The organism is Microbulbifer regidiadema (SeqCode), from assembly GCF_052467605.1.
This window is the reverse complement of sequence record NZ_CP174316.1, coordinates 3,104,143-3,161,398: the sequence shown is the minus strand read 5'-3', so window position 1 is coordinate 3,161,398 and position 57,256 is coordinate 3,104,143. Positions and strand designations below refer to the sequence as shown.

56 protein-coding genes and 1 pseudogene (2 of these 57 running past the window's edge) are annotated in these 57,256 nt (G+C 55.4%); 37 read left to right on the top strand and 20 right to left on the bottom strand.

Going from position 1 to position 57,256, the window contains the following annotated elements; all coding sequences use genetic code 11:
• Positions 1-741, bottom strand: partial view of a phosphomannomutase/phosphoglucomutase gene (locus ACJJIF_RS14495; RefSeq protein ID WP_444929045.1) — the beginning only. It extends 1,635 nt beyond the left edge of the window; only the first 741 of its 2,376 coding nucleotides appear in the window; it begins with the start codon at positions 739-741; the stop codon falls past the left edge of the window.
• Positions 742-806: 65 nt separating this feature from the next.
• Positions 807-2,012: a bifunctional phosphopantothenoylcysteine decarboxylase/phosphopantothenate--cysteine ligase CoaBC gene (gene coaBC, locus ACJJIF_RS14490; RefSeq protein WP_444929044.1), complete on the bottom strand. Its 1,206-nt coding sequence runs from the start codon at positions 2,010-2,012 to the stop codon at positions 807-809.
• Between the two features lie 148 nt (positions 2,013-2,160).
• On the opposite strand from coaBC, the gene radC reads away from it, so the two are divergent.
• From radC to ACJJIF_RS14460, 6 genes are all read left to right on the top strand, one after another.
• The gene (radC, locus tag ACJJIF_RS14485) at positions 2,161-2,835 is read left to right on the top strand and encodes a RadC family protein (protein ID WP_444929043.1); all 675 of its coding nucleotides are present in this window, start codon (positions 2,161-2,163) and stop codon (positions 2,833-2,835) included.
• Positions 2,836-3,050: 215 nt separating this feature from the next.
• The gene (gene rpmB / locus ACJJIF_RS14480) at positions 3,051-3,287 is read left to right on the top strand and encodes a 50S ribosomal protein L28 (protein ID WP_020413982.1); all 237 of its coding nucleotides are present in this window, start codon (positions 3,051-3,053) and stop codon (positions 3,285-3,287) included.
• Between the two features lie 36 nt (positions 3,288-3,323).
• Complete coding sequence (gene rpmG, locus ACJJIF_RS14475; RefSeq protein WP_020413983.1) at positions 3,324-3,479, top strand: 50S ribosomal protein L33; 156 nt, start codon at positions 3,324-3,326, stop codon at positions 3,477-3,479.
• Positions 3,480-3,577: 98 nt separating this feature from the next.
• Positions 3,578-4,393 (top strand): bifunctional DNA-formamidopyrimidine glycosylase/DNA-(apurinic or apyrimidinic site) lyase, encoded by an 816-nt coding sequence (gene mutM / locus ACJJIF_RS14470; RefSeq protein WP_444929042.1) that lies wholly within the window; start codon positions 3,578-3,580, stop codon positions 4,391-4,393.
• A 71-nt stretch (positions 4,394-4,464) separates the two neighbouring features.
• Entirely contained in the window at positions 4,465-4,617 is a 153-nt protein-coding gene (locus ACJJIF_RS14465; RefSeq protein ID WP_444932358.1) for a DUF5993 family protein, read from the top strand.
• Between the two features lie 16 nt (positions 4,618-4,633).
• The gene (locus ACJJIF_RS14460) at positions 4,634-5,158 is read left to right on the top strand and encodes a disulfide bond formation protein B (RefSeq protein ID WP_444929041.1); all 525 of its coding nucleotides are present in this window, start codon (positions 4,634-4,636) and stop codon (positions 5,156-5,158) included.
• Positions 5,159-5,247: 89 nt separating this feature from the next.
• Here the strand turns inward: ACJJIF_RS14460 and ggt are convergent, their stop codons facing one another.
• The 3 genes from ggt to rsmD form a co-directional block, all read right to left on the bottom strand.
• A complete protein-coding gene (ggt, locus tag ACJJIF_RS14455) occupies positions 5,248-6,972 on the bottom strand; it encodes a gamma-glutamyltransferase (RefSeq protein ID WP_444929040.1) in 1,725 nt (574 codons plus the stop codon).
• Between the two features lie 62 nt (positions 6,973-7,034).
• A complete protein-coding gene (coaD, locus tag ACJJIF_RS14450) occupies positions 7,035-7,511 on the bottom strand; it encodes a pantetheine-phosphate adenylyltransferase (RefSeq protein WP_444929039.1) in 477 nt (158 codons plus the stop codon).
• A gap of 76 nt (positions 7,512-7,587) precedes the next feature.
• On the bottom strand, positions 7,588-8,187 hold the full coding sequence (gene rsmD / locus ACJJIF_RS14445) for a 16S rRNA (guanine(966)-N(2))-methyltransferase RsmD (RefSeq protein WP_444929038.1): 600 nt from the start codon (positions 8,185-8,187) through the stop codon (positions 7,588-7,590).
• A gap of 286 nt (positions 8,188-8,473) precedes the next feature.
• Between rsmD and ftsY the strand changes: the two genes are divergently transcribed.
• The 6 genes from ftsY (at position 8,474) to trmB (ending at position 13,788) form a co-directional block, all read left to right on the top strand.
• Positions 8,474-9,634 (top strand): signal recognition particle-docking protein FtsY, encoded by a 1,161-nt coding sequence (gene ftsY / locus ACJJIF_RS14440; RefSeq protein WP_444932357.1) that lies wholly within the window; start codon positions 8,474-8,476, stop codon positions 9,632-9,634.
• A gap of 36 nt (positions 9,635-9,670) precedes the next feature.
• The gene (gene ftsE / locus ACJJIF_RS14435; RefSeq protein ID WP_444929037.1) at positions 9,671-10,357 is read left to right on the top strand and encodes a cell division ATP-binding protein FtsE; all 687 of its coding nucleotides are present in this window, start codon (positions 9,671-9,673) and stop codon (positions 10,355-10,357) included.
• Positions 10,338-11,354 (top strand): permease-like cell division protein FtsX, encoded by a 1,017-nt coding sequence (gene ftsX, locus ACJJIF_RS14430; protein ID WP_444929036.1) that lies wholly within the window; start codon positions 10,338-10,340, stop codon positions 11,352-11,354. Before ftsE ends, ftsX begins: the two co-directional genes overlap by 20 nt.
• A gap of 222 nt (positions 11,355-11,576) precedes the next feature.
• Positions 11,577-12,431: an RNA polymerase sigma factor RpoH gene (gene rpoH, locus ACJJIF_RS14425; RefSeq protein WP_444929035.1), complete on the top strand. Its 855-nt coding sequence runs from the start codon at positions 11,577-11,579 to the stop codon at positions 12,429-12,431.
• 108 nt (positions 12,432-12,539) lie between these two features.
• Complete coding sequence (locus tag ACJJIF_RS14420) at positions 12,540-12,917, top strand: DUF423 domain-containing protein (protein ID WP_444929034.1); 378 nt, start codon at positions 12,540-12,542, stop codon at positions 12,915-12,917.
• Between the two features lie 85 nt (positions 12,918-13,002).
• Complete coding sequence (gene trmB, locus ACJJIF_RS14415; RefSeq protein WP_444929033.1) at positions 13,003-13,788, top strand: tRNA (guanosine(46)-N7)-methyltransferase TrmB; 786 nt, start codon at positions 13,003-13,005, stop codon at positions 13,786-13,788.
• Between the two features lie 98 nt (positions 13,789-13,886).
• Here the strand turns inward: trmB and ACJJIF_RS14410 are convergent, their stop codons facing one another.
• The gene (locus tag ACJJIF_RS14410; RefSeq protein ID WP_444929032.1) at positions 13,887-14,396 is read right to left on the bottom strand and encodes a hypothetical protein; all 510 of its coding nucleotides are present in this window, start codon (positions 14,394-14,396) and stop codon (positions 13,887-13,889) included.
• Positions 14,397-15,368: 972 nt separating this feature from the next.
• Between ACJJIF_RS14410 and ACJJIF_RS14405 the strand changes: the two genes are divergently transcribed.
• The gene (locus tag ACJJIF_RS14405; RefSeq protein ID WP_444929031.1) at positions 15,369-16,268 is read left to right on the top strand and encodes an outer membrane beta-barrel protein; all 900 of its coding nucleotides are present in this window, start codon (positions 15,369-15,371) and stop codon (positions 16,266-16,268) included.
• A gap of 71 nt (positions 16,269-16,339) precedes the next feature.
• On the opposite strand, the gene ACJJIF_RS14400 is transcribed toward ACJJIF_RS14405, so the two are convergent.
• Complete coding sequence (locus tag ACJJIF_RS14400; RefSeq protein ID WP_444929030.1) at positions 16,340-18,259, bottom strand: ATP-binding cassette domain-containing protein; 1,920 nt, start codon at positions 18,257-18,259, stop codon at positions 16,340-16,342.
• A 109-nt stretch (positions 18,260-18,368) separates the two neighbouring features.
• On the opposite strand from ACJJIF_RS14400, the gene ACJJIF_RS14395 reads away from it, so the two are divergent.
• Complete coding sequence (locus tag ACJJIF_RS14395; RefSeq protein WP_444929029.1) at positions 18,369-18,869, top strand: TIGR02444 family protein; 501 nt, start codon at positions 18,369-18,371, stop codon at positions 18,867-18,869.
• 133 nt (positions 18,870-19,002) lie between these two features.
• On the opposite strand, the gene ACJJIF_RS14390 is transcribed toward ACJJIF_RS14395, so the two are convergent.
• A complete protein-coding gene (locus ACJJIF_RS14390) occupies positions 19,003-19,938 on the bottom strand; it encodes a histidine kinase (protein ID WP_444929028.1) in 936 nt (311 codons plus the stop codon).
• Positions 19,939-20,393: 455 nt separating this feature from the next.
• Between ACJJIF_RS14390 and bamJ the strand changes: the two genes are divergently transcribed.
• Positions 20,394-21,182, top strand: coding sequence for an FKBP-type peptidyl-prolyl cis-trans isomerase (bamJ, locus tag ACJJIF_RS14385; RefSeq protein WP_444929027.1), 789 nt, complete (start codon positions 20,394-20,396; stop codon positions 21,180-21,182).
• 110 nt (positions 21,183-21,292) lie between these two features.
• On the opposite strand, the gene rsd is transcribed toward bamJ, so the two are convergent.
• The 9 genes from rsd to rpmE form a co-directional block, all read right to left on the bottom strand.
• On the bottom strand, positions 21,293-21,760 hold the full coding sequence (gene rsd, locus ACJJIF_RS14380; RefSeq protein WP_444929026.1) for a sigma D regulator: 468 nt from the start codon (positions 21,758-21,760) through the stop codon (positions 21,293-21,295).
• A 167-nt stretch (positions 21,761-21,927) separates the two neighbouring features.
• The gene (locus ACJJIF_RS14375; protein ID WP_444929025.1) at positions 21,928-22,614 is read right to left on the bottom strand and encodes an LrgB family protein; all 687 of its coding nucleotides are present in this window, start codon (positions 22,612-22,614) and stop codon (positions 21,928-21,930) included.
• Entirely contained in the window at positions 22,607-22,996 is a 390-nt protein-coding gene (locus tag ACJJIF_RS14370; RefSeq protein ID WP_444929024.1) for a CidA/LrgA family protein, read from the bottom strand. Before ACJJIF_RS14370 ends, ACJJIF_RS14375 begins: the two co-directional genes overlap by 8 nt.
• A gap of 35 nt (positions 22,997-23,031) precedes the next feature.
• Entirely contained in the window at positions 23,032-23,523 is a 492-nt protein-coding gene (locus tag ACJJIF_RS14365) for a disulfide bond formation protein B (RefSeq protein ID WP_444929023.1), read from the bottom strand.
• A 2-nt stretch (positions 23,524-23,525) separates the two neighbouring features.
• Positions 23,526-24,122, bottom strand: coding sequence for an acyl carrier protein phosphodiesterase (locus tag ACJJIF_RS14360; protein ID WP_444929022.1), 597 nt, complete (start codon positions 24,120-24,122; stop codon positions 23,526-23,528).
• Between the two features lie 43 nt (positions 24,123-24,165).
• On the bottom strand, positions 24,166-25,785 hold the full coding sequence (gene gshA, locus ACJJIF_RS14355; protein ID WP_444932356.1) for a glutamate--cysteine ligase: 1,620 nt from the start codon (positions 25,783-25,785) through the stop codon (positions 24,166-24,168).
• Positions 25,786-25,834: 49 nt separating this feature from the next.
• On the bottom strand, positions 25,835-26,260 hold the full coding sequence (locus ACJJIF_RS14350) for a hypothetical protein (RefSeq protein WP_444929021.1): 426 nt from the start codon (positions 26,258-26,260) through the stop codon (positions 25,835-25,837).
• Positions 26,261-26,390: 130 nt separating this feature from the next.
• A complete protein-coding gene (locus ACJJIF_RS14345; protein ID WP_444929020.1) occupies positions 26,391-27,644 on the bottom strand; it encodes a malic enzyme-like NAD(P)-binding protein in 1,254 nt (417 codons plus the stop codon).
• 377 nt (positions 27,645-28,021) lie between these two features.
• Positions 28,022-28,234, bottom strand: coding sequence for a 50S ribosomal protein L31 (gene rpmE / locus ACJJIF_RS14340; protein ID WP_108734996.1), 213 nt, complete (start codon positions 28,232-28,234; stop codon positions 28,022-28,024).
• Positions 28,235-28,554: 320 nt separating this feature from the next.
• Here rpmE and ACJJIF_RS14335 point away from each other — a divergent pair, with 320 nt between their 5' ends.
• The 15 genes from ACJJIF_RS14335 to tatC all read left to right on the top strand — a co-directional run bounded on the left by ACJJIF_RS14335 (position 28,555) and on the right by tatC (position 43,245).
• The gene (locus tag ACJJIF_RS14335) at positions 28,555-30,768 is read left to right on the top strand and encodes a primosomal protein N' (protein WP_444929019.1); all 2,214 of its coding nucleotides are present in this window, start codon (positions 28,555-28,557) and stop codon (positions 30,766-30,768) included.
• 81 nt (positions 30,769-30,849) lie between these two features.
• On the top strand, positions 30,850-31,428 hold the full coding sequence (locus tag ACJJIF_RS14330) for an SPOR domain-containing protein (protein ID WP_444929018.1): 579 nt from the start codon (positions 30,850-30,852) through the stop codon (positions 31,426-31,428).
• Positions 31,429-31,593: 165 nt separating this feature from the next.
• Positions 31,594-32,133: an ATP-dependent protease subunit HslV gene (hslV, locus tag ACJJIF_RS14325; protein WP_108734993.1), complete on the top strand. Its 540-nt coding sequence runs from the start codon at positions 31,594-31,596 to the stop codon at positions 32,131-32,133.
• 76 nt (positions 32,134-32,209) lie between these two features.
• The gene (gene hslU / locus ACJJIF_RS14320) at positions 32,210-33,526 is read left to right on the top strand and encodes an ATP-dependent protease ATPase subunit HslU (protein ID WP_444929017.1); all 1,317 of its coding nucleotides are present in this window, start codon (positions 32,210-32,212) and stop codon (positions 33,524-33,526) included.
• A 4-nt stretch (positions 33,527-33,530) separates the two neighbouring features.
• Positions 33,531-33,905, top strand: a complete 375-nt coding sequence (locus ACJJIF_RS14315) for a gamma-butyrobetaine hydroxylase family protein (protein ID WP_444929016.1) — start codon at positions 33,531-33,533, stop codon at positions 33,903-33,905.
• Positions 33,906-34,164: 259 nt separating this feature from the next.
• Positions 34,165-35,700 (top strand): alkaline phosphatase, encoded by a 1,536-nt coding sequence (locus tag ACJJIF_RS14310; protein WP_444929015.1) that lies wholly within the window; start codon positions 34,165-34,167, stop codon positions 35,698-35,700.
• Positions 35,701-35,716: 16 nt separating this feature from the next.
• The gene (locus ACJJIF_RS14305) at positions 35,717-37,279 is read left to right on the top strand and encodes an alkaline phosphatase (protein ID WP_444929014.1); all 1,563 of its coding nucleotides are present in this window, start codon (positions 35,717-35,719) and stop codon (positions 37,277-37,279) included.
• Between the two features lie 418 nt (positions 37,280-37,697).
• Positions 37,698-38,447, top strand: a complete 750-nt coding sequence (gene ubiE / locus ACJJIF_RS14300; RefSeq protein WP_444929013.1) for a bifunctional demethylmenaquinone methyltransferase/2-methoxy-6-polyprenyl-1,4-benzoquinol methylase UbiE — start codon at positions 37,698-37,700, stop codon at positions 38,445-38,447.
• Positions 38,448-38,502: 55 nt separating this feature from the next.
• On the top strand, positions 38,503-39,132 hold the full coding sequence (locus tag ACJJIF_RS14295; protein ID WP_444929012.1) for a ubiquinone biosynthesis accessory factor UbiJ: 630 nt from the start codon (positions 38,503-38,505) through the stop codon (positions 39,130-39,132).
• A gap of 2 nt (positions 39,133-39,134) precedes the next feature.
• Complete coding sequence (gene ubiB / locus ACJJIF_RS14290) at positions 39,135-40,745, top strand: ubiquinone biosynthesis regulatory protein kinase UbiB (RefSeq protein ID WP_444929011.1); 1,611 nt, start codon at positions 39,135-39,137, stop codon at positions 40,743-40,745.
• 51 nt (positions 40,746-40,796) lie between these two features.
• A complete protein-coding gene (gene hisI / locus ACJJIF_RS14285) occupies positions 40,797-41,189 on the top strand; it encodes a phosphoribosyl-AMP cyclohydrolase (RefSeq protein WP_444932355.1) in 393 nt (130 codons plus the stop codon).
• Between the two features lie 7 nt (positions 41,190-41,196).
• Entirely contained in the window at positions 41,197-41,529 is a 333-nt protein-coding gene (locus tag ACJJIF_RS14280) for a phosphoribosyl-ATP diphosphatase (protein WP_444929010.1), read from the top strand.
• A gap of 89 nt (positions 41,530-41,618) precedes the next feature.
• Positions 41,619-41,882: a twin-arginine translocase TatA/TatE family subunit gene (gene tatA / locus ACJJIF_RS14275; RefSeq protein WP_444929009.1), complete on the top strand. Its 264-nt coding sequence runs from the start codon at positions 41,619-41,621 to the stop codon at positions 41,880-41,882.
• A gap of 29 nt (positions 41,883-41,911) precedes the next feature.
• The gene (gene tatB / locus ACJJIF_RS14270) at positions 41,912-42,499 is read left to right on the top strand and encodes a Sec-independent protein translocase protein TatB (RefSeq protein WP_444929008.1); all 588 of its coding nucleotides are present in this window, start codon (positions 41,912-41,914) and stop codon (positions 42,497-42,499) included.
• Positions 42,496-43,245 (top strand): twin-arginine translocase subunit TatC, encoded by a 750-nt coding sequence (gene tatC / locus ACJJIF_RS14265; protein ID WP_444929007.1) that lies wholly within the window; start codon positions 42,496-42,498, stop codon positions 43,243-43,245. The genes tatB and tatC overlap by 4 nt, the downstream gene beginning before the upstream one ends.
• 274 nt (positions 43,246-43,519) lie before the next feature.
• Here the strand turns inward: tatC and ACJJIF_RS14260 are convergent, their stop codons facing one another.
• Positions 43,520-43,696 carry a DUF3149 domain-containing protein gene (locus ACJJIF_RS14260; RefSeq protein WP_444929006.1) on the bottom strand — a complete coding sequence of 59 codons (177 nt, stop codon included), beginning with the start codon at positions 43,694-43,696 and terminating at the stop codon, positions 43,520-43,522.
• A gap of 489 nt (positions 43,697-44,185) precedes the next feature.
• Here ACJJIF_RS14260 and ACJJIF_RS14255 point away from each other — a divergent pair, with 489 nt between their 5' ends.
• The 4 genes and pseudogenes from ACJJIF_RS14255 (at position 44,186) to ACJJIF_RS14240 (ending at position 50,768) form a co-directional block, all read left to right on the top strand.
• Positions 44,186-45,325 carry an aminopeptidase gene (locus ACJJIF_RS14255; protein WP_444929005.1) on the top strand — a complete coding sequence of 380 codons (1,140 nt, stop codon included), beginning with the start codon at positions 44,186-44,188 and terminating at the stop codon, positions 45,323-45,325.
• 361 nt (positions 45,326-45,686) lie between these two features.
• On the top strand, positions 45,687-47,534 hold the full coding sequence (locus ACJJIF_RS14250) for a hypothetical protein (protein ID WP_444929004.1): 1,848 nt from the start codon (positions 45,687-45,689) through the stop codon (positions 47,532-47,534).
• Positions 47,535-47,660: 126 nt separating this feature from the next.
• Positions 47,661-48,463: pseudogene (locus tag ACJJIF_RS14245) on the top strand (transposase).
• Between the two features lie 250 nt (positions 48,464-48,713).
• Positions 48,714-50,768 carry a hypothetical protein gene (locus ACJJIF_RS14240; protein WP_444929003.1) on the top strand — a complete coding sequence of 685 codons (2,055 nt, stop codon included), beginning with the start codon at positions 48,714-48,716 and terminating at the stop codon, positions 50,766-50,768.
• 121 nt (positions 50,769-50,889) lie between these two features.
• Here ACJJIF_RS14240 and gap read toward each other — a convergent pair whose 3' ends face one another.
• Complete coding sequence (gene gap, locus ACJJIF_RS14235; protein WP_444929002.1) at positions 50,890-51,900, bottom strand: type I glyceraldehyde-3-phosphate dehydrogenase; 1,011 nt, start codon at positions 51,898-51,900, stop codon at positions 50,890-50,892.
• Between the two features lie 85 nt (positions 51,901-51,985).
• Positions 51,986-53,986 carry a transketolase gene (gene tkt, locus ACJJIF_RS14230; protein ID WP_444929001.1) on the bottom strand — a complete coding sequence of 667 codons (2,001 nt, stop codon included), beginning with the start codon at positions 53,984-53,986 and terminating at the stop codon, positions 51,986-51,988.
• A 259-nt stretch (positions 53,987-54,245) separates the two neighbouring features.
• Between tkt and ACJJIF_RS14225 the strand changes: the two genes are divergently transcribed.
• The 3 genes from ACJJIF_RS14225 to ahcY all read left to right on the top strand — a co-directional run.
• Positions 54,246-55,202, top strand: a complete 957-nt coding sequence (locus tag ACJJIF_RS14225; RefSeq protein ID WP_444929000.1) for a metalloregulator ArsR/SmtB family transcription factor — start codon at positions 54,246-54,248, stop codon at positions 55,200-55,202.
• Between the two features lie 71 nt (positions 55,203-55,273).
• Positions 55,274-56,494: a methionine adenosyltransferase gene (metK, locus tag ACJJIF_RS14220; protein WP_444928999.1), complete on the top strand. Its 1,221-nt coding sequence runs from the start codon at positions 55,274-55,276 to the stop codon at positions 56,492-56,494.
• Between the two features lie 109 nt (positions 56,495-56,603).
• Positions 56,604-57,256, top strand: partial view of an adenosylhomocysteinase gene (gene ahcY, locus ACJJIF_RS14215; RefSeq protein ID WP_444928998.1) — the 5' end (the start) only. 724 nt of this gene lie beyond the right edge of the window; the window shows 653 of its 1,377 coding nt (coding positions 1-653); it begins with the start codon at positions 56,604-56,606; its stop codon lies beyond the right edge, outside the window.

The following is a 57,256-nucleotide window of genomic DNA, read 5'->3' as shown; positions in this document are numbered from 1 at the left end:
GCGGGGCTGGAGTTTGAGCAGTACCAGCAGGCTTATCAGTATCCCAATACCGGCGCCGATATAGGCCCAGGAGGTGGGCAGGCTGTGCTGTTCGATAAAGCTGCTGGAGGGGCTGAAGTGCAGGCTTAGATAGCTGCCCGCAAGGCTCTCTACCGCGTTGTGGCCGCTGCCCTGGCCCGCGCGCCAAAGTGTTTGCCGATGCGCGTCGGGAAACTTCTGCATCAGCTGAATTTGCCCGCTACTGCTGCCCAGTTTTTTTAAGGTATTTTCCAGCACGGTAAAGGGCTGGGTAGCCAGTAGCTGCTCATTTTCCCGGTTGATAACACTGTGTAATTGCCAGGCATTCTCCGCACCTGTGCGCAGTATTTCCACCGGCTGCCCCGGTGTTGCACGGCCGCGTTTTAACAGGTCGACCAGGGCATAATTCAGGGATGGGCTTCGCCCTGAGCCGACGTGAACCTGCTCGGAGGAAAAAGCTTGCAGGGATACCTGCTCGGCCAGTTTAGCCGTTTTAATCAGGGTTGTTGTGGGGAGCCTGCGCGATTCCAGGGCCTGTAGGCGGGCTGAATAGTCTGCGAGGTAGGATTGCACTACCTGGGCGAGTTCAGCCGTTTTTTGCTGGGAGGCCAGTTCAATCTGCGTGTGATTATGCGGTATCACAAAGTGCTGAACGAATAGGTAGGCACAGCCCAGCCAGGCGACAAGAATTAATAGCGATGGTAAAAGTAACCTTTTTTGCATGGTACTGCCCGGTTTCTTTTTGTTGTTGGAGGCCACAGGTATCCCTATTTTGCGCGTAAAGATTGTTACACAGCCTTAGAGGCGATGAGCTCGATAAGTTGCCGGGCCAGCTCGGTCTTTAGTGCGGGAGCCAATCGGCTCTGGCCATCGGCATCTATCGCGGTGACCGCGTTGTGGTCGCTGTTAAACCCCGAATCCGGCTGACTTACATCATTGGCAATAATCATATCGAGGTTCTTGCGCTGGAGCTTGCTTTGGGCGTGGGCGAGAACCTGTTCAGTTTCAGCGGCAAAGCCCACGGTAAATGGCCGCAGCTCAGTTCGCGCGGCAATAGCGGCAACGATATCGGGGTTTTTGACCAGGGCAATGGCGGCATCATCTTGCCCGTCTTTCTTTTTGATTTTCTGTGTAGCGATTTGCGCGGGGCGGAAATCGGCAACGGCTGCGGCACTGATAAAGATATCGCACTGGTCGGCGGCACTTTGCGCGGCCTCATACATATCCTGGGCGCTGATAATATCGACACGCTTGACCTTTGGCGGTGTATCCAGAGTGACGGGGCCGGCGATCAAGGTGACTTCGGCACCGGCATTTTGCGCCGCCGCAGCGAGGGCGAAGCCCATTTTGCCGGAGCTGTGATTGCTGAGGAATCTCACTGGATCAATGGCCTCCCGGGTGGGGCCGGCAGTGATGACGACTCTGCGCCCCAGCAGTGCGCGGCTTATACCAAATAGGGCCTCGCTGTGCTCCGCCAGATTTTCCGCTTCCAACATACGGCCGGGGCCCACGTCGCCACAGGCCTGGCTGCCCGCTCCCGGGCCCCAGAATATAACGCCGCGATTTTTTAGGGTCTGTGCATTGGCGGCGGTGGCCGGGTGCCGCCACATGGCCTGGTTCATGGCCGGGGCCAGGGCCAGGGGGGCTTCACTGGCTAGGCAAAGAGTGGTCAGTAGGTCGTCCGCCATACCGGCGGCCAGCTTTGCCATTAGCTGGGCGCTGGCTGGCGCAATCAGGATAAGATCGGCCCATTTTGCCAGCTCGATATGGCCCATGGCGGCCTCTGCTGAAGGGTCTAACAAGTCTGTGTGCACCGGGTTGGCAGACAGTGCCTGAAAGGTCAGCGGCTGTATAAACTCCTGTGCCCCCGCACTCATTACCACCCGGACATCGGCACCGCGCTCTTTGAGCCGGCGAACCAGGTCGGCACTCTTATAGGCGGCAATTCCACCGCTGATACCTAAAAGTATGCGTTTGTCGGCCAGAGAGGACATAGATACAGTTTCCGATTGGGTGCGAGCCGGTAAGATTAGCATTTCTGTGTCGCTTCTTATAAGGCGGCGGCAGTGTTTCGCCGATGCAATATGGAAAAGATATTCAGTAGGGGTGCGACGGATAAGTTACTGACCAACTGGGTTGTCTATGAAAATAAAGGATTGGCCCGCAGGCGAGAGGCCTCGGGAAAAACTGTTGCAGCGAGGGGCTGAGTCCCTGTCGGATGCGGAACTTCTGGCCATTTTTCTGCGCGTGGGGCTGCCCGGCCTTTCGGCGGTGGATCTGGCCAGGGGGCTTCTCAACGACTTTGGCGGCTTGCGCCGCCTACTGGAGGCCGGGCGCGAGGACTTTTGCCGCGCCCGGGGGCTCGGCGATGCCAAGTTTGCCCAGTTGCAGGCGGCCCTGGAAATGGCCAAGCGGCACCTGGCGGAAACCCTGGAGCACGGCAGTGCCCTGTGCAGTCCCGCAGCAGTCAGGGATTACCTGGCCATCCAGCTCAGACATCGGCGCAGGGAGGTGTTCTGCTGTCTCTATCTGGACAGCCAACACCGGGTGATCGCATTTGAAGAGCTGTTTGAGGGGACACTGAATGCAGCGAATGTCTATCCGCGCGAGGTGGTACAGCAGGCGCTGCTGAAGGGGGCGGCGGCGGTTATTTTGGCGCACAACCACCCGTCTGGGGTCAGTGAGCCCAGTCAGGCGGATATCTGGATTACCGAGCGCCTGACCCAGGCGCTGGAGTTGGTGGACATCAAGGTTCTGGACCATTTGATCGTCGGCGAGGGCAAGGCGCTATCCTTTGCGGAGCGGGGTCTGATGTAAAGGCGTCGTTCTCGGCGTTGAAATGTTGTACAAAACTTGCTCCCTACGGGCTCTTTTGGTATAAAACGCCGCTCTTTGCGGCCGGGCCAGATTCTGCACAGGTTCCGCCGCCATCCAGGAACCGGATTAGAATCCCGATTTTTATGTTCCCGCACTACCTTTTCCTCTTCAGGATTGGCGCCATGCGGGCACAAGCGTTTTGAAGAGGCCAACAGATGTCCAAGGTATGTCAGGTAACCGGTAAGCGTCCGGTCACCGGAAACAATGTATCCCACGCTAAGAACCGCACCAAGCGTCGCTTTGTGCCGAACCTGCACAGCCACCGCTTCTGGGTTGAATCCGAGAAGCGTTTTGTGAAGCTGCGCGTTTCCGCGAAAGGCATGCGCGTTATCGATAAGAAAGGTATCGACGCTGTTCTGACTGAGCTGCGCGCCCGCGGCGAAAAAGTGTAACGGCTGTAGCCCAGCTAATAGATTGGAGATAGAGCAATGCGTGAGAAGATTCGTCTGAATTCCAGCGCCGGTACTGGTCACTTCTACACCACTACCAAAAACAAGCGCAACATGCCTGAGAAAATGGAGATCAAAAAGTACGATCCCGTTGTACGCAAGCATGTAATGTACAAGGAAGGCAAAATTAAGTAATTGCCGACCGCTAGTGTACAAAAAAGCCCGGTTTTTACCGGGCTTTTTTGTGCGTAGCGGAAATTGAACTGCCGCTTTACACAGGGTTATTGCAGACGATGCCAGAGCTTCCGGAAGTAGAGACCACCCTCAGAGGTCTACAGCCCCACCTGGAGGGGCATAAAATCCGCTCCGCTGAGGTGCGCCAGCATCAGCTGCGCTGGCCCGTGGAGGCAGACTTTGCCCGCCGTATTCGCAATGCCCGCATACTGAAGCTGGAGCGTCGGGCCAAGTACCTGCTGGTGCATACCGACAAAGGCTGTGCTATCTGGCACCTGGGGATGTCCGGCAGTCTGCGTATGGTTGAGGCCGCACTGGCGCCGGAAAAGCACGATCATATCGACTGGCGTCTGGATAGCGGTCTCATATTGCGCTACCGCGACCCGCGCCGCTTTGGCGCCCTGTTGTGGACGGTGGCGGACCCACTGGCCCACGACCTGCTTAGCCATCTGGGCCCCGAGCCCCTCTCGGCAGAGTTTAGCGGTGACTATTTGTTCGAGTCCTCGCGCAAGCGCAAGCAGTCGGTCAAAACCTTTATTATGGATGGCCGCATCGTTGTGGGAGTGGGGAATATTTACGCCAGTGAATCCCTATTTCTGGCGGGCATTCGCCCCGACCGGCAGGCCGGTTCTATATCTAAAGCCCGCTATCAGCGCCTGGCGGAATCCATAAAGCGGGTGCTGAGCCAGGCGATCGCCCAGGGCGGCACTACCTTGCGGGATTTTATCGGCGGCGATGGCAAGCCCGGTTATTTCGCCCAGCAGCTCAACGTCTATGGCCGTGCGGGCGAGCCCTGCCCCACTTGCGGCCGAGCGGTTCGCGATATGGTACTGGGGCAGAGAAACACCTTTTTCTGCTCCAGTTGCCAGCGTTAAACCATACTTTTTGAGTCGCTCCGGGCAATACTGATACTACCCTGTTGTCGATCAGGAGCGCTCCCGTGGTCATGATGCTGCCTTTTCTTACGATTGCCCTATCGATCTGGGCTGTTTGGAAGGGGCGCCGCCGCCCTGCCATGGGCTGGTGGCTGTCGACCCTGCTGATCTATATCGCCTGGTGTAGCTATCATATGACGCGGGAACTCCCGCTGTCTTTTTAGGGACTGAACGGTGTTGATGGTGAGAAGGTTGGACAGCCTGGCGCTGTCGGCGGTGACCATAATCCTCTGGAGCGCGCTCACTATAGAGTGGGTATTGCACCAGCAACCCTGTCCCCTCTGCCTTTTGCAGCGAGTTGCTTTTGCCATGGCTGGCGTGGGGTTGATGCTGAACCTGCGCTTCGGGGTTCGAGCCGAGCACTACGGCGTCGTGGTTCTCTCGGCGCTCGCCGGTCTGGGCGCCGCTGTCAGGCAGATACTGCTACATATTATGCCCGCCGCCCCAGGGTTTGGCAGCCCGCTATTTGGCCTGCACTTATACACCTGGTCTGCGCTGGCTTTCTTTGCTCTGTTGATCTACTGCGGTATTGCCCTGATGCTCGGCTTAAAGCGGCGAAGCTTTAGCCGCAGGGAACTCTCTTTGAGCGAAAAGTGTATTGCCCTGTTATTCTCTGTCGCAGTATTGATAAATCTGCTTGGTGCCCTTATCGAGTGCGGTTTGGGTCCCTGCACCAGCGGGTCATTTGGCTATCACTGGTTGTAGCCTTGGGGGCGGGTGATGCAGGCTTACTGTAGGGAAGAGGGGCTGATTTATAGGGGAAGCCCGGGGGGAGTCCCCCGGGTTGATTGGTGTTAACGCCCCTGGGCGCTGCCCTCGCGGCGGGTGTCGGCGCCGCCATACAATTTATTATTTTGCAGGGCAATTGCGTGAATACCACTGTTGAGGCTGCGCTCGACAATCTCGTGGCCGCGAGCCTCAAGCTTCTCGATGGTCTCGGGGCTGAAAAAGCCAGGTTCCAACTCAACTTTACTGCCAATAGCGCCAATATTTCCCGCAGCAATCGCCTCGGCAATGGGCATATTTAAGCCCAGATGGTAGAGAATTGTGCGCGCGGTGTAGTCGATAATACGAGAACCCCCGGGGGAGCCCACCAGAAGGCGCATACTGCCGTCTTTGTTGAAAACGATGGTAGGGGACATGGAGGAGCGCGGCCGTTTCCCCGGTTCAATGCGGTTGGCGACCCGCTCCCCGCTGCTGTTTTGCGGAGTAAATGAAAAATCGGTGAGCTGATTATTGAGCAGGAAGCCCTTCACCATCAGGCGCGAGCCGAAGCCTGTTTCAATACTGGTGGTCATACTGACACCATTGCCGTAGCGGTCGACAATCACTAAATGGCTGGTGTTGGGCAGCTCCGGCGATTGCGCCATCACCCGCTTGACCCCGAGTTCTGCCGGGTTGCCGGGAATTGCCGCCGTGGCGGAATCCGGGTCGATCAACTGTGCGCGACGGGCCAAGTAGTCTCTGGAAACCAGTGGCTTGCTGGGCACGCGGACAAAGTCGGCATCAGCGGAGTAGGTGTTGCGATCGGCAAAGGCCAGCTCCGAAGCCTCAATAAACAAATGGGTGAGCAGGTCGCTGCCGGGCTCCAGGCGTTGCAGAGGGAACTGCTGCAACATGCCCAGGATGCCACCGACGGTGGTGCCGCCGGACGATGGGGCATCGGCACCGCACACGCGATACTCGAGGAACTCCGAACACAGGGGCTGGCGCTCTTTGGCGCGGTAGTCAGCCATATCTGCGAGGCTGAGAAGGCCGGGGTTGGCGCTGTCGTGGCGCACGGCCTTGACGATCGCCCGGGCAATATCACCGTGATAGAAGGCATCGGCGCCGCCCTGGGCAATGGCTTCCAGGGTTTCCGCATAGGCCGGGTTCTTCAAGTTGTGACCCACCGGCAGGGGCTTGCCATCACGGTTGAAGAAATAGCGGGCAATTTCCGGGCGCGCGGCCACTTTTGGCATACGCAGCAACAGCTGGTGGAGGCGCGGCGATATGGGAAAGCCGGATTTGGCCAGCTGGATTGCCGGCTGGAATAGCTGTGCCCAGGGCAGTTTACCATCGCGCTTGTGGGCCATTTCCAGCATGCGCACAACACCGGGAACCCCTACGGAATAGCCGCCGATCACCGCCTCAATAAATGAGCGCGGCTTGTCGTCGCGGATAAAGTAGTTTTCGTCAACCTGGAACGGCGCTGTCTCGCGCCCGTCGTAGTATTTGAGCTTTTCTGCGGTGGCGTCATAGCTGAGCATAAATGCCCCGCCGCCAATGCCGGATGACTGCGGCTCTACCAGTCCCAGCACCATCTGTGCGGCAATGGCCGCGTCCACAGCGCTGCCGCCCCGGGCGAGTATCTGCTCGGCGGCCCGGCTGGCGTGGGGGTTGGCAGTGACTGCCATATAGAAGTTGGCCGTTGAGGATTTGACCGCAGTGCGACCGGTATCGAACTCCGGTTGCGGCTCATCGGCAAAGGCGAAAACAGGACTCAGAATCAGCGCAAAGGCGAAGAGAAGATGGCGCACGTAACACTCCGCAGATTGTGGATAAATCCGCTGGAGTGTATCAGAAAGAGTCCGATTCCGGCTTAACGAAATTTCTCTTGCAGGGCGCTCTGTACGGCGGTCGGAACAAACTTAGTCACATCGCCGTTGAGGGAGGCAATTTCGCGCACCAGAGAGGAGGAGATATAGGACAAGTGTTCTGCCGGTGTCAGGAACAGGCTTTCCATATTGGGTGCCAACTGGCGGTTCATATTGGCCAGCTGGAACTCGTATTCAAAGTCGGATACCGCGCGCAGGCCGCGCAGTACGCCGTAGGCATCTACCTGGCGCACCAGATCGGCGAGGAGTATATCGAATCCGATAACTTCAACATTGGGCAAGTGACCGAGAACCTGCTGGGATAGATCAACCCGCTCCTCTAGGGTGAACAGGGGGTTCTTGCGCGTGCTGGCAGCCACAGCCACGATAACGTGGTCAAACAGGCGACATGCGCGCTCCACCAAGTCCAAGTGGCCATTGGTGATGGGATCGAAGGTTCCGGGATAGACGACTTTTTTCATACGCCAGAGCTTAAATGCGGGTCGAATGGGATGCGAATGGTAAACAATTTACGGCTAAGGTCAAAACCGAATCTGCTTATTCGTTCCTAATTGGAGGCGTGGAACGGTGAAACAAGCGCATACACACCTGCCCGGCGCGCTTTTCTTTTTGTAGCTCCCAGCCGGGTAGGCCCGCGATTGCCGTGTCTCGCGGCGTTTCCACATAGACTAAAGCGTCTGGGGAGAGGTGCTCGGATAGGGCGCCCAGAGTTGCCTGCCAGAGATTGCCGGCGAAAGGGGGGTCGATAAATACCAGGTCGTATTGGTTCCCACGGTTTTCCAGGAACGCTTCCGCGCTACAGTTGTGGACCCTGGCTCTCCGGGCGTTTAACAGTTTCAATTGCTCTGTCAGGGTTCGGGCGGCGCGGCTATTCAGCTCGACAAAATCCACCGAGGCCGCGCCCCGGGACAGGGCTTCCAGGCCCAGGGCCCCGGAACCGGCAAACAGGTCCAGGCAGCGGGCATCGGGCAGGTAAAACTGTAGCCAGTTAAACAGGACCTCCCGCAATCGATCGCCGGTAGGCCTCAATCCCTCCACTGGGGCAAACTGTAATTTGCGCCCGCGCCACTGTCCGCCAATGATGCGTAACTGTGAAAGGTTTTGTGGGCTCTGCTTTTGTGATGAATTTCTGGCCAAGGTAACTCTCTACTGGGGGCTTAGCGGTGCTAAGATTAGCGTCTTTCTGCAAGCGGTACATCCGGACATACGAATGATTTTTGACTTCCTGCGCAAAAAGAAGAAGCGCAAGCCCGAACAAAGTGAGCCCCAGCAATCCCCGGCGGAGGTCACAGCTGCGCCCGAGGAGGAATCATCGGCCGAGCGCCCAGAGCCCTCAGCGGTAGAGGAAAGCCCTTCAGCGGTAGAGGAAAGCCCCTCAGCGGCAGAGGAGAAGCTCTCAGCAGTAGAGGAAAAACCCTCGGCGATAGAGACAAAGCCCTCAGCAGTAGAGGAGGAGTCTTCAGCGGATAAGGGAGAGGCTCAGGCCCCCTCTGCTGAAACCCCGCCCCCTGAGCCCGCAGGGGAAAATGCCAGCTGGGCACCGCACAGCAATGCCGCCGGTGCGGCGCCGGTCGCCGCAGAGCCCGCCCCGGTGCAGCCCCAGCCCGCGCCAAAACCCCGCGCCAAAGAGCAGCCGAAGCCGGAAGCGAAAAAGAAAGAGGGCTTCTTTGCGCGTATTCGCCGCGGTCTCAGTCGCACCAGCAACCAGTTTGTCGAGGGGATGGGCAATCTGTTCCTCGGCGCCAAGGAGATCGATGAAGATCTGCTGGAAGAACTTGAGACTCAGCTGCTGATGGCAGATGTGGGGGTTGAAGCCACCAGTGAGATCGTTGAGCGCCTGACCGAGCGCGTATCCCGGCGGGAGCTGGCCGATGGCGATGCACTTTACAAAGCGTTGCAGCAGGAACTGGCCGACTTGCTCGATAGCGTTGACGCTCCCCTGGAAATCGATATCAGCAAAAAGCCCTACGTCATTCTGGTAGTGGGCGTAAACGGTGTGGGCAAAACCACGACGATCGGCAAGTTGGCCCACCGTTTCCTCGGCGAGGGCAAGTCGGTAATGTTGGCTGCCGGTGATACATTCCGCGCTGCAGCGGTTGAACAGCTACAGGTGTGGGGGCAACGCCACGATGTCCCGGTTGTCGCACAGCATACCGGCGCCGACAGTGCATCTGTGATTTTTGATGCGGTGCAGTCTGCCCAGGCGCGCGGCGTCGATGTGGTGATTGCCGATACCGCCGGGCGCCTGCATACCAAATCCAACCTGATGGAGGAGCTGTCCAAGGTGCGCCGGGTGATGGGCAAACTGGACCCCAGTGCACCCCACGAGGTGCTGTTGGTACTGGATGCCGGCACGGGCCAAAATGCGATTAACCAGGCCTCTCAATTCCGCGAGGCAGCCGGCGTTACGGGCCTGGTACTGACCAAACTGGATGGCACCGCCAAAGGTGGGGTCATCTTTGCCCTGGCCCGCCGCTTCGGTATCCCGGTGCGCTTTATCGGCGTGGGTGAGCAGGCGGAAGATCTACAGCCGTTCCGCGCCCGCGAGTTTGTCTCCGCCCTGTTTGGCCGCGATAAGGCCTGATCATTCGTCCGGAAAATAACAAGAACCACAGAAGCCGTGATCACTTTCGATAATGTGAACAAGCGTTACGCATCGGGGCAGGACGCCCTGGTGCGAGTTAGCCTGGAAATCCCCCGTGGCGATATGGTGTTCCTTACCGGCCACTCTGGGGCGGGTAAAAGTACCTTATTGCGACTGCTAACTGCGATTGAGCGCCCCACGAAAGGCAGCATCCTCGTGGCCGGCCAGAACCTCAATCGACTGCGCAATAGCCAGGTGCCCTATTACCGCCGCAACCTGGGTATTGTCTTCCAAAATCACCAGCTGCTATTCGATCGCAGCGTTTTTGACAATATTGCCCTGCCCTTGTCTGTTGCTGGTTGCAACAAGCGCGAGGTGGGGCGCCGGGTGCGCGCGGCGCTGGATAAGGTCGGTTTACTGCACAAGGAAAACCACAACCCTATTGTGCTGTCCGGCGGTGAACAGCAGCGGGTGGGGATTGCCCGCGCGGTGGTCAACAAGCCCGCGATACTGGTGGCCGACGAGCCCACCGGCAACCTGGACCCCACACTGTCCCAGGAAATTATGCAGCTGTTCGCCGACTTTAACGCGGTGGGAGTGACCGTGTTGGTGGCGAGCCACGATTTGGAGCTGATTGCACGGATGCGCCGACGGGTATTGACCCTAGAGGCCGGCCAATTGATCTACGATGGAGTCCCGAGCCGTGAAGTACACCCAAGCTAAGGCGCAGCGCCAGGGGAATCCCGCCGCCGACAAGCGCGTGCGCAGTACCGGCGCCGTTGTCGCGCACACCGGGCTGGGGGATCGATGGAATAGCTGGCTGGGGCATCACCGGGAGATGGCGGCCGATTCGGTGAGTCGATTTTTTGCCGCCCCCATGGCCAGTGCGATGACGGCCCTGGTGATTGCCATTGCCCTGGCTCTACCGGCGGCACTGCAATTGGGATTGATAAATTTCCAGCGCGCGGTGGCCGGTTGGGATGGGCAGCCGCAAATCTCTGTGTTCTTGCACCGGGATGCCAGGCAGGCGGCGATCAATGCCCTGGCGGATAAACTGCGCAGTGACCCCGCTATCGCGGAGGTGACTTATGTCTCCCCGGAAGAGGCCCTGGCTGAGTTTGAACAGGCCTCGGGATTGGGAGATGTGCTGGTTGGCCTCAATGCCAACCCGCTGCCCTCGGTATTGCTGCTGCGGCCAAGGGATACGAAGGACGGGGATAAGTTGCAGACCCTGGTGGAAAACCTGAGAGCCCAGGCGCTGACGGATTCTGTGGTTTTGGATCTCGCCTGGGTTCAGCGTCTCGCGCAGATTACCGAGCTGGGGCAGCGCCTCTCCGCCGGTCTGGCCCTGCTGCTGGCGCTGGGGGTGGTACTGGTGGTGATCAATACCATACGACTGCATATCGAGAGCCGTCGGGAGGAGATCCTGGTGGTTAAACTGGTCGGTGCGACGAATGCCTTTGTGCGGCGACCCTTCCTCTATAGTGGTATCTGCTACGGCTTATCCGGTGGTCTGTTGGCGTGGCTGCTGCTGGTTGGGGGTGTGGCTATATTGTCTGGACCGGTCGAGAGCTTGTCGTCGAGTTATGGCAGCAGCTTCGAATTGGCGGGGCCTGGGATACGCTACTTTGTGCAATTAACCCTCGGCGCCGCCCTGCTGGGGCTCTTCGGGGCCTGGTTTGCCGTGGCCCGGCACACCCGCGAGATAGAACCTCATTGACCGGCTGGTCTAAATAAGAGGGGCAAAGTGCTCAGGCCGGGGGAACTGGAGGCGTAAAAAGCCCCTCTAATCCCGCGAAATACAACGGAATACGGCAGCGATTGGCGGGCTTTCTTATCTGCCTGCGCAAGTGCTACACTGAGTCCAGCTTGTCGCCGGATACAGTATTCGCCGACAGCGGTCGATAGGACCGGCCGACTAATAATGACAGGAGAGACCTGAATGGGAACCAGTCTACAGCCAGTGCATACACTGTCTCCGGGTGCCAACCTGGGGGCTTATATCCAGACCGTCAGCGGCTTTGAGGTGCTGACTGCGGAACAGGAAAAGCACCTGGCAGAAGACCTCTATTACCGTGAAAATCTCGATGCTGCACGCCAGCTGGTTATGTCACACCTGCGTTTTGTTGTGCATATCGCCAAATCCTATTCCGGCTACGGGCTCAATGAAGCGGACCTGATCCAGGAAGGCAATGTCGGCCTGATGAAAGCGGTCAAGCGCTTCAATCCTGAGAAAGGGGTGCGCCTGGTATCCTTTGCCGTCCACTGGATCAAGGCCGAAATCCACGAATTTATCCTGCGCAACTGGCGTATTGTTAAAATCGCCACCACTAAGGCGCAGCGCAAACTGTTCTTCAATCTGCGCGGACAGAAGAAGAAACTCGCCTGGCTCACCAATGCCGAGGCCAAGGCTGTCGCCAAAGATCTAAATGTAGATGTCACTCAGGTCCATGAGATGGAGGGCCGCCTGGCGGCGCACGACGCCGCTTTTGACGCCGGTGTCGACGACGATGACGATACCGCCTGGCAGGCGCCGGCTCACTACCTGGAAGACCGCAGTTTTGATCCGGCCGCCCAGCTTGAGCGGGACAACTGGCAGGAAACCAACCTGACCAGCCTGGCCAGTGCCATGGCTCAGCTGGATGATCGCAGCCGCGATATTATTCAGGCCCGCTGGCTCAGCGAGGAGAAATCCACACTGCACGAGCTGGCCGACAAGTACGGCGTTTCCGCCGAGCGTATTCGCCAGCTGGAAAAAAACGCTATGAAAAAAGTGCGTGCTGCTATGGAAGCCTAAATCGGCATACAGGCACACCGGTAAAAAACCGCGCAGCAGCGCGGTTTTTTTTGTCCCGCTTGTTACTGCTATGCGCACCGCAACCGGGGAAAACAATAGGGGAAGGTAATGGCAAAATTCTATCTGCTGCTGTGTGCACTGTTCGGCGCTAGCGGCGTTGCTTTGGGGGCCTTTGGCGCACACGGTCTGCGCGGCAAGGTGGCGGAGAACCTGCTAGAGGCCTATAAAACCGGAGTCCAGTACCAGATGATCCACACCCTGGCGCTATTCGCTGTGGTACTGCTGGTACAAAGCTGGGGAAATCGTTTATCACTGACCCTGAGCGGCGCTTTTTTTACTTTCGGTATTATCTTTTTCTCCGGCAGCCTCTATGCCCTGGCACTGGGGGGGCCTCGCTGGCTCGGACCGATCACCCCTGTGGGGGGAAGTCTAATGATTGCCGGCTGGATAGCGCTGTTTGTTGCCGCAGTGAATTTCTCCAAATAGTCATTTTGGCTGGGCTTGCACAGGGGCTGCCGGGCCAGACAGGAACACCAAAATACCAACCGTTTCGCATAAGAGGTCGCGAATAATGCAAGACGAATCTGCGGAAGATTTTCCCTACCGCACCGAATTTAAGAAAAAATCTATCCGCAGCTATGTGATTCGCGCCGGGCGAATGACAGAGGGGCAGCGCAAGGCTTTTGATAATTACTGGGGGCAGTACGGGCTCTCCCTTTTCGATGGGCCACTGGAGCGCCAGCAGGTCTTTGGCCGCGAAGCGCCATTGGCGCTGGAGATTGGCTTCGGTATGGGGGATTCCCTGCTGGCCATGGCTGAAGCCGAACCGGACAGGGACTTTATCGGTATTGAAGTACACCCGCCGGGGGTGGGGCGCTTGATTAACAGTGCCGGCAAGGCCGGTATTAACAACCTGCGTGTCTATATGGCCGATGCGATCGATGTTTTAAATGATTGTATTGCCGATAGCAGTTTGGATCGCTTCCAGTTGTATTTCCCTGACCCCTGGCACAAGAAGAAGCACCACAAGCGCCGGATCGTGCAGCCGGAATTTGTTCGCCTGATTTGCAGCAAGCTAAAAACCGGTGGCCTGATGCATATGGCGACAGACTGGGAAAACTATGCCGAGCATATGCTGGAAGTTTTACAGGGGGAGACCCTGCTAGAAAATACCGCCGCCGATGGCGATTATGTGCCTCGGCCGGAGTGGCGCCCGGAGACCAAATTTGAGCGTCGCGGGCAGAGATTGGGGCACGGTGTTTGGGACCTGGTATACCGCAGGCTGCCAGGTGAAGCACTGCCGCTGGCTACTCCTGAAGTGGATACGCCAACCGCTGAAGAGCGCAAAGGCGAATAATTCGCACTGCCGATTGAGATTTGCCACCGGTGCTAACATGCACCAGTGGCAAACAATAGTTCACCTCTATAGTCCGGCTCTATAGTCCACCGCTATCGTTAGAAAAACTCATTCCAATTTTTCTTGGCCGCTTCCCATCGGCGCTTGTCCTCAACCACATTCAGGTTGCGGATGGTGTTATTGTCATAAGACATCCAATCCGACAGTTCAACATTATTCTGGGTGCCGGCAAAATAACGCATACGAAAGCGGCGAATAAACTGGTTGGGAATAGCCATAAAGGCAACTTCACGTCCCTGGGTGACAGTGGAAACCTCTACGCACTGATGATTTCGTTTATCGAGCTCATAGATAAAACCGGTAGTGGCTAAATCACCATCATCGGTTCCGTGCACATAGTAATACCGCGTAGGGCAGTAGGTCTTATTGTGCCAGGCAAAGCGCGCAACAATATTTGCGTCGGTAGTGGTTGAGATGACCTGGTTAGATGCTCCGCTACCCAGGTGCGGATCAAAGCGGCCATTTTGATTCATCCAGGGAAAGAATCCCCCGGCTTGCCACAACTTCTGTGGTGGGCGGGTATCGCCACGGTACAGCAGCGTGGTCACTGAATGTAAGTTAAAACCACTGCGGCTGAATCGGTAATTAAGGAGCCTCTGAACAACTCCGTGATGCCTCTGGCTTACAGAGCGGTTCGCAATCAAGGCGCGGCTTCGCGGGAATGTCTAGACCTTTCAAGAAGTCGCAACGCGGAGTGTGAATCGCTCTGCAAGCCCCGAAGGGCGGGCCTTGAAGGCCACAGCTGCTGCGTTGCAGCTCTTGCAAAGGACTAGGGGCCATTCGCGGCGAGCTGCGCCTAACATCTGTAGCCTTCAAGACCCGCAGAGGTATTACGGAGTTGTTCAGAGGCTCCTTAAATAGTGAGAAAGGGACATCCGTATGGGATTCAATATTGGATATTGCCCTTCGCTCAGAGCCGAAAGCCTCACTGGCCTGGCGGTACCAGCAGTAAGCTCCTCCCAATAAAGCTAAAATTGCATCTTTTCGACGTGCAATTCCATCGCTATCAATTAGTTTGGTAGGCGTGGAAGGATCAAATCCTGTAAGCCAGATATAAAGATTTTCTACTAATACTTTGGCGACGCGGGTAATCCTTCCATAATCGTTTGTGTGGATTTGTGCCGCTTGGCTGACCAATTGATCGATTCTGGTTAGGCCATCATCACTGCGCTTGTGATACCACTTACTCTTGCTATTAGAATTATTTTGAAAATCTAGTGCATACTCACGGATGCTTCTGGGGACATAGCAAGTCGTTTGTATATTTTGAGGTTGAACCAAGTTCCTCACATAGCTATCAATACTCGGGGACAGCACGGGTTATCTCTCCTGTCTTTATTGCTGTTTTTCGCCACTAGCAGGCTATGCTTCTAGTGGTGTTTTGATCTTCGGATTTTATTTTGAATAAGCGCGGGATTCAGGAAGAATCACGAAAACATAATTTAATTATTTTTATTAATAGATGTTGATGTTAATAATAATTTAGGGGGGTGATCAAGAAAGGAATCTCGGTGTTTCTAATGAGAAGGCGTGACGCTCTGCTCTCAACTCTCTATAGCCTGTCATTTATCTTACTCTTTACCGTTGCTGAAGCCCGTGCTGATTTTGTTGGAACTTTAAACCTCTATGTTAATGGCGGTAAGCACTGGTTTGATAGTGACCGTTTAAACGGCACCCCGTTTCGCGGTTTCGAAATGCGGGACTCCTCAGGCGTCGGTGTGGGGTTTGGCTATAACCTGACGAATCACTGGGCGATGGAAGGCGCCGTCGATTATTTTGTAGTGAATATTACTGACACCCCGGAAAAGGTGGATGTGTATAACTACCACCTGGATTTGCTTTATCAATTTGGCGGACAGTTTTGCGGCAATTTTTGTTGGCAGCCCTATGTGGCACTGGGCCTGGGTGAAATACGCATCAATTACGACCGGCGCCACCGCTACACCGGTGGCCCAGAGTACGACACATATCCCTATCCCGGCGATTGCCGTAAGAAATTCTATATTCCCGAGAACCGCCTCAATGGCGCTCCGCACCCGCCGCCCCCCCATCACTGCGATTGGTACGACAGGCAAACCATGGTGAATTTTGGCGGCGGGATTAAATACCACCTGGGGCCCCGCTGGCAGGCCCGAGCGGATATCCGACTTTTTCAGGGGGTTGAAGAGGGCGGGGTGGACGGCTTTGCCAGTTTGGCGGTTGGCTACCAGTGGCTCGAATATCCAGATTTTTGGTATGACCAGGATGCCGATGGAGTTACCGATGCCACTGATCAATGCCCGCAAACACCGGTGGGAATCGATGTGCAATTGAATGGTTGCCCAATGGATATGGACTTCGATGGTGTTCCCAGTTACCTGGATCAATGCCCGAATACACCGATTGGGATTGCGGTGGATGAGTACGGCTGTATTCGCTAGAGGTTAAATAAAGCGCGGGGCAGATAAATTCCGTTGCCCCGCGCGTATCTGGCGGCTAGTACCAGGCAAAATTACTCGCCGCGAATCTCCTCCAGTTTTTCAGAGATCTCCAGCCACTCCATTTCCAGCGCTTCCATCAGTTCCCGCTGCTCCGACTGCTCCCGGTTGAGCCGCGCGATCTCCTCCTGTTGACCGCCGCTATACAGGGATTCATCGGCAAGCTGTTCCTGTAGTGCTTCCAGGGCCTGTTCGGCAGCGGACATCTGCCGCTCGATATTCTTGAGCTTGTTGGTCAGAGGTTTTAACTGCTCGCGCAATGCCGCAGCTGCGCGCCTTTGCGCCTTCTTGTCCTCCGGCGTTTTTTCGTCGCCGCTGGCGGCACTGGGCGCTTTCTCCTCGCTGCGTTTCTTGTCGCGGTTAAAACCGAGCAGCCACTGCTTGTAGTCATCCAGGTCGCCGCTGTAGGGCTCGGCGCGGCCATCGGCCACCAGAATAAACTCATCGGCAGTGTTGGCCAGCAGGTGGCGATCGTGGGAAACCAAGATGACGGCACCGGGAAACTCTGCCAGGGCCAGGGTGAGGGCGTGGCGCATTTCCAAATCCAGGTGGTTGGTCGGTTCGTCGAGCAGCAACAGGTTGGGTTTTTGCCAGGCCAACAGCGCCAGGGCCAGGCGGGCCTTTTCACCGCCGGAGAAGCCACCGACCGTTTCAAAAACCCGATCGCCGAGAAAGCCGTAGCCGCCGAGAAAATCCCGCAGTGATTGCTCCGAGGCATCGGGACTCAGTCTTTGCAAGTGCAGCAATGGCGAGCCGTTACTGTCCAGTGCCTCCAGCTGGTGCTGGGCGAAATAGCCGATGGCCAGATGCTCGCCGCATTGGCGCTCACCGCTGAGGGGGGCCAGTGTACCGGCCAGGGTTTTGATCAGGGAGGATTTGCCGGCCCCGTTGGGGCCGAGCAAGCCGATACGGCGGCCCGGCTGAATGCCCAGCTGGACATTCTTCACGACCACCTTGTCGGCGTAGCCGATATCCGCCTCGCGCAGGTCGATTAGCGGGTTGGAGGTTTTCTCCGAGGATGGCAGGGTAAAGTGAAACGGCGAGTCCACGTGGGCCGGTGCGATAAGCGCCATTCGGTCCAGGGCTTTCAGGCGGCTCTGCGCCTGTTTGGCCTTGCTCGCCTTGGCGCGAAAGCGCCGCACAAAATCTTCCATATGTGCGCGCTCGGCCTGCTGTTTTTCAAACTGTATTTGCTGCTGGGCCAGGCGCTCGGCGCGGGCGCGTTCGAAGGCGCTGTAGTTGCCGCTGTACAAGACCAGTTTTTGCTGTTCAAAGCTGACAATACCGTCGACCACCGCATCGAGAAAGTCGCGGTCGTGGGAAATAATCAGCAGGGTCCCGGGGAAGCGCTGCAGCCACTGTTCCAGCCACAGGGTGGCATCCAGGTCCAAGTGGTTGGTGGGCTCGTCCAACAGCATAAGATCTGCGGGGCACATCAGGGCGCGGCCCAGGTTGAGGCGAATACGCCAGCCGCCGGAGAAGCTGCGCACAGGCCGCTGCTGTTCTGCATGGGAAAAGCCCAGCCCATCGAGAAGTTGCGCGGCGCGCGCCGGGCCACTGTAGCCATCGATACTGGCCATGCGCTCGTGCAGCTCTGCCAGTTTGTGGCCGTCGGTATCACCGCAGGCCTCGGCCTGTGCCAGCTGTTTTTGCAACAGGCGCAGCTCTTGATCGCCGTCCAATACGTAGTCCAGGGCCGACTGCTCGCTGGCCTCGACTTCCTGGGCCATATGGGAGATACGCCAGGTACTGGGCAGATCCACCCGCCCAGCATCGCTCTCCAGTTGACCCAGCAACAGCTTGAACAGCGTTGACTTACCACAGCCGTTAGCGCCGATAATTCCCACTTTGTGGCCGGGGAAAATTCTGCAATCTGCGCTGTCCAGTAAGTCGCGCTCACCTCGGTGCAGGGAAACCCCTTGTAAATTGATCACTGGAAAAACCTCATATGAACAGGCCGATAAATGCTAGGCTATTCGACAGACCCGGGGGCTATAGGGCTTTGGGGTACTATGCCGATCAACAAAGGGTCGGGATTCTAACGTGACAAATACTTCACCTCCATATTCCTCCAAGGAAAACCCCCTCTGGCAGTTCAGCCTGGACTTCTATGGGTTTAGGGGCGTTGAGCAATTCTTACTCGAATGCCAGGATAACAATGGTGCCGATGTTTGCCTGATGCTGTGGGCGAGTTACACCGCCGTTTGCGGTAGGGCAGTGAGTGAAGAGGGTTGGAGAGTCGCAGATCGTGGAGTCGCTCCACGCCGGCGAATTATCAGCAGTGTGCGGGGCCTGCGCCGCTGGCTGGGACGCCTGCGCCCCCATACTCAGAGTGTCTATGCACTGTGTCAGCGCTATGAGTTAAAACTGGAGCAGTTGCAGCTGGCCGCGCTGTGGAAAATGGATGTGCAGGACTGCTCGGGGGATTGCTCCGCACTGGAGCTTGCCGCGCGGCAATATGGCTTGCCGCAAAAAGACCAGGCGCGCTGGGCGGGCCTGATCGAAAGCTACCTGGCTCATAGCGGGCTGGCCACTAGGGCATAGCCAGCGGTTCTTGAACTCGCAGCGCTTGCCTCGGGTCGCCGGCGGTACAGTGGTGAAAGCGCGGCGTTCAATAGGTGAAATTCGCACAGCAGCGCGGTAGCGGAGGTCGGATACTCCGCTCCACGGCTAGAGATTACTCGCCGCTAGGCTGTTCCGAGGAAAACAGGCTGTTGGCCGGAGTGCTGGGCGTGATTGTTGCGGTAGGGCGCGGTGTTTCCAGCGGCTTTTGTGGCTCGCTCTGAACGGGGGCTGCCGCATCGTCCTTGGGCAACTCGACGGCTTCGGGCGCGCTGGCAACTTCTACCTTCGGCATCTCTGCCTCTGGCTTTACGATTGCGGCTGCGGGCTCGACTTCAGCCGTGGGCTTACTCTCTGCCGGCGCCTTGACTACAGCGGCTTTGGCTGGAGCTTTTTTCGCCGGCGCTTTCTGTTCTGCGGCAGACGCTTTCTTTAGCGGGGCTTTCTTTGCGGCGGTTTTCTTTACCGCTTTGCTCGCTGTAGCGGTTTCGGCTTTTTTACTGCTGGCTTTCTTTTCAGCAGTTTTTTTTGCCGCTGGCTTTTTGCTGGGTTTCTCCGCCGTGGTGCTAGCGGCCTTAGCGCGCGCCTTTGTGCTGCTTGCCTTTGGAGCCGCTGCTTTTTTAGTGGTGGCTGCTTTGCGGGCTTTGGGCTTGCCTAGGAGTTTTTCCGCTTTCTCGCCGGCCTTGCGCACAGTGGCGGCCGCTCTCAGCTCGGCTTTGGCCAGGGACTCGGCACCTTTTGCTTCGCGGTGTAAAGCCTTGGCCTGCTGGAGTGCTTCGTTCAGTTTCTCTACATTGCCCTTGGCGGTTTCTACCCGTTTTTGTGTTGCAGCTGTCTTTCGTGTCTTGGCTGCAGTTCTAGCGTCCGCCAGTTTGGTTTTAGCCTTAGCTAATTTTTCCTTTGCGGAAGTCAGTGCTTTTCCGGCTTTTAAAACACTCTTGCCGGCATCGGTAACTTTCTTGTTGCGGGCTTTATCCAGCTTGACGGTTAGCTTGGAAATTTGAGCTTCCAGTTCTGCGACTGAATTGACAGCTATTTTTTTGGCGGCCATGAGTAAATGTCCTGACGTTTATTATCGATTGGAACATCCGGACAGTGTACCGATCAGATCGATATGCAATGGACATATTTAAATCGGGGACCTGAACACTGTAAATTGCCCCAAACTGAAAAGCACCTCAAACAGTCCGGAACAACAACCGGCGACGGGTCGATAATAGCGCTGTTTTTAAAAAAAATGTATGCCGCGAGCTGTGAAAAGCGTGTCGGCTTGATATTTTTTCTCGCCGCCATGTGGAACCTTAGAGGGGAATGTGGTGTCCTGCACAGTGTGCGCGTCACCGGTATGCACTTGCAGTCGCCTTGGGTTAGACTTGGGCGGACTGGCGGAAAAGGTGCGCCTGGTGGCTAAGGCCGGAATCAGGATTACTGGAACAGCCGCCGCAGGCGTTGACCCAGGGTCAAGCGCGAATCATTCAACGCAATACGGACAAAGAGACAACACCCATGAATAAATACCCTTTGGCTGCAGCAATAGCCCTTGGCCTGGCGCTGACCGGCTGTAACGAACAGGGATCTAAGCAGGAAAAAGAAGTTTCTCTGGATACCCAGGAAAAGAAGGTTAGCTACATCATTGCCGAAGATATGGCTAAGCGCCTTGAGTCTCAGGATGTAAAGCTAGATCCTCAAGTGGTGTTGATGGCTCTTAAAGATGTTTCCAGTGGCAATGAGTCGCGTTTGTCTGAGGAAGAGAAGCAGCAAACTATCGCCGCTTTCCAGGAGCAAATGCAGAAGAAGCAGCAGGAAATGCTGGCCCAGCAGGAGAAAGAGTTCAAAGAAACTGCTGATAAAAACCTGCAAGAAGGCAAAGCTTTCCTCGAAGAGAACGCCAAGAAAGACGGCGTTGTTACCACTGACTCCGGCCTTCAGTACAAAGTGATTACTGAGGGTTCCGGCAGCAAGCCCAGCGAGAACAGCACCGTTGAAGTGGACTACAAAGGCACCCTGATTAACGGTGAAACCTTTGATAGTTCCTACGATCGTGGCGAGCCGGTTCAATTCCCGGTTAATGGTGTTATCAAAGGTTGGACCGAAGCGTTACAACTGATGAAAGAGGGTTCCAAGTGGGAGCTGTACATCCCCTCTGAGCTCGCTTACGGCCCGGGTGGCGCTGGCGGTAAAATTGGCCCCAATGCGACCCTGATTTTTGAAGTGGAACTGCACAAGGCCAATGTTGGCGGCGAAGCTGGTTCCGAGAAGAAAGAAGAGAAAAAAGAAGCCGCTAAAACCGAGTAATTCAAATTAGCGCTTTGGCTGAAAAAAGGCGCCCTGCGGGCGCCTTTTTTATTTTGCTAAAACCGCTGGCGAAAACCTGTGCTGGCGGTTGCTCCCCAAGCGCTGCCCGTTTAAGCCAGCTGGTTTTTATGTGCGGTGTGCAGAAGTGCAATCATCCGGTCCTCGGAGCTAAAGCGGGTTTCCAGGGCTTCGCCCAGCTGTGATAGGTCCGGATTCAGGCTGGATAAATCGTCGGTTTCCTGATATTTGTCATTGAAGTCGACAGCGACATCCGTTGTCGCATCAATTTCCCGATAGAGTGTGCGCGCCTGTTGCAGGCCCTGCTTATCGTCAAAGGCCTGGCCTTCCAGTATCAGTTGTTCGTACACTTCAAAGTGTCCCGCAGAGACATAGTCGACTAACAATTGGCAGAGGTGGCGCACCCCGTTTTCGGTCTCGGTATCTCCCTCGTTGAAGGCTTTTTTTTCCGATAGGTGGTAGTAACTTACCAGGAGGATTTGTCGGGACTGTAGCCAACGGTCAATGATTTCACTGACGCCACCCCAGCGCTCGCGCGCAGATTTACAATTTTCCAACATCTCCAAATCCTTTAGTTACTGTTGCCGTTATAGCCAGCTTTTTTGTTGATTTCGAAGGTCCTAAGAAGATAGGAGATTCCCCCGCCGACGGCAAGGCGCAGAGCGCGATCTACGCCAGAATACCATGATATCCGCAGCGATCTGTCGCGGGGTAAATGGGGGGTGTTTTATCCACTGATAATCAGCGGTAATACCAGTGCGGTGAGGGCACCGCAGGTGCCCATCGCCAATGCGGCACAGGCGCCACACAACGCACTGATTTCCAGTGCCCGCGCCGTCCCCACCGCGTGGGCATTAATACCCAAAACAATACCAATAATGCGCTCGTCCCGAATCTTGAGGCGGTGCAGCAGCGGGGGGCCGGCAATGGCACCCACGACTCCGGTTAATACCACAATCGCGGCGGTGAGACTGAGTGACGCCTGGATTTTGTCGGCCAGGGCCAGTGCGATGGGGGTGGTAATGGACTTGCCGCTGAGCGCTAGCAATACCGCTTGCCCCGCTCCCAGGAGTAGGGCAATAAGCACCGCAATCAGCGGAGCCAGAATTGCACCGACAACAATCGCCACCAGCAGCGGCCAGCCGGCCCTGCGGATAACCACCAGGTTTTGCTTGAGGGGGACGGCGAGGGCGACAACCGCCGGCCCGAGCAGGCCGTACAACAGCGCACTGGAGTCCTGATAATCCCGGTAGGGGATCTGTAAAATGCTCAAGGCAATGGCGACCAGAATACTGGCGCTGATGATGGGGTGCAGCAGTGCGGTATTACAGCGGCGGTAAAGCGCGACGCCGATGACAAAAGCTATAGAGCTCAAGGGCAATACAAAGGCCGGGCTGGCCAGGAATTCACTCATCGCTGTTGCTTCCCGAGCGCAGCAGTATTGCCTGCAGCAACCAGGCGCAGATCGCCATACTGACCAGCGTGCCGATCACAATAGCGGCGATTAGCGCGAGCCAGTTGGAGAGGGACAGGCCCTGAAAAAAAAATACTCCGACTGCCGCCGGCAGTAGCAGCAGGGGCAGCAGATAGAGCAGCTGCGAGCTGACCTGGGACAGGCCTGCGGGTACGCCGCCATTGATCAGCAGGATAACCAGTAAAAAAAGCATCCCCACGACGGATCCCGGCACGGGCAGTGACAGGCTTGCGCTGGTGAGATTGCCCAGCCAGCCACAGGCCACCAGCGTGGCAGCCCCGCCCAGCCAGTGAAGTATTTTGTGTAGCTGATTTTTTGACATGGAGGGAATGGCGGCGCTAGCGCCGCCGCAGGTCGTTAGGCCTTGCGAAAAGCTTGCCAGCCGCCGAACAGGATCAGGCCGGCAAAACCGATAGCGGCCCAGCCGGGGATGCTCAGGCCCATCATGGTCCACTGTACTTCGGCACAGTTGCCATCGCCGCTCAGCAGCGCCTTGAGCACATCGGCCATGGGGAACACTTCAATCATATAGCTGACGCTTGGGCCGCAGGCCGGTACCTGGTCTTCCGGCAGGCTCTGTAACCACAGCTGGCGACCGGCAAAGTAGAGACCGCCCATTGCCCACAGGGATACCAGCAGGCCGTATACCCGCCGGCCAATGGTGGCGGGGTTGTGCAGGAATGCGATCAGCGAAACCACGCCCACGCCCAACAGCATTACCCGCTGGGTAATACACAGTTTGCAGGGCTCCAGGCCCTGCACATACTCGAGATAAAAGGCGGAGCCGAGTAGAAAGGCCACCATTAGGAAGACCAACAGAAAAGTGATGCGCGGGTTGGGTAAGGTCATGATTATGCGGGTCCTGAATAGTGCTGTCGAAAGCGGTTCGCTTCGAGATTCAAGTCGGTTAATAGTTTATTGAAATTGCTTTCCAGTGTGTTCCGCCCGGCAATAAGCTCGGGCAGCAGTTCCTGTAGCGCTACCGGGCGGCGCAGGCGCTGCCCGACCCGCTCCAGGGTCAGCTCGATTACCCGCTCCTCGCGGTAACTTTGCAGCAGTTTAATTTGCTCGGCGCGCTCAATAAATGCCTTTGCGCGAGGCGGAATATACCGGCTGTCGGAGTGAAAGTCTCTCCAACAGGTCCGGCAGAAATCATCCAGGGGCTCGGGGTGCCACTGCGGCCAGTTCTGTGCCAGTAGGTGGTCGAACCAAATATCCAGGGCAATGCCGGCGTAGCGGCGCCACTGGGAATCCAGCTGTGCCAGGGCCTCCCGGTAGGCGGGATGGGCATCAGTGATCGCATCGATGCGGCGGTGCAGGCGGATACCGCGCTCAATATCCGCCGGCCAACTGTCGTCCAGGGGGCCTTTGACAAAGTCTCCCAGCAGCCCGCCCAGGCGCCAGCGCGGATGGGGCCCGGACAGTAGCAGGTGTGCCAGATAGTTCATAAACCTCGCTTGCAGGGTTCTTTGCGCGGCAAGGTCTCAGCCGCTAGTCCTGACAGCAGTTGTATTGGGCGTAGTAGCGACTCAGGAAGGCCTCAAAGGTACCGCTGTCCTGTGCTTCGATTTCTTTCTGCCTGAGCAGTGAAATCTCCGCCTGGTGCTGGAAGTTCTGTAGTGACTCGCTATCCAGGGGGCGATCGAGGAAGTAGTGGCGGTGCTGTTCGGCTTTATCCATGGCCCACTGGGAAAAGGTAATCTCTTGCTCGCGCATCTCCGCCAGTATCTGCTGTGCCGGCGTGAGGATATCCCCCTTCACCTTGGCTTTCTGTACGCCCACAGCGCTGCGGTACTCCGAGCCGCCCCAGGCGTTATCCAGCAACTCTGCCACCGAGTCGACCTCTTCCAGTAGCTGAGTGGCCCAGTCGCTCAGTTTGCGCTCGACGCCGTTGTCCAGCAGTGTCAGTTCCGGCTCGTGGCCCCGGTAGACGATACGCTGTTGGTTCTCCTGGGTGCTGCGGTAATCGGTATCACTGGTTTTGGGACTGTCGGTGAGCAGGCAGTGCAGCAGGAAGCTATCGATAAAACGCATCTGCTGGGCGTCGATGCCCAGGGGCGCGAAGGGGTTCAGGTCGAGACAGCGCACCTCGACATACTCGACGCCGCGATTGTCCAGGGCGGACAGTGCCGTTTCGCCGCGCTTGGCCGGGTTCTTGGGGCGGATGGGCGAGTAAAACTCGTTCTCTATTTGCAGTATGCCGGTGGACAACTGCTGGTAGTCGCCGCCTTCATTTTTAACCCCCATTTCCTGGTAGGGGCCGTAAGCGCTGCTGATCGCCGAACAGAGCGTGGATAAATAGCTGCGCAGGTCGTTGTAGCAAACCACCAGTGACTGCTGCACGTTGCTGTTGTAGCCCAGATCACCCATACGCAGGGAAGTGGCGTGGGGCACGTGCAGTGTGTGACCGTCGCCGTTAAAGGGTTGCAGCTTGTGCTCGCGCCCCTCAATAAAAGAGGCACACACCGCTGGCGCGGCGCCAAACAGGTAAATCAGCAGCCAGTAATTGCGGCGGAAGTTGCGAATCAGGTCGAAGTAGCGCCGGGTTTTAAAGCTCTTTAAATCCTCGCTGCTGCCTTCGATTTCATGCAGCCACAGCCAGAATTCCTCCGGCAGCGAAAAGTTGTAGTGGATACCGGCAATGGTCTGCATGGCGCGGCCGTAGCGCAGTCCCAGACCCAGGCGGTAAATGGTCTTCATGGTACCGCTGTGGGAGCTGCCGTAGCGGGCGACGGGAATATCTTTATCTTCGCCAATCGCACAGGGCATGCTGTTAACCCACAGGCGCTCATCACCGATTTGATTGTAGGTGTAGCGGTGGATGCGATCCAAGACCTGTAGGGCCTCTTCCGGGGTGGCTACCGGAGGCGTAATAAATTCCAGCAGGGCTTCGGAGAAGTCGGTGGTGATACTCTCGTGTGTCAGTGCCGAGCCCAGCGCCGTTGTATGCGGGGTTTGCGCAAGGGTGCCATCGGGGGCGACCCGCAGGCTCTCCTTTTCGACCCCGCGAAGGATACCTTTGAGCAGTTGGGTGGGTTTGGCTTGCGACAGTGCGGCCAGGTGGGCAATAGGCACTCGAATCTCCTTGGTACTACCGGAACGCTGTTTCATCGCTGTCATTTGGGGCGACTCTCGCTGCCGGTGCTGAATGGTCAGGCGCTCAGGCGGCGGATTCCGATTTGTTTTCGTCGGGCTGTGCGGGCGTTTCAGCGGGCGCTTGTTCCGGGGCAACCTCCGGCGCTGGCTGTGGCGCTACCTCAGGTGCCGGCTGGGGCTCCAGCTCCGGGTTTGACTGTTCCGGCAGCTCTTCGGGGGTTGAGGGGGCAATTTCAGTATCGCCCTCTTGCGCTGAAAGCGGGGCGAGAGCTTCCACGGGGATCTGGGGGTGTCCCTTGGGATTGAGTTCGCACGACAGCAGTTCAATGCGCAGATTCACATCGCGAGTATTGGCCTCGAACATCTGGTTGATCGCGACATCTTTGTGCTCGCTGCGAAACAGTTTGTTCGGTTCGCGGCCATCGGTCCATTCGCCGCTTTTGCTCAGGAACTGCTGGTGCTGATTGGTCAGCACGTACACATGACTCATTATGTTGGGCAACTTTGATGCTGTGACAGAAAGGCAGTTTAGCGACGGGGGCTTTGTGGCTCAAGAATTCCGTTAGGGCGAAAGCGGTAAATGCCCGCCCTAACGGGTTAAGTGAGAAAAAATGTGCCCGCTAAAGGGTTTCTAGGGGGTAGTTTTCCGGGTAGGGCAGGCGTGCACAGCCGCTGTCTACGGCGGCGCGGGCTACCGCTGAAGCGACTTCCGGCAGCAGGCGCGGGTCGGTGGGCTTGGGCAGGATATAGTTGGGCCCGAAGCTGAATTCGATACCGCCGTAACCCTGGCGCACTGAATCCGGCACCGGCAGGTGGGCGATTTTGCGGATCGCCTCGATCGCGGCCAGTTTCATCTCTTCATTGATACGCGCCGCACGCACATCCAGGGCGCCCCGGAAAATAAATGGGAAGCAGAGCACGTTGTTAACCTGGTTCGGGTAGTCGGAGCGACCGGTGGCCATAATCAGGTCGTCGCGCACGCTGTGAGCCAGCTCCGGTTTGATCTCCGGGTTGGGGTTGGAGCAGGCGAAGACCACCGGCTTGGGGGCCATGCGCTGCAACTGCTCGGCGGAGAGCAGGTCCGGGCCGGACACTCCGAGGAATACGTCCGCACCGGCAATGGCATCGTCGAGGGTGCGCATATCGGTATCCCGCGCCCACTCGCCTTTGTAGGCGTTGATATCCGTTCGGCCCGAGTGGATAACCCCGCGACTGTCGAGCATGGTGATCTGTTCTTTGCGCGCGCCGGCGGCCAGCAGCAGCTTGCAGCAGGCGGTGGCGGCGGCACCTGCGCCCAGGCACACCATGCGCACATCGCTGATTTTCTTGCCCTGGATTTCCAGCGCGTTGAGCATACCGGCAACGGTCACAATAGCGGTGCCGTGCTGGTCGTCGTGAAAAATGGGTACTGGGCAGCGCTCGATCAGGGCCTCTTCGATATGGAAGCATTCGGGCGCTTTAATATCTTCGAGGTTGATACCGCCGAAGGTGTTAGCGATAGAGGCCACGGTCTGAATAAACTGTTCCGGGCTGTTGGCATCCACTTCGATATCTACCGAGTTGATATCGGCAAAGCGCTTAAACAGCAGTGACTTGCCTTCCATTACCGGCTTCGAGGCCAGCGGGCCCAGGTTGCCGAGGCCGAGAATGGCGCTGCCATTGGAAATGACTGCCACCAGATTGCCCTTGCCGGTATAGCGATAGGCCGCTTCCGGGTCCTTGGCGATTTCTCGCACCGGCTCGGCGACGCCGGGGCTGTAAGCCAGGGACAGGTCTTCCTGGGTTTCGGCAGGGGTCGTCAGTTCTACTGAAAGTTTGCCGGGACTGGGGAGCGCGTGGTAATCGAGCGCTGCCTGGCGCAATGAATCCGTCATTTGGGGGCTTTTCTCTCGAATACTGTGGGCAACACCTAAGTGTTATGCCGGTTACTGCGGGGATCAGAGAATAACCGAGAGAAGCTTGACGCTACAAGCGGGAAGGCCCGCAATATATGGTAAAGAATCCTATGTCCGTCGTGTAAATCGACGTTTTTTGGGATGTATTTCCGATTTTTTATGTTTTTTAAAGATGAATATGTCGCTATTGGTGGGAAGCTTAAGCGATTCAAGTCGATTTTACATCGGCCTACAGAGGCCTGCTGCGATTGGGCACTGCGCCTCACAAGTACATACAAAAAAGGCACCGCCGCTGTGGGAGGTGCCTTTTTGGAGTGAGCTGCCGCGAGGCCGCCCACTCGAGCGAAACGCTCGGATTATTTGCCGATACGGCTGCCGAAACGCTTCTTGAAGCGGTCAACACGACCACCAGTGGTAGCCTGCTTCTGCTTGCCAGTGTAGAAGGGGTGGCACTGGGAGCAAACGTCGATTTGCAGGTCTTTACCCAGGGTGGAGCGGGTTTTTACAACATTGCCGCAGGAGCAGGTAGCGGAGATGTCGGTGTAGTTAGGATGGATATCTGCTTTCATGATTGCCTCTTTTCGAAACCGCCACTCGATCTTTTGCCGGGCACGGTATCGTCATTGGTGCAGGAACCGGTATGGTTCCAGGCTGTTTAAAAAGTCGGCGCATACTATCAGAATAGTGTCGCGGTTCAAGCACAATTCAATTGCGCTGGCAGCGGTGCCGCGCCATTCAATAGCGGCGCAGCGGCAGTGAATTTTATCAATTGTCCCGTGACGCTTTAGTCGCCAAATTGACGCCCAAACTCATTTCCCCCGGCCAGGCCCTGCAACTTGCCACATCTGCCATTACACTAGCGCCTTTTGCTTGAGTGAGTGGGGGCCAAGTGCAGGAGTCAGTCCAACAGAGAGTCATTTTAAGGCTGGCCGTGCCCGTGCCCCTGAGGCGCCTATTTGACTATTTGCCGCCGGAGGGGCTTTCGCCGGAGTCACTGCGGCCCGGTCAGCGCCTGTGGGTGCCCTTTGCCGGGCGCAAGCTAGTGGCGGTACTGCTGGAGATCGTATCGGAATCACCGCACAGCAACTTGAAACCCGCACTGGAACTGGTGGACTCGGAGGTTTTGTTTGGCGATGGCAGCCGCAAGCTGCTGGCCTGGATCGCCGACTATTACCAGGCGCCCCTCGGTGAGGTCTACGCCGCAGCGCTACCTGTGGCGCTGCGCAAAGGCAAGCCGGCAGATCACTGGGCGGAGCAGTGGCTCCAGCTCACTACCGAGGGAAAGGGCTTGCCGGAAACCGCACTGGCGCGCGCGCCCAAGCAGCAGGCCCTGTTGCAGCTGCTATTGAGTGATGGCAAACAGAGCCGCACTCACCTCAAAACTCTTGGCCACAGCACCCCCGTGATCCGCGCCCTACAGGAGCGCGGCCTGGTGGAGTGGATGCCAGGCCCTACCGTACCGGCGCCACTGCCCGCTGCAGAGAGCACAGCGGCCCCGGAGCTGAATAGCGAGCAGCAACAGGTGCTCGACAGTGTCGATTGCAGCGGTTTTTCTGCCTCACTACTGGAAGGCACCACCGGCAGCGGCAAGACCGAGGTCTACCTGCGCCTGATGCAGCGGGTTCTGGAAAGCGGCCGCCAGGCACTGTTACTGGTGCCGGAGATTGGGCTCACCCCGCAAACGCTGCGGCGTATTGCCGCACGATTTCCCAAGCACAGTATTGCCGCGCTGCACTCCGGCTTGGCCGATGGCGAGCGCGCACAGTCCTGGTTGGCGGCCGCAGGTGGGCAGGCAGACATTGTGATCGGTACCCGCTCGGCCATTATGACCCCCCTGCCCAGACTCGGCGTAGTGATTGTCGATGAAGAGCACGACGCCTCTTTTAAACAGCAGGACGGCGTGCGCTACTCGGCGCGGGATTTGGCTGTGGTATTGGGGCGCAACAATAATGTGCCGGTGGTGTTGGGTTCGGCCACGCCCTCTCTGGAAACCCTGCACAACGCCTTGAATGGGCGCTACCAGCACCTGCGCATGCGCTATCGCGCCGGTGATGCCAAGCCGCCGCAAATTCACGTGGTGCCGACACTGCGGGAGCCCCTGGAAGAGGGGTTCTCGCCCCAGGTACTGCGCCATATCGGCGATACCCTCGCGCGGGGTGAGCAGGCCCTGGTGTTTATCAACCGGCGCGGCTTTGCCCCGGCGCTGACTTGCGATGATTGCGGCTGGCTGGCGGACTGCCCGCACTGCTCGAGCAAGCTGACTATGCACCGGCGCCAGCGCCAGCTGCGCTGCCACCACTGCGATTATCGCCGCCCGCTGGTGGATAGCTGCCCGCAGTGTCACAGCCGTTCGATCTCGGCGCTGGGGGCCGGCACGGAACGCAGTGAGGAATTGCTGGCGCGGCGCTTTGCCGATTACCCGGTGATTCGGGTGGACCGGGATACCACGGCGAGCAAACAGGCGCTGGATAAATTGTTGGCACCGGCGCGGGAGGGCGAGCCCTGCCTGTTGCTGGGTACCCAGATGCTGGCCAAGGGACACCACTTGCCCAAGGTCACTTTGGTAGTGATTCAGGATGCCGATGGCGGCTTGTTCAGTGCCGACTTCCGCGCGCCGGAGCGCACCGGCCAGCTGCTGGAGCAGGTGGCGGGCCGCGCGGGGCGCGGCAGTCTCCGTGGGCGGGTGCTGGTGCAGAGCCGCTTCCCCGAGCACCCGCTGTTACAGCTGCTGTTGGAAAAAGGCTACGGCGCTTTTGCGCGCCAGCTGCTGCGGGATCGCGCGGTTGCGCAGCTGCCCCCGGCCAGTGCCATGGCCCTGGTAAGAGCGGAGTGTGAGGAGCCCGGCTGGGCCGAAGAGTTCCTGCACAATGCGCGGCTCTTTATGCAGTCCCTGGCCCCGCCGTCGCCACAGATTCAATATCTGGGACCTGTGCCGGCACTGCTGGAGCGCAAATCCGGGCGCTTCCGATTTTATATTCAGGTCACCGCGCAAAACCGGGCCCACTTGCAACCGCTGCTGGCGCGGGTGTGCGCCTGGGCGGAGGGCAATAAAAATCGCCGCCTGCGCTGGGCTGTGGATATGGATGCGCAGGAATTGTCGTGAATATGCGCTGAGTTGCGCGCCCGGCACTGAATTGGCGGTACAATTCGCAAGCCGTTAAAACCCACAGGGAAGAAGTTTTCCATGAGCCGTCGCACCAGTAATCGCCGCAGTAAAAAAGCCGCAGGCAAGCCCGCATGGGTTTGGTTTGTCCTGGGGAATTTTGTCGGTGGCTTTGCGGTGGCCGTATTGTTTCTCTATGGCATGGACCGGGACAGCCGGGGGAGCAGTGGCAGCCAGCCAAAAACGGTGCAGCAGCGGGAGGAGGCATCGCCTCAACCGCGCTTTGATTTCTATACCAAGTTAAAGGAAAACGAAGTCCAGGTACCGCCGCCCAAAGTGGCACAGCCGGCGCGCCGCAGTGACGCCAGCAACAATTCCCAGAGCAGTAGCTCATCGCAACCCGATCGCAGCACCCCGGCCCAGGTATATATCCTACAGGCGGCATCGTTTCGCGATGCCTCTGAGGCGGAGCGCCTGCGCGTTGAGCTGACTCTGGCCAACCTGGATGTCCAAGTGGAATCGGCCACCGACAGTCGGGGCACCTGGCACCGGGTACTAGTGGGCCCCTACAGCAATCGCTCGCGGATGGCCAAGGCGCGCCAGACACTGGCGGAGCACCGCCTGATGCCGCTGGTGCTGAAACGTCCGGCAACTCAGTGACCAATAATTCCCTCTGTTAGCGGGTGCTACTTCGCTCGCTAATTGTGACTTCTCTTATTGAAATCGGCGCGCACCGTCCTCACTTATCTAGCCTGAAGATAATTCCCCGGTGCGGGCACTTTGATGCCCGCTGCCAGAGTACACGCGCAATCCGAGAGGTCTCCATTGGAACAGTATCGCGGAACTACCATTTTATCCTGTCGCCGCAACGGCAAAGTTGTGATCGGTGGCGACGGCCAGGTGTCCATGGGCAACACCGTTATGAAAGGCAATGCGCGCAAGGTGCGCCGCCTGTACAAAGATAAGGTGATTGCCGGTTTTGCCGGTGGCACCGCAGACGCTTTTACCCTGTTCGAACGTTTTGAAGCCAAGCTTGAGGCCCACGGTGGCCAGCTGACCCGCGCCGCAGTGGAGCTGGCCAAAGATTGGCGTACCGACCGCGCCCTGCGCCGTTTGGAGGCGCTGCTGGCGGTCGCGGACTCCACTGCCAGCCTGATTGTGACCGGCAATGGCGACGTGATTCAGCCGGAAGACGACCTGATTGCTATCGGCTCCGGTGGCCCCTTCGCCCAGTCGGCAGCCCGCGCGCTGCTGGACAATACCGATATGGACGCCCGCTCTATTGTGGAGCAGGGGCTGAAGATTGCCGGTGATATCTGCGTTTACACCAACCAGAATCACACCATCGAAGAACTGGCTTATTGATTGATTGCCGGATACCCCCTCGGGTGGCCGGCTGCCGGGCTGTTTGAGCCCCGCAAGAATTTTTGCAGGAATTTTTATGTCTCAGATGACACCGAGAGAAATTGTCCACGAACTCGACCGCCATATTGTCGGTCAGCAGGAGGCCAAGCGCGCGGTCGCTATTGCGCTGCGCAACCGTTGGCGCCGTATGCAGGTTAGCGAAGACCTGCGCGCCGAGATCACGCCGAAAAATATTCTGATGATCGGCCCCACCGGCGTGGGCAAGACAGAAATTGCCCGCCGCCTGGCGAAGCTGGCGAACGCGCCCTTTATCAAGGTGGAAGCGACTAAATTCACCGAAGTTGGCTATGTTGGTCGGGATGTAGAGTCGATCGTACGCGATCTTGTCGAGATGGCGGTGAAGCAGGAGCGCGAGCAGGCCATGGCTGGTGTTGAGCAGCGCGCTATGGACGCGGCAGAGGAGCGCATCCTCGATGCCCTGCTGCCGCCGGCGCGCTCCACCGAGCCCACCGATAAGGATTCCAGCACCCGCCAGCTGTTCCGCAAGAAACTGCGCGAAGGGGATCTCGATGACAAAGAGGTCGAGGTAGACCTGTCCGCTGCGCCCATGGGTGTTGAGATTATGGCCCCTCCCGGTATGGAGGAGATGACCAACCAGCTCCAGGGCATGTTCTCCAATATGTCCCAGGGCAAGACCCGCAAGAGCAAGCTGCCGGTCAAGCAGGCCCTCAAGCAGCTCACCGACGAGGAAGCGGCCAAGCTGGTCAACGACGAAGATGTTAAGACCCGTGCGATCCGCGCTGCTGAGCAGAATGGCATCGTATTTATCGATGAAATCGATAAAGTCGCCAAGCGCCAGGAGAGCGGCGGTGCCGATGTCTCCCGCGAAGGGGTACAGCGCGACCTGCTGCCACTGATTGAAGGCAGCACGGTTAACACCAAGTACGGCATGATCAAAACCGATCACATCCTGTTTATTGCCTCCGGTGCCTTCCACCTTTCCAAGCCCTCGGACCTGATTCCCGAGTTGCAGGGTCGCCTGCCCATTCGCGTGGAATTGAGCTCGCTCAGCTCCGCAGATTTTGAGCGCATTCTCACCGAGCCGTCCGCCTCCCTCACCGAGCAGCAAAAAGCACTGCTGGCTACCGAGGGGCTGGAGCTGCAATTTAGCGAAGACGGTATTCGCCGTATTGCGGAAGTGGCCTTCGAGGTCAATGAGCGCACCGAGAATATCGGTGCGCGCCGTTTGCACACGGTACTGGAGCGCTTGCTGGAGGAAATCTCCTTTGATGCGGGCGATGGCCACACCTCGCTGAACATTGATGCGGCCTACGTGGACAGCCACTTGGGCGAGCTGAGCCAGAACGAAGACCTGTCGCGTTTTATTTTGTAAACCAATGAAACCGCAAAAGATCCGTTTAAATCGCGCAGAGAAAAGCCTGCAGCTGGTATTTGGCGATGCTGAATTTACCCTGCCGGCAGAATATTTACGCGTCTACTCCCCCAGTGCCGAGGTGCGTGGCCACGGTGCCAGTGAGCCGGTGCTGGTCAGTGGCAAAATGCATGTGGGCATCGATACGCTAGAGGCGGCTGGCCGCTATGCGCTAAAAATCGATTTCGACGATGGCCACGACACCGGTATTTTTACCTGGGAGTACCTGCGCGAATTAGCGGAAAACTACGCCGCTAACTGGGAGGCCTATCTACAGCGCCTGCGCGCTGCCGGGCAAGGCCGCGACCCGGATGAGAGTGTGGTGAAGTTTATCGGCTAGCCGCAGGCCGGCAATTAAACCGCCCCCCAGGGGGCGGTATCCCCCTAGCAAATCTTATTGTTCTTCTCTTTTTTCTGTCACTTGCCGCTTAGATAAGTATTTTTTACTCCACTCGTACCAAGTCTTACGGTTATTAAATAATCTTTTGCTGGTCGCGGGTTTTGAACGCAAAGATATTAACAACGTAACCGGCGCGTCATTCTTTTGTCATATTTTGGAACTCTAATGCTCGCCAAATTAACGAGTTCTGGAGGCCCCCGTGGCAAAAACAATTGCCCGCGCACTGAGCGCCTTTTGTCTGATTCCTCTCGCATCCGCTGTTTCAGCGGCAACCCTGCCCGACTACCAAACCAACAGCGCCTGGTACACGGAAAGTGCTGACAGGTTGGAAGCGCGCGCTTCACTTTCCCGCGAGGCAAACACTGCGAAGAATGTAATTCTGTTTGTCGGTGACGGCATGGGCATTTCCACCTTAACCGCCGCCCGCATCCTCGAGGGCCAGCTGGCCGGTGAGAGCGGTGAGGAAAATGCGCTCTCCTTCGAAGAGTTCCCCTACACCGCGCTGATCAAAACCTACAACACCAATCAGCAGACCCCGGACTCTGCCGGTACCATGACCGCCATGATGACCGGAGTAAAAACCCGCGCCGGTGTAATTAATATCGACGGCGATGCACTGCGAGCCGATTGCGCCAGCAGCGAGGGCAGGGAATTAAATACCTTCCTGGAAATGGTGGAGAGCCGTGGCAAGGCCACCGGCATTGTTTCCACTGCGCGCCTGACCCACGCCACGCCCGCAGCCACTTACTCGCGCAGCCCGGAGCGCAACTGGGAGTATTACGCCGAGGGCGACTGTTCCGATATCGCCTCGCAGATGGTGGAGATGTCTGCCGGCGACGGTATTGATGTCATGCTCGGTGGCGGCCGCCGCAACTTTGTGAGCACCGACAACGACGGCAGGCGTGAAGACGGCCGAGATCTGACCAGTGAATGGCTGGCGCGCTATGACGGCGAGCAAACGGCCGTGTACCTGGAGAGCGGTTCCGAGCTGGCCGGCGTCGATATTGCCTCCACCGATAAATTATTGGGGCTCTTCACCAGCAGCCACATGAGTTACGATGCGGACCGCATCGCTAAAGACAGCGATGAGCCGAGCATTGCCGAGATGACCGATACCGCCATCGAGCTGTTGGAAAAAGACAGCGACGGTTACTTCCTGATGGTAGAGTCCGGGCGTATCGATCACGGTCACCATGCCGGCAATGCCTACAACGCTTTGCACGATGCGATCGCCTTTGCCGATGCGGTACAGGTCGCCCTGGATAAAGTGGATCTGGAAGAAACTTTGATCCTGGTGACCGCTGACCACAGCCATGTGATGACGATCGCCGGCTACCCGACGCGCGGCAACCCGATTCTCGGTAAAGTGGTTGAGAATGACAGCAGCGGCGCCGCAGAAGCGCAAGAGGGCCTCGCCTCAGACGGCAAACCCTACACCACGCTGAGCTATGCCAATGGTCTGGGCTTTGCCGATCTGGGTGAAAATACCGATGCGGATGAGCGCTACGATATCGCCGCCGCTAGCGGGCGCCAGGACCTCTCCGGCGTGGATACCGAAGCGCCGGGCTTCCACCAGGAAGCGCTGGTACACCTGGAGTCGGAGAGCCACGCGGGCGAGGATATCAGCCTGCACGCTATCGGCGCCGGCGCCGAGCGGGTGCAGGGCAGCCTGGAGCAGAGCGCAGTCTTTCACGTGATGACTGCTGCGACCGATCTGTCGCTGACAGAAGAATAACTGGGGGTAATTCACCATGAGATATTTTAACAAGACCGTACTGGCTTTCTCTGTCGCCCTGCTGGCCAGCGCCTGTAGCGATGACAATTCAAACTCTGACGATGTAGTGGACCTGCCCGGAGAAGAGCATGTCGGTGTTTCCTCTGCTCAGAGCAGCAGCAGCTGGTTCCAGGAAGCTCAGCAGGCGATCGAAGAGGCGAGTGCGGTAGAAATCAACAACACCCCCGGTGCCGCCAAGAACGTGATTCTGTTTGTCGGCGACGGTATGGGCATTTCCACCGTCACCGCCGCCCGTATTCTGGCCGGTCAGCAGGAGGGCCTCGATGGTGAGGAGTACCAGCTGAGCTTTGAGAAGATGCCGTTTGCCGGCCTGGTCAAAACCTACAATACCAACCAGCAAACCCCGGATTCCGCCGGCACTATGACCGCGCTGGTAACCGGGGTTAAAACCAAGGCCGGTGTCTTGAGCGTTGCCGAAAATGTTGCGCGCGGCGACTGTGCCGCCAGCCTGGACTACCCGCTGACCACCGCTGTCGAATTGGCTGAAGACCTGGGCAAGAGCACCGGTATTATCAGTACGGCGCGTATCACCCACGCCACTCCGGCGGCCACTTATGCCAAGGTGCCCGAGCGCGGCTGGGAAGAGGCAGCGCCGGATGGCTGTACCGATATCGCCGCCCAACTGATTGAGTTTGCTGCCGGTGACGGTATCGATGTGGTGATGGGCGGTGGCCGCCGCAACTTCCTGCCCAGCGATGTTACCGATATCGAGGGTGAAGTGGGGCGCCGTGAAGATGGGCGCAACCTGGTGGATGAGTGGAAGACCCGCTACGAAGACGGCGTCAGTAATATTGCTTACGTTGAAGAGAGCAGTGCTTTTGCCGCAGTGGATGCCTCTGCAACTGACAAGCTGTTCGGTTTGTTTAATTCCTCCCATATGGAATATGAAGCGGATCGCGCAGATGACACTGCCGGTGAGCCCTCCCTGTCAGAAATGACCGCTAAAGGTCTTGAGGTGCTGCAAAAAAATGAGGACGGCTACTTCCTGATGGTGGAGTCCGGTCGTATCGACCACGGCCACCACGCCGGCAATGCGCACCGCGCCCTGACCGATGCGGTGGAGTTTGCCGAAGCGATCCAGTACGCCATGGATAACACCAGTGCAGAAGACACTTTGATTATTGTCACGGCGGACCACAGCCACGTGATGACCATTGCCGGCTACCCCACGCGCGGCAATCCGATTCTCGGCAAAGTGATTGGCAATGACAGCAGTGGCGAAGCGGAAACCGCACACGCCCTGGCCGAAGACGGCCTGCCCTACACCACCCTGAGCTATGCCAATGGCCCGGGCCACAGCGCCGGCGACAGCGGTGTGCGCCTGGACCTGCTCAGCACAGATACTGCGGCACTGGATTACCAGCAGGACGCGCTGATTCCTATGAGCAGTGAATCCCACGCCGGTGAAGATGTGGGTGTTTGGGCGCGCGGACCCGGTGCACACCTGGTGAGTGGTACCAACGAGCAGAACTTTCTGTTCCACGTAATGGCGCGCGCTGGCGGACTACTCGGGCAGTAAGCGCTGCGGCTAGCGGTGTGGATGACGCTGTTTATCCGCACCGCTTTCTCATTTTCTTAGTCGCTGTCGGTGCGGATAATTTTTCCCACTGTGGCATATTCGCTGTGCAGTTTATTGCCCCGGCATGATTGCCATTAGCATCGCACCACGCAACACCTCGCTCAATTCCCCCACTGCTTTACTGCGCTCGCCCTCCTCGCTGCGACACAAATACCCGCTTGTTAGAGCTACTTTTTATGGGCGACGGAGTGAAATTAGCCGGGCAAAGAGGAGTCATTCTGGAATGGGACCCCCGCAGCCGAGGCCCGGATTATGGGCTAAATATTAGCGGTTTCCGTTCCGGTTGATTTCAAGCGGTGCTCCACTGGCCCCGGCAATGTACAATGGCCTTTTAAAGTTTTCGCTCAGCAGGCATAGCATGAAGGATCGCAAGACCACCCACTTCGGCTACCAGGAAGTGCCGGTGGAAGAAAAGGCCGGTCGTGTGGCAGAAGTGTTCCACTCTGTAGCAGCCCGTTACGATGTCATGAACGACTTGATGTCCGGAGGTGTACACCGCCTCTGGAAGCGCTTCACCATCGAATTGTCCGGCGCCCGACGGGGCCAAACTATTCTCGATATCGCCGGGGGGACCGGTGATCTCACCGCGCGCTTCTCGCGTATTGTGGGCGCCAGCGGCCAGGTAGTATTGGCGGATATCAACGAGTCGATGTTGCGAGTGGGCCGCGATCGCCTGCTCGACCGGGGTATCGCCGGCAATGTAGTGCCGGTGCAGGCGGACGCCCAGTACCTGCCCTTCCCGGACAACACCTTCGACTGCATCACCATTGCTTTCGGTCTGCGCAATGTCACCGATAAAGACCTGGCACTGCGCTCCATGTTGCGCGTGCTCAAACCCGGTGGCCGTCTATTGGTGCTGGAGTTTTCCAAGCCCCAGTCGAAGTTGCTGGAGAAAGTCTACGATCAGTATTCTTTCCGCCTGTTGCCGTTTATGGGCAAGCTGGTCGCCAATGATGCGGACAGCTATCGCTACCTGGCGGAGAGTATCCGCATGCACCCGGACCAGGAAACCCTCAAGGGGATGATGGCGGATGCCGGTTTTGTCGATTGTGAATTCCACAATATGACCGGCGGAATTGTTGCTTTGCATCGGGGCATCAAGCCCTGAATAACCGCACAAGCCTATTTTTTCTCTGAGCGCAGGCACGAGGCCGTAAACCGCCATGAGCGATCCCACTTTTCGCGCGGGCTTTGATGCCGCGCTGGAAACCACAATTAATACTGCCCTCCAGTACGACCCGGCAACGCGAGACCGCCTCTCCGCACTGGATGGCAAAACCATGGCGCTGGACTTAACCGCGCCTCACTTACAGTTTTGTCTGTGTATCGAGGGCGACCAGGTGCGGGTGCGTCAGCACTGGGAGGGGCAAGTGACCACCCAGCTGAGCGGCTCGGCGCTGTCTTTTATTCGCCTGCTCAAAGACCCGAATGCGACTCCGGCCAAACTGGGGGTATCTGTCAGTGGTTCCAGCGCCCTGCTGGCCGAATTGCAGTGGATTTTGAGCGACCTGGATATCGATTGGGAGGCGCTGCTGGCGCAGGTCGTCGGCGATATTCCCGCCCACTCAATTGGCAATGTCCTGCGCGATGCCGCCCGCTGGCTGGGTGGCAACCTGAACCGGGCGCCTGAAGTCGCAGTCGAGACCATCAGTGAGGAGTGGCAGCTGACCCCGCCCCAGGCTCAGTTCGAAGCGTTTGTCGAAGATCTGGCGGAGACCTCCCTGGCTACAGAGCGGCTCGAAGCGCGCGTGCGCTTGCTGGAAGAACAGTTTTCCCGCAGGGAGGCCGAGTAGTTTTGCCCGTTCGTCGCAGTCTTACAATCGCGCGGGTTTTTCTGCGCTATCGTCTCGATCAATTATTGCCGGCAGAACAGCGCCCCCTGTGGTTGCGGGGATTGCTGCTGCCGGTGAAGTTGCTGCCGCAGTCCAAGATGCCACGGGGCGAAAGGCTGCGCCGCGCCCTGGAAGAGCTGGGGCCCATTTTTGTTAAGTTCGGTCAGCTACTCTCCACTCGCCCCGACCTGTTGCCGCCAGATATTGTCGAGCAATTGGATTATTTGCAGGACAAGGTGCCGCCCTTTCCCAGTGACCAGTGCACGGCCCTGATCGAAGAGGCCCTTGGCGCCAGGGTGGGTGAGGTCTTCGCCAAGTTTGACCAGCAGCCACTGGCAGCGGCTTCGGTGGCACAGGTACATGCGGCCGAGTTAAAGAGCGGCGAATCGGTGGTGGTCAAAGTGCTGCGCCCGGGCATTGGTGAAGTGATCCAGGAGGATTTGAGACTTCTGGGGGTGATCGCCCGGGGCATCGAGCGCTTTGTGCCCGAGGGGCGCCGCATGCGCCCGGTAGAAGTGGTTGAGGACTACCGGCACACGATTGAAGGTGAATTGGACCTGACCCGCGAAGCGGCCAACGGCACCCAGCTGCGGCGCAACTTTACCAATTCCCCGCTGCTGTATATCCCCGAAGTACACTGGGATTACACCCGTGAAAATGTTCTGGTACTGGAGCGCATCGACGGCATCCCCGTCACCGACTTGGCCCAACTGCGCGCCCAGGACACCAATATGCAGCTGCTGGCCGAGCGCGGTGTCGAGATCTTTTTTAAGCAGGTCTTCGAATACAACTTCTTCCACGCGGATATGCATCCGGGCAATATTTTCGTGTCCAGGGCGCACCCGCAGCGCCCTCAATATATTGCGATTGATACCGCGATCGTCGGCAGTCTGACACGGGAAGATCAGTACTATCTGGCGCGCAACCTGCTGGCGATGTTCCGCCGCGATTACCGCATGGTGGCAGAGCTGCATGTGCAAAGCGGCTGGGTTAGGGCGGATACACCGATCAACGCCTTTGAGTCCGCCATTCGCTCGGTCTGCGAGCCTATTTTTGAGAAACCCCTGGGGGAAATTTCCTTCGCCCGGGTGCTGATCAGCTTGTTCCAGACCGCGCGCCGATTCGATATGGCGGTGCAGCCACAGTTGGTACTGCTGCAAAAGACCTTGCTGAATATCGAAGGCCTGGGACGGCAGCTTTATCCGCAGCTGGATCTGTGGAAGACTGCTCATCCATTTCTGGAGCGCTGGATGCGTGAGCGAGTTCACCCCAAAACGATAGTGGGTGAGATAAAACGCTATGGCCCGGAGTGGCTGGAGAAATTCCCGCAGATGCCGCAGCTGGTGTACTCGGCGCTGGAGCAGTCGCGGGAACTGGCGCCCCAGTTAGAGGTAATTGGCGAGCAGCTGGCGGGCTCGCAGCGCCGTGGTCTGCGCCAGTATATTCGGCGGGTCGCTGGAGTTGTGCTGGGAGTGGGAGCCATCGCCGTCAGTAAACCCGAGTGGCTGGCTCAGTTGCCGCCGTCGGGCTGGGTGCTGGGAATCGCCGCGTTGGTGCTACTGCTGTGGCCCTAGGGCGCCTCGGTCTACACTGGAACTTCTAAGGATTGTTAGACATTGACTCAAATTCAAGCAAAGGCCGGCTTTCTCGATAAAGTCAGCTGGAACAGCGATGGTCTGGTTCCCGCGATTGCCCAGGACTTCGAAACTGGCCGGGTGTTGATGATGGCCTGGATGAACCGCGAATCACTGGCCCTCACGGCCAGTGAGGGCTATGCAGTCTACTGGTCCCGCTCCCGCAAGAGCCTGTGGCGCAAAGGGGAAAGCTCTGGCTTCCTGCAAAAGGTGCGCGAATTGCGCCTCGACTGTGATGGCGACACCATCTTATTGCTGGTCGAACAGCAAGGTGGTATCGCCTGCCATACTGGGCGCAGTAGTTGTTTCTACCACCTCCTTCAAGACGATGAGTGGCAGGTGAATCAGCCGGTGCTTCAAGACCCCGAGGCTATCTATAAGTGAGTCAATTATGAACGACGTGCTGCAACAGTTAGATGCGGTTCTGGAGAGTCGCAAAAATAGCAGTGACGCTTCAGAGTCCTATGTGGCCAGCCTACATGGCAAGGGCCTGAACAAAATTTTGGAGAAAGTGGGTGAAGAGGCCACGGAAACCATCCTCGCGGCCAAGGATGCACAGTACAGCGGTGACAATCGCGAGTTAATTGCCGAGACGGCGGACCTGTGGTTCCACTCACTGGTGATGCTCTCCCATCTGGGCGCCGATTCGCAGGATGTGGTGCGCGAGCTCGGGCGCCGCTTTGGCTTGTCTGGACTGGAAGAGAAAGCCGCGCGCACTCAGTAAGCATTTGGATTATTTGTGGCACTACCCCTGATGGCGGGAGTGTTCGCTAAGAAACTCAAGCCATCCTATTGAATGTAATGGAGACAATTATGGGATTCGGTGGAATTAGTATCTGGCAACTGTTGATTGTCCTGGTCATCGTTTTACTGCTGTTCGGCACCAAGCGGTTGAAGAATCTCGGCGGCGATCTGGGCGGGGCGATCAAGGGTTTCCGCAAGGCGGTTAAGGATGAAGACAAGGCCAAGGAATCCGAGGAAGACAAAGACGTCGAGCGCCTCAAGCACGATGAGGAAGACAAGCCCGGCCAGGACAGCGCGATCAAAAATAAAGATAAGCAGTCCCAGGACAAGTAATCGGCAACGACTAAGGCGAGAGTCCCTCCGTGTTTGATATCGGCTTTTTGGAACTATTGGTGGTTGCTGCTGTGGCCCTGTTGGTGGTCGGCCCCGAGCGCCTGCCGGATGCTGTGCGCACCACTTCCCGCTGGTGGTCCGGCTTGAAGCGCACCCTGCACAGTGCCCGCGAGGAACTGGAGCGGGAGGTTGGAGCCGATGATATCCGGCGCGAGCTTCACAATGAGCGCATTATGCGTGAGATTGAGGAGAGTCGCCGCGAGATGGAAAAAACCTTTAACGAAGCCAACAGGGAAGTTCACGACGCACTCAAGCCGGCGGAGAAACCGCGAGCGGTAGCGGCTCCAGAGAAAAAACCTGAAGCCAGCCAACCTGAGACGGCGAAGTCTAAAAAGGCGGTGGAGAAACCCGCCCAGCCTCGCACAGAACAGGAGGATTACTTGCCGGAACAGGATGAAGCTGCGGAGGAATTACAGGACCCCGAATACCCGGAGCATTGGCATGACTTTGGGGACCCGGAGTTAAACTCGGATCACCCCGAGCATGTCGATGCCGATAAAACAGACAAACAAGGCGCAAAGAAAACCTCGCAACAGGAAAAAGACAGCCAATCATGAGCGATCAGTCCCAAGATAAGCATCAGCCTTTTATCGACCACCTGATCGAATTGCGTGATCGCCTATTGCGAATCCTTTTGCTAGTACTGGTCGTATTTGCCTGTTTGATGCCGTTTTCCTCGGAAATTTATAATTTTATTGCGCACCCGCTACAGGAGCGTTTAGCCGGTGATGTGGGCATGATCGCTACAGAGGTGACTTCCACATTCCTGACACCGTTTAAAACCACCTTTATTGTTTCCTTTTTTATTGCCATTCCTTTTGTGCTTTATCAGGCCTGGGCATTTATTGCCCCAGGCCTGTATAAAAACGAAAAGCGTATAGCCATTCCCCTGCTTATTAGCAGTGTCGCACTTTTTTATATCGGCATTGCATTTGCGTATTTTGTGGTTTTCCCATTGCTGTTTGATTTCTTTGTGGGAACAGCCCCTGAAGATATCAAGGTAATGCCGGATATGCGCAGCTACCTCGACTTAGTGCTGAAGCTTTTCTTTGCTTTTGGTTTTGCTTTTGAAATTCCGATCGCGACAGTCCTGCTGATCTGGACTGGGGTGGTGGATGCTAAGACACTGGCGAGCAAGCGCCCCTATGTGATCGTAGGCTGCTTTTTAATTGGTATGCTGCTCACGCCACCAGATGTGATCTCCCAATCCCTGTTGGCCCTACCTATGTGGCTACTGTTTGAGATCGGTATTCTGTTTGGGCGTTGGATGAAGTCTTCTCCCAAAGACAAGCCCGCTACCTGAGTGATACAGGGCGGTATTGCGCGTATCGCAGTACCGGGCTTGCCACAGCGCCCCGGAGTGAATTTACCGCGCAGGGTGCAATATTAATCAACAGCACCAACTCCCCGCGCCCGCTGCTATCAGAGCGGGCCTGGCAGAAGTTTAATCACAGCGGCTGTTCCCCCAATTCTAGGGGGCAAACTAGCAGCCGCAGAAAAACCGCTGTTAGTCACTCATTTGAGCTACAAGCACTAAACTAGCTTGCCAGCGCGCGCTGGCAATACTGCGGGAAGCTTTACTGTGTATCGCTTCCCGCAGCCTGTGCGGCGATGCGGTCCTGTTCTGCAACGGCTTTTTCAACATTGTTGCGAATCAGGCGAACGAAAAATGCCGCCATCAGGAATATAAAGGCAATCACGCCCAAGCTGAGAAGGCCAGAAAAGCTGGTAAACAGGTCAATTAAAGCATCCATTTTTCTCTCCAAATAGGCCAATGCTTCACCTATACAGTCTATGGAGCTGTAGTGGAAATCTCTTGACCTAAATCAAGCTGGATCGAGTTATCGTGAGAGGGACGGGTCGGTCAACGCAGTATTGAGGCCGCTAGCAGGCAGAGTAAGCTCGCGCCACACAATAAATAGAGGTCGCTATTTTCTCTCCTGCTGGGCAGAAGCAGCAACAGCGCCAAAGGCGGTAAAAATAGTGCGATTAACCCGGATAAGGGCGTGTGGCTAAACCCTATAAATAGCAGTCGCAACCAGGCAATAGCGCCCAAAACCAGCGCAAATACTGTCAAAACAGCTGCCACTGGAGCCATGGAGCAACCCTTTGTGCATACAATAGTTTGACTGATGGGTTTCCCTGAGAAAATCGTCGGGGCCTCTGAATAATTCCGCAATACCTCTGTGTGCCCTGATGCTAACCGCCCTGAATGTCAGAGGCATTTCCCAATAGGAGAAAGAGTGTATATCAGTATTGTGGCTCTCAGCTTTTTAGCGCGCCTGCGGGTTTGGTTGCTGGCAGGGATATTGTTGACACTTTACGGCTGTGAGACGGCGGGCTATTACCTCCAGGCTGCAAGTGGTCAATTGCGGATACTCTCTGCCCGCCAGCCGATTGAGGAGTTGCTTCAGGGGGGCAATACCAGTGATTCACTGCAAAGGCAGTTACAGCGGGTGCAGCAAATTCGTGCCTATGCAGCACAGGAATTAAAGTTACCGGTGGGGCAGGCTTACAGCTCCTATGTGCAGCTTGAGAGCAAATACCCGATATGGAATGTTTTGGCTGCACCAGAATTTTCCCTGAGCCCAAAACGCTGGTGTTATCCCATCGCCGGTTGCGCCAGCTATAGAGGTTACTTCCGCAAGTCAGCGGCCATAGCTAAAGCCAACAGTCTGCGCAAGCGGGGCTACGATGTCTATCTGGGGCCGGTACCCGCCTACAGCACTCTGGGTTGGTTTAATGACCCGGTGCTGTCCAGTTTTGTGAATTGGCCCCCGGAGAGGCTGGCCGGACTTTTATTTCACGAACTGGCACACCGAAGAGTTTATGTGCCAGGGGATACCCGTTTTAATGAGAGTTTTGCGACAGCGGTTTCCGAAATTGCCCTACCGGATTGGCTGCGCACTCAGGGGCTTGCGAATTCAGTTGAGGAAAGCAAGGCACAGGCACTGGCGGTACGGCAATTAATGAGTGCGGCACGCAAAGAGCTACAACCGATTTATCAGTCTAATCAGCCGGATGCGCTGAAGCGCGAGCAAAAACAGCAGGTTTTGACTCGATTGAGACGTTGTTATTGGCGCATGGCCGGGAGGTGGCCTTACCCGGCACGTTATCAGGCTTATATAGAAAAAACTAATAATGCGACTTTGGCATTGGCGGCGGAGTATGAATCTTTAGTCCCGGCTTTTCGCCAGCTTTATCGAGATAGTAGTGGTTGGCCGGATTTTTATAATTCAGCCGAGCGCTTGGGTAAACTCGATAAGGAAAATCGAAAGCAGCGTCTATTGATATTGGCTGCTGAATACAGGAGAGAGAATTCTAAGTCGGACAATGCAATTAATTTTGATGTTATGGCCTGTATGCATAGCGGTAGTTTTTAGGCTTGATATTACTTTTTATCGTTAATAAAAAATAACCACTCCACAAGTCCGGTTATTTTTATATGCCAGATATTTACCAAAGGTTTGATTTTCTATTTAGTCACTTTTGTCAGTGTGTCTTAATAAGTAATTACCTATAAATAGATATTTTTTATCGGGAAAATTATAATTTCCAAGTTTGTTAAGTAATGTAAAGGCAGTACGCAGAATGTATAGATATGGATTGTCAACCCTTTTAGGGGCTTGCATCGTAAGTTTATTAACTGGATGCAGTGGAGGAAGTGATGATAGTGGTACACCTGCACCACCAGAGCCGGATAGTATTTCTCTCTCTATCCAAGGGAAGCTAGTAGATGGGCCCATGGAAAATGCCAATATTGAGGTTTTTATTGGCGACGCTCTAGTTTTCACAGACTCAAGTGGTGATGGCAGCTATTTAGCTGAAATCGAATTGGATGACCACGAGTCTGAAGAATTAGTGAAAGTTTTTGCTACCTCTCAAGATGATAACAAAATTAAATTTGCCAGCATACTGGGTCCTGTCAGCTCTTTGCTTGAATACGCTGGAGACGATGGGGTTCTTGATTCATCAGACAATCACTCCGTAAATATTAGCAGCGTATCTACGGCTATTGCTGCTATATTCGAAGCGGAAGCTAATAAATCTATTGAGTCTTCAGAGGATTGGCATAGTTCCCTTAAGTTGGTGGATGCAGATAGGGCTTTCTCTGTTGCTACAGCAATAAAGGTTTTTATTGATTATGCGGATAGAGGAATTTCTATTCCCTCTGAAGTGGAAGATACCTACCAGTTTGCATCAGATTTTAAATTGTCTTCCGAATATGTTTATTTGTTAGAAGTAACAATGAATGAATTATATCGGGAGGCGCAGGAGGAGTTGGCGCAAGCTGATGGCCTTTTAAGTTTGTCGAGTGGTACTCAGGCGTCTATAGCGGATATATATGATTTAGGTTGGGGGGAAATAAAATTAAATGAAGATGGAACTGGTGAATATCTAAGTGATGGTGTGGCCGTTGAATTGTCCTGGCAAGAAAGCTCTGAAGGGATTGTTCTGGAGGTTGATAGCACTTTTACAGTCTCAGATTCAACTTATATTGACGGAAGTTATGTCTATTTTGAAAGAAATAGAGAACTGAAGAAATTGTTCTGGGCGTATGATTCAGAATCTCAGGGAATGTTAGTGTTTGAGGTGAGTGATAGTCTTCGCTACCCTGGAGGACAGTTGCCTGATAGTGTTGAGAAGGGTTACTGGGCTGTTTCAGCCGTTCGCTCAAAAGGGCTTGTGAATCCCCGGGATGCGTTAGTTTTGGGAGAGGTTTATAGCATGCCGATGCCTAGTCGTGCTGGAGAGGTGGTTGGCGCTACTGAGGATTACTATCCCGATTTCACTACTCCCGATTTCACTACGAATACTATGGAGATGAGCTTTTCTGGCGACTTTGATGAAGGCGGAGTGGTCAGCGTGAAAGTCCCCTCTACTTCACTTGACGGCAAAGCACTCGAAACAGATATTACTGCTACATGGATGCTGAATAATTCCAACCGATTGATTGTAAATTTACCAGATAACTCTCAACTGACTTATTCACTATTGAATGTTGTTGCTGATGGTGTTTTTGAAACTTCTGTTTCTGAGAGGTTAGATGATGGAAGTTACTCTTTTTGGCTCTCTAATGTTTTATTAAAAGGTAATGAAAGCTGGTCTGAGCGGGATGTTGCTGGAATTTATACGTATCAGCCGACTTTTGCTAATCCGCTGTACAGTTATTCTTTTGACTTATCCGTTGATGGTTCTTTAGTTATCGTTAATAGCTTTGATCTTAATAAAAATAATGAAATTGAAGATAACGAATACTACGAATCACCTGGCCGTTGGCAGGTGGGGGATAATGGCAGTTTGTTTATAAGAAGGTATAGATCTGAGGACGGTAGCTACTGCTTGCCGAGCTCCTGGGAGCCCTCTGATGATGAAGGTTGTGAAGTGTCTCGTGAAAGAGAGTGGGAGTTGCATCAATTTGTAGAACCCAATAATTACTGGTTTCGGCAGCATCGCAATATTTTTAGGGATGCTAATGAGTTAAGTTTGCCGGTGGGTACAGATATTGGAGGTTATATTCTGAATTACGGCAATATATATAATACACACCTGCAGAAGGTTGATGAGAGACCGGTTGTAATGTCTGAATGATTGTTAAGCTTGGCCGCCGTGGTGGGTAGGGGAAGTGGCAGCCTTTTAGGTTGCCATTTTTGTTTGGATATGTAGTGTTAAGAATTCTGTGTCATTTCATTATTATTAGAAAAAAAGAGATGACCCATGACCAAACCCACTTTCGATATGGATGCCGCCGTTAAAGCTTTGCGTGAGGGTAAAGACCTCAGTGGCAAAGATGGAATCCTAACCTCTCTGATCAAGCAACTCACCGAAGTCGCCATGATTGCAGAGCTGGAGGAGCATCTCGCCAGCGAGGACAGTCCCAACCGCAAAAATGGCAGTACCTCAAAAACCATGAAAAGTCCCGCTGGTAATTTTGAGTTACAGACGCTGCGGGACCGTGCCGGCACCTTTGAACCTCAAGTCGTCAAAAAGCACCAGACCCAGCTTACCGACGAGTTAGAGCGCAAGGTCATTGCGCGGTTTGCCTTGGGCAACAGCTACCAGGATATCCGCACACATATTGCCGATATCTACGGCATGTCGCTTTCCAACGGCACCGACCGACAAGCTGTTACCGGAACTTAAGGCTTGGCGTGAACGCGACTTGGAAGCCGTCTACCCCATTGTCTGTCTTGATGCTATCCACTATAAAACCAAGGAAAATGGTCGTTATATCAGCAAGGCCATTTACACGATTCTTGGCCTTAATATTGAAAGTAAAAAGGAATTGCTGGGACTCTACTTATCCGGCCCAGAAGGTGCACATCACTGGCTGACTGTCCTGACCGAAATTAATAACCAAGGGGGGCTTCGCCAATGAGAACAGCTTACTGAAACTACTTTACGTCGGTATACTAAAAGCCTCTGAGCGTTGGACACACCTGATTCAAAATTGGAATCTGACACTGTCACAGCTAGCGATCCACCTTCCAGATAGCCTGGAGAAATACATCAGCCTATAAGCTGTTTAGCTGACACAGAGTTTTGAACCCCCTCTTTGGATAAATACCTTTCTATATTAATTTTTGATTGCTTTGCAGTAGCTTTATGGGCTTTAAGTTTGTGGTACTTGATTGTGGTGCGCTGCGAGCATATTTAATCTATTTGTAGATTCTGGATATGGGTTTTTGAATCTATGTTTAGCTTTTGATGCTTGATTTTCTTCTTTGGTCGTTTTTATTGGATTTTTTTGTGGGTTTCTAATATTCTGGTGTGTCTGTCGGACGCAAAGTTTATATTTTCTTCGCCGCTATTTGTTTAATTTACTATGCTCAATCAATTAATATGATTTACCTTAAGATACTCCATAGATTGTTTTTTTTACTTGTTTTTCTATGTATATCCGCCTGTGGTGGAGGCTCATCTAGCAGCAAAGAGGAGTCAAATGATGACAGCCTAAGCCTAACTGTGCAAGGTTACGTTGAGGTGGGTAGCTATACCGGTGTAGAAGTAGTATTCCGAGCGGGAGATGAAGTTTTCAACGCTGATTTGGATACGTATGGCAATTATACCGTAGAATTGGAAATCCCTGAATCAGAGGTTGACTCCTTTGTATATGGGGAGGCCATCTTTCCTGCCGACAGCGGTATAAAACTAGTTAGTGCCCTCGGTTCATTTGATAGTCTATTCGAGATCTCTGGAGATGATGGTATACTAGTTCGCTCGGAATTACTTGGCGTAAATATTACCAGTGTTACTACAGCACTCTCTGCTCTGTTAGAGATTGAAAATAATGGTGGAATCACTTCTGATTCCCAGTATAGCGCAGCATATAAAAAAATAAATTCTAGTACTATGCTTGATATAGCTGCATATATAAACCTTTCGCTTGATAGGCCGCAGGAAGAGGAATTCTTTCTGCCCGACGGAGTTGGTGATATATATGAGTTGGCGACAAATTTTAATTTGGTATCTTTATATATTTTGCAATTAAGGTCTGACTTTGCAGAAGAGTTTGAGATGTCGAAAAGGGCTATTTTCGAAAATAAAAAACTTGTCAATTCTTCTCCGTCGAGTTTCTTGGCTACAGAGGATACTTACTATCTTCCCAATTTAAATTTGCGTTTAACTCTGCGTGCTGATGGTACCGGAGAGCTTGTGGGGATGATGGATCGTGTTGCGATAACTTGGTCACGCACCGATGAAGGTTTGATTCTTGAGGGTGCAGATATAGCTGTCAACTATTTCTATAGTGATTACGTTACGGAAAATCGAACCAGAATAAATAGGATGAACTGGGTTTTTGAAGGAGATACCGTTGATTCTGTGATTCTTGATCTCGTTCACTATGATCACTACCCGAATGGGGAGTATCAGGATGGTTCTTTTGTAGAGCAAGTTTCTATGAGCTCCGCAATACGATCCTCGGCTGAATTACCGGTATCTAGTACTATTGAGTTAGGAAAACTATATAGTATGCCAAACACAGTGGGGATTACTGAGTTTGTCGAGCTTTCCGGAGAATTGCCGCAATGGAGTTTAGTATCAGTGCTAGATATGCGTTTTTATGGCGATTATGAAACGGGTGGAAAGGTTGATATTTTTGTTCCTGAAATATATGCCGATGGAAATTCTATTACAACAGAGTTGTCAGGAACCTGGTCTTTAAGTGGTGAAAACCAGCTTAGGGTTGAGGTTTCAAGCGGACGTTCGTTTACTTATACTTTTTTAGATTCTGAGTTTACTGATTATGATTGGGCATTTGTCGCTTATGAATCTGATGGAAGGGTGAGGGCAGAATTTGATGCGGTTTTTGCTAAAGAAGTAGAGGGATGGGATAAAGAAAAAGTATCAGGTATTTACCAGATAGGTAACTATGGTCAATCTTTGAGGCTGGTGCAAGATTATTACTGGTATGAATTAAATGTCGATGGGTCGGTAAGTGAAGTGTACGCATATGACCTTGATCTTGATGGTGATTTCAGTGAAAGTGAAATTAATGTCACTAAAGGGCTGTGGCAGCTGGATGAAAATGGTGTTGTAGTAATTAGGCATTACTCAATGGATGGTGAATCCTGTATTCCAGATGTGTGGGACCCTGTAGCTGGTTCAAAATGTCGAATTGATTTTCAGCGTGATTTGGATCTTTATAGTATTGATGAAAGTATATTTTATATAAAAAAGACACTCACAAACTTTTCTTATGATTCGAGTGGTGAAGATAGTGATGTATCAAATTTTGAGGGGCAATTATTGAGTCGGGTCTTAATTTATCCTTCAAAAACTGAGAAGGTATCCGTAAGACCACTTGAAGTTCCAGGGCTATAATTTCTTCCAAATATATCCGTATGTAAGTAATGGGGTGGTAGCTGCTTAGGCTACCATCTCTGTTATCAATGCTTTTATATTTAAGATAGTAAAGCTAAGCTATTGTTACTTCAGAGGTTGCCTAGCAGCAGAGTCGCCTGGCCACATCCAGCATTCGGTTGGCAAATCCCCACTCGTTATCAAACCAAATTAAAATCTTGGCTAATTGACTGCCCGCTACGCGGGTTTGGCTTGCATCAATGACGCCGGAGCGGGGATCGTGATTAAAGTCGCAGGATGCCAGCGGCTCCTGGGTAAAACCGAGAACACCGTTAAACTCCGTTGCGGAAGCCGTTTTTAATAGTGTATTTATCTCTTCTCGGTTCACTGTTTTTTGTAGAGAGACGGATAAATCAATAGCGGAAACATTAACCGTGGGCACGCGCAGGGCCTGTGCCTCAAATTTGCCTGCCAGGTTAGGCAGTATCCGCTCAATACCCCGGGCTAAAGCCGTATCAACAGGGATAACCGAGGTTATCGCTGAGCGGGTTTTCCTCAGGTCGGTGTGATGGTAGGCGTCACTTACCGGCTGGTCGTTCATTGCGGAGTGGATGGTAGTAATAACCCCGGCTTCAATGCCGAAGGCTTTATCCAAAGCAGCGATAACCGGTACGCTGCAATTAGTCGTACAGGAGGCGGCAGAAATAATGCGTTCTCTACCGGTTAAAATATTGTCATTCACCCCGTAAACAATGGTGGCGTCCACATCGCGGCTGGCGGGCTGGGAAAACAATACCTTGTTGGCTCCGGCAGTTAAATGTAACTCTGCGTGATGGCGCTGCTTAAAGCTGCCGGTGCACTCCAGTACAATATCCACTTGTTGCCGCTGCCAATCCAGCTCTTCTAAGCGCTCGCAATGAGTAACGGCAATAGAATCCCCATTAACTACCAGAACATCTTTATGCACGGAAACTTCGCCGGCGAAGCGGCCGTGGACAGAATCGTACTTTGTCAGGTGTGCGATGGTATCGCAGTCAGCCAACTCATTGATGGCAACTATTTGTAAACTATCGCGGGCGCCAGACTCATAGAGTGCGCGTAAAACGGAGCGGCCGATGCGGCCGTAGCCATTGATGGCAATTCTAGTGGTCATAGCACAACTGTTAGGCAGGAGAAAAAATTCAGCTAGGGGACCCCGCGCGGCGCTATTGCCACGCGGGGTTGATATCAAAGCGCTATTACTTCAGCAGCTTCTCTACAGCTTCGGCAACGTTGTCCACGGTGAAGCCAAAGTAGCGCATCAAGTCACCGGCAGGCGCAGATTCGCCAAAGGTTTCCATACCGATAATAGCGCCATCGAAACCGACAAACTTATACCAGTAGTCTTTGTGGCTCGCCTCTACCGCTACTCGTGCACGTACAGAAGAAGGCAGTACGGATTCACGATAAGCTTCTTCCTGCTCCATAAACAGCTCGGCACAGGGCATGGAAACAACGCGAACTTTCTTACCAACCAGTTTTTCCTGGGCCGCCATCGCCAGCTCTACCTCGGAGCCTGTGGCAATAATAATGGCCTCAGGAGTGCCCTCACAGTCAGACAGAACGTAGCCACCGCGCTCAATCTGCGCCAGTTGTGCGCTGTCGCGATCTTGAGGAGCCAGGCCCTGGCGGCTAAATACCATGGTGCTGGGGCCATCTTTGCGAGCGATGGCCATCTTCCAGCTCACGGCGGATTCGGTGGCGTCGCAGGGGCGCCAAGTGTGCAGGTTTGGCGTGGCGCGCAAGGCGCTGAGCTGTTCTACCGGCTGGTGAGTTGGACCGTCTTCGCCCAGGCCGATGGAGTCGTGGGTGTAGACAAAGATTACGCGCTGCTTCATCAGTGCGGCCATGCGCACAGCGTTGCGGGCGTATTCCATAAACATCAGGAAGGTAGCGCCGTAGGGCACAAAGCCACCGTGCAGGGCGATACCATTCATAATGGCACTCATGCCAAATTCGCGCACGCCGTAGTAGATATAGTTGCCGGAGGCATCTTCGGCGCTGACGCCCTTGGAGCCGGACCAGATGGTGAGGTTGGAGCCGGCCAGGTCGGCGGAGCCGCCGAGGAATTCGGGCAGCAGCGGACCGTAGGCGTTCAGAGCGTTTTGGCTGGCTTTGCGGGAGGCGATCTTCTCTGCACTTTCCTGGCAGGCTTTGATGTACTCATCCGCTTTGCTAAGGAAGTCCGCAGGCAGTTCACCGCTCATGCGACGCTCAAATTCAGCCGCCAGCTCCGGGAACTCTTCGCGGTAGTCGGCGAGGATATCTTTCCACTCGTCTTCCTGGGCTTCGCCCTTAGCCTTGGCGTCCCAGCCCGCGTAGATAGCTTCGGGGATTTCAAACGGAGCGTGGGCCCAGCCGAGGGTTTCGCGAACCAGGGCGATTTCTTCGTCACCCAGCGGTGCGCCGTGACACTCTTCGCGTCCCTGCTTGTTCGGGGAGCCGAAGCCGATCACGGTTTTACAGCAGATAATAGTGGGCTTATCGGTAACCGAGCGAGCCTCTTCAATCGCAGCTTTGATGGCGGCAGAGTCGTGGCCATCCACATTGGGGATAACATGCCAGCCGTAGGATTCAAAGCGCTTGGGGGTATCGTCGGTAAACCAGCCTTCCACTTCGCCGTCGATGGAGATGCCGTTGTCATCGTAGAAAGCGACTAGCTTGCCCAGGCCCAGGGTGCCGGCCAGGGAGCAGGCTTCGTGGGAGATGCCCTCCATCAGGCAGCCGTCGCCGAGGAATACATAGGTGTGGTGGTCGACCAGCTCGTAACCGGGACGGTTGAACTGAGCGCCCATTACCTTTTCGGCCATGGCCATACCAACGGCATTGGTGATGCCCTGACCCAGCGGGCCGGTAGTGGTCTCTACACCGGGAGCGTAACCGTATTCCGGGTGGCCCGGAGTTTTGGAGTGCAGTTGGCGGAAGTTCTGCAACTCTTCGATTGGCAGGTCATAGCCGGACAAGTGCAGCAGGGAGTAAAGCAGCATGGAGCCGTGACCGTTGGAAAGTACAAAGCGGTCGCGATCGGCCCAGTTGGGGTTGGTCGGGTTGTGCTTTAAGTAGTCATTCCACAGCACCTCGGCGATATCCGCCATACCCATGGGCGCACCTGGGTGGCCACTTTTGGCTTTCTGGACAGCGTCCATAGAGAGGGCACGAATGGCGTTGGCCTTTTCGGTGCGAGAGGGAGTAGAAGACATAAGGAGAGCTCTCTGGTTTCTCAGGTAGGGTGCGGCGCTGCTCTGCCGGCAGATTCCCGCAACAACGAAAATGGTGGCGTATTTTCCCGTAAAGGGCCGCCCCGCGCAAAGCTTTGCTAGGGGAATTGTTGTCGAATACGACAACAATTTTCCAATTCTATGCATTTGGTGGTGCCATTAATATCTATATCAAAAACATTTAATGAAGCTATATCAAAAGATTTTGATATAGCTTTTATCCCCTGCTAGACTTGGCTCCATGTCTGAGAATGAGTCCGCTTCCGAACTGAGCCCAGCCGAGGCAATCCCTCAGCTGGCCTTGACCCTGAAGGCCGCCGGAGATCCCCTGCGCCTCGAGATATTGCGCCTGCTCAGTCAGGATTCTTACAGTGTTTTAGAGCTGTGCCGAATCTTTGATTTGCGCCAGCCGGCTTTGAGCCATCACCTGAAAGTGCTCGCCCAGGCGGGACTGGTAAATAAGCACCGCGAAGGCAATAACCTTTTTTACCGGCGCACGGCAGCCACGCCACTATTGGCACAGCTCTTTAGCAACCTGGATCAGCTGCCGCTGACAGATCGGCGGGTGCAGGCGGTATCCCGCATCTCGGAGGAGCGTGCGGAAGCATCGCGGCGCTTCTTTGCCGATTACGGCAATCGCTTTCGCGAACAGCAGGAATTGATTGCCAGCTATGACGTCTATGGCCCGCAGGTGGCACAGCTGCTCAAGCCCGGTCTGCATGCACTGGAGGTGGGGCCCGGGGAGGGTGAGTTTTTACAGGAGTTGGCGCAGCGGTTTGCCACTGTGACGGCACTCGACCTGTCCTCAGCGATGTTGGCGCGAGCCCAGTCCTTTGCCGATAAGCGGGGCATTAAAAATATTGAGTTCGTGTGCAGCGATACGCGGGCTGCGGCGGCGCACCCGGCCAGCGCCGATACCATCGTGGTGAATATGGTGCTGCATCACACCCCTGATCCGGCGCAGATCTTTCACGATTTGCACGGCGCCCTGAAGAGCGGTGGACAGCTTTTGATTGCAGAGTTGCAAGATCACCGCCAGGACTGGGCCCGTGAGGCCTGTGGGGATTTGTGGCTGGGCTTTGCACCGGAGCAGCTGAGTGACTGGGCCGCGACCGCCGGCCTGCAAGATGGGCGCAGCATTTATCGCGCCCTGCGCAACGGTTTTCAGATCCAGATAAGAGAATTTATCAAGCCCTGACCGGGCTTGTCAGGCACAGCCTGAAGTCAAAAGATATTTAACCGCTGCGGCGGGACAATGGAGACCTCAAAATGAGTGAATACAGACTGTTTACTTCAGAATCCGTATCTGAGGGACACCCGGATAAAATTGCCGATCAGATTTCCGATGCTGTATTGGATGCTCTACTGGCCCGTGACAAGCAGGCGCGGGTTGCCTGTGAAACCCTGGTAAAAACTGGAATCGCCGTTATAGCCGGTGAGATTTCCACCTCTGCCTGGGTCGATCTCGAAGAGCTGGTGCGCAAAGTGATTACCGATATCGGCTATACCTCCTCCGATGTGGGCTACGACGGCGATACCTGCGGTGTTATCAATGTTATCGGCAAGCAGTCTGTGGATATTGCCCAGGGTGTGGACCGCGCCAAGTCAGAAGATCAGGGCGCGGGCGATCAGGGCTTGATGTTTGGTTATGCGACCAACGAAACCCCCACCTTTATGCCAGCGCCGATCTATTACTCCCACCGCTTGGTTGAGCGCCAGGCCGAAGTGCGTAAATCTGGTCTGTTGCCCTGGTTGCGCCCCGATGCAAAAAGCCAGCTGACCTTCCGCTACGACGAACAGGGCCGCCCCTGTGCGATCGATGCGGTGGTGCTCTCCACTCAGCACAACCCGGACGTCAGCCAAAAAGATCTGCGCGATGCGGTGATGGAACTGATTGTGCACAACACCCTGCCGCAGGAGTGGCTGCATAAAGACACCCAATTCCATATCAATCCCACAGGTAATTTTGTGATTGGCGGACCGGTTGGGGACTGCGGTCTCACCGGGCGCAAGATTATCGTCGATACCTACGGTGGTTCCGCTCGCCATGGCGGCGGTGCATTTTCCGGTAAGGACCCCTCCAAGGTCGACCGCTCTGCCGCCTATGCGGGCCGCTATGTGGCCAAGAATATTGTCGCCGCCGGTCTGGCCAGACGCTGTGAGATCCAGGTTTCCTATGCCATCGGCGTGGCCGAACCGACTTCTGTTGCAATTAATACCTTTGGAACCAACTTGGTGCCAGAAGAAAAATTGGTAGAGCTGGTGCGCGAGAACTTTGACCTGCGCCCCTACGCTATCTCCAAATCTCTCGACCTGCTGCACCCGATGTACCAGTTGACCGCAGCTTACGGTCACTTTGGTCGCGATCCGTTTACCCACACTTACAACTGGGTCGACAGCAATGGTCAGGAGCGCAGCGAGACCTTTACCGCATTCCCGTGGGAGAAAACCGATAAAGCGGATGTACTGCGGGCTCAGGCCGGCCTCTAAGTTTCAGAAATAAGTATTCATGCCCGTGCCAAAAGTGCGGGCATACAAAATATGCTGGGTACCACTCGGCAGCTAGATAATTTTTGGACTCAAAAAAACGATGAATCAAATGAGCACTGAATTTAAAGATTACAAAATTGCGGACATTTCCCTGGCTGAGTGGGGCCGCCGTGAAATTGAAATTGCCGAAGGAGAAATGCCGGCACTGATGACTCTGCGGGAAAAATACCGCGCAGAGCAGCCGCTGGCGGGCGCCCGCATCATGGGCTGTATCCATATGACCATCCAGACTGCGGTGCTGATCGAAACCCTGGTTGCTCTGGGTGCTGAAGTGCGCTGGTCCTCCTGTAATATTTTCTCCACCCAGGACCACGCCGCTGCCGCTATTGCCGCGCGCGGAATCCCGGTATTTGCCTGGAAAGGTGAAACTGAGGAAGAGTACGAGTGGTGCCTTGAGCGCACTATTGGTGCTGATGTTGCCGGCTGGCAGCCCAATATTATTCTGGATGACGGTGGCGACCTCACCGAACTGCTACACCGCGAATACCCGCAACTTCTCGATGCCTGCCACGGTGTGAGTGAAGAGACCACCACCGGCGTACACCGCCTGCAGGATATGCTGCGCGAAGGCACCCTGAAGATTCCTGCGATCAACGTCAATGACGCTGTGACCAAGAGCAAGAACGACAACAAATACGGCTGCCGCCACAGCTTGAACGATGCGATCAAGCGCGCCACTGACCACCTGCTCTCCGGTAAGCG

Excerpts from the sequence above, each read along its gene's own strand:
- coaBC (WP_444929044.1), bottom strand. The coding sequence starts at position 2,012 with ATGTCCTCTCTGGCCGACAAACGCATACTTTTAGGTATCAGCGGTGGA.
- radC (WP_444929043.1), top strand. The coding sequence starts at position 2,161 with ATGAAAATAAAGGATTGGCCCGCAGGCGAGAGGCCTCGGGAAAAACTG.
- rpmB (WP_020413982.1), top strand. The coding sequence starts at position 3,051 with ATGTCCAAGGTATGTCAGGTAACCGGTAAGCGTCCGGTCACCGGAAAC.
- rpmG (WP_020413983.1), top strand. The coding sequence starts at position 3,324 with ATGCGTGAGAAGATTCGTCTGAATTCCAGCGCCGGTACTGGTCACTTC.
- mutM (WP_444929042.1), top strand. The coding sequence starts at position 3,578 with ATGCCAGAGCTTCCGGAAGTAGAGACCACCCTCAGAGGTCTACAGCCC.
- ACJJIF_RS14465 (WP_444932358.1), top strand. The coding sequence starts at position 4,465 with ATGATGCTGCCTTTTCTTACGATTGCCCTATCGATCTGGGCTGTTTGG.
- ACJJIF_RS14460 (WP_444929041.1), top strand. The coding sequence starts at position 4,634 with ATGGTGAGAAGGTTGGACAGCCTGGCGCTGTCGGCGGTGACCATAATC.
- coaD (WP_444929039.1), bottom strand. The coding sequence starts at position 7,511 with ATGAAAAAAGTCGTCTATCCCGGAACCTTCGATCCCATCACCAATGGC.
- rpoH (WP_444929035.1), top strand. The coding sequence starts at position 11,577 with ATGGGAACCAGTCTACAGCCAGTGCATACACTGTCTCCGGGTGCCAAC.
- ACJJIF_RS14420 (WP_444929034.1), top strand. The coding sequence starts at position 12,540 with ATGGCAAAATTCTATCTGCTGCTGTGTGCACTGTTCGGCGCTAGCGGC.
- trmB (WP_444929033.1), top strand. The coding sequence starts at position 13,003 with ATGCAAGACGAATCTGCGGAAGATTTTCCCTACCGCACCGAATTTAAG.
- ACJJIF_RS14405 (WP_444929031.1), top strand. The coding sequence starts at position 15,369 with ATGAGAAGGCGTGACGCTCTGCTCTCAACTCTCTATAGCCTGTCATTT.
- ACJJIF_RS14390 (WP_444929028.1), bottom strand. The coding sequence starts at position 19,938 with ATGGCCGCCAAAAAAATAGCTGTCAATTCAGTCGCAGAACTGGAAGCT.
- bamJ (WP_444929027.1), top strand. The coding sequence starts at position 20,394 with ATGAATAAATACCCTTTGGCTGCAGCAATAGCCCTTGGCCTGGCGCTG.
- rsd (WP_444929026.1), bottom strand. The coding sequence starts at position 21,760 with ATGTTGGAAAATTGTAAATCTGCGCGCGAGCGCTGGGGTGGCGTCAGT.
- ACJJIF_RS14375 (WP_444929025.1), bottom strand. The coding sequence starts at position 22,614 with ATGAGTGAATTCCTGGCCAGCCCGGCCTTTGTATTGCCCTTGAGCTCT.
- ACJJIF_RS14370 (WP_444929024.1), bottom strand. The coding sequence starts at position 22,996 with ATGTCAAAAAATCAGCTACACAAAATACTTCACTGGCTGGGCGGGGCT.
- ACJJIF_RS14365 (WP_444929023.1), bottom strand. The coding sequence starts at position 23,523 with ATGACCTTACCCAACCCGCGCATCACTTTTCTGTTGGTCTTCCTAATG.
- ACJJIF_RS14360 (WP_444929022.1), bottom strand. The coding sequence starts at position 24,122 with ATGAACTATCTGGCACACCTGCTACTGTCCGGGCCCCATCCGCGCTGG.
- gshA (WP_444932356.1), bottom strand. The coding sequence starts at position 25,785 with ATGAAACAGCGTTCCGGTAGTACCAAGGAGATTCGAGTGCCTATTGCC.
- ACJJIF_RS14350 (WP_444929021.1), bottom strand. The coding sequence starts at position 26,260 with ATGAGTCATGTGTACGTGCTGACCAATCAGCACCAGCAGTTCCTGAGC.
- ACJJIF_RS14345 (WP_444929020.1), bottom strand. The coding sequence starts at position 27,644 with ATGACGGATTCATTGCGCCAGGCAGCGCTCGATTACCACGCGCTCCCC.
- rpmE (WP_108734996.1), bottom strand. The coding sequence starts at position 28,234 with ATGAAAGCAGATATCCATCCTAACTACACCGACATCTCCGCTACCTGC.
- ACJJIF_RS14330 (WP_444929018.1), top strand. The coding sequence starts at position 30,850 with ATGAGCCGTCGCACCAGTAATCGCCGCAGTAAAAAAGCCGCAGGCAAG.
- hslU (WP_444929017.1), top strand. The coding sequence starts at position 32,210 with ATGTCTCAGATGACACCGAGAGAAATTGTCCACGAACTCGACCGCCAT.
- ACJJIF_RS14315 (WP_444929016.1), top strand. The coding sequence starts at position 33,531 with ATGAAACCGCAAAAGATCCGTTTAAATCGCGCAGAGAAAAGCCTGCAG.
- ACJJIF_RS14305 (WP_444929014.1), top strand. The coding sequence starts at position 35,717 with ATGAGATATTTTAACAAGACCGTACTGGCTTTCTCTGTCGCCCTGCTG.
- ubiE (WP_444929013.1), top strand. The coding sequence starts at position 37,698 with ATGAAGGATCGCAAGACCACCCACTTCGGCTACCAGGAAGTGCCGGTG.
- ACJJIF_RS14295 (WP_444929012.1), top strand. The coding sequence starts at position 38,503 with ATGAGCGATCCCACTTTTCGCGCGGGCTTTGATGCCGCGCTGGAAACC.
- ACJJIF_RS14280 (WP_444929010.1), top strand. The coding sequence starts at position 41,197 with ATGAACGACGTGCTGCAACAGTTAGATGCGGTTCTGGAGAGTCGCAAA.
- tatA (WP_444929009.1), top strand. The coding sequence starts at position 41,619 with ATGGGATTCGGTGGAATTAGTATCTGGCAACTGTTGATTGTCCTGGTC.
- tatC (WP_444929007.1), top strand. The coding sequence starts at position 42,496 with ATGAGCGATCAGTCCCAAGATAAGCATCAGCCTTTTATCGACCACCTG.
- ACJJIF_RS14260 (WP_444929006.1), bottom strand. The coding sequence starts at position 43,696 with ATGGATGCTTTAATTGACCTGTTTACCAGCTTTTCTGGCCTTCTCAGC.
- ACJJIF_RS14250 (WP_444929004.1), top strand. The coding sequence starts at position 45,687 with ATGGAAAATGCCAATATTGAGGTTTTTATTGGCGACGCTCTAGTTTTC.
- gap (WP_444929002.1), bottom strand. The coding sequence starts at position 51,900 with ATGACCACTAGAATTGCCATCAATGGCTACGGCCGCATCGGCCGCTCC.
- tkt (WP_444929001.1), bottom strand. The coding sequence starts at position 53,986 with ATGTCTTCTACTCCCTCTCGCACCGAAAAGGCCAACGCCATTCGTGCC.
- ACJJIF_RS14225 (WP_444929000.1), top strand. The coding sequence starts at position 54,246 with ATGTCTGAGAATGAGTCCGCTTCCGAACTGAGCCCAGCCGAGGCAATC.
- metK (WP_444928999.1), top strand. The coding sequence starts at position 55,274 with ATGAGTGAATACAGACTGTTTACTTCAGAATCCGTATCTGAGGGACAC.